At 62.1% G+C, this 56391-nt stretch carries 56 protein-coding genes (1 of these 56 only partly in view); 19 read left to right on the top strand and 37 right to left on the bottom strand.

Annotated features, from left to right (window positions below; all coding sequences use genetic code 11):
- The 13 genes from AC0L3D_RS19920 to coaD all read right to left on the bottom strand — a co-directional run.
- Window positions 1-717, bottom strand: the 5' portion of a protein-coding gene (locus AC0L3D_RS19920; protein ID WP_473627774.1) for a DeoR/GlpR family DNA-binding transcription regulator. It extends 51 nt beyond the left edge of the window; 717 of the gene's 768 nt are visible here — the first part of the coding sequence; it begins with the start codon at window positions 715-717; the stop codon falls past the left edge of the window.
- A gap of 126 nt (window positions 718-843) precedes the next feature.
- Entirely contained in the window at window positions 844-2253 is a 1410-nt protein-coding gene (locus AC0L3D_RS19915) for a pyridoxal phosphate-dependent decarboxylase family protein (RefSeq protein WP_473627775.1), read from the bottom strand.
- Window positions 2254-2308: 55 nt separating this feature from the next.
- Complete coding sequence (locus tag AC0L3D_RS19910) at window positions 2309-3040, bottom strand: proteasome-type protease (RefSeq protein WP_023801179.1); 732 nt, start codon at window positions 3038-3040, stop codon at window positions 2309-2311.
- Between the two features lie 32 nt (window positions 3041-3072).
- Window positions 3073-3867, bottom strand: a complete 795-nt coding sequence (locus AC0L3D_RS19905; protein WP_473627776.1) for a transglutaminase family protein — start codon at window positions 3865-3867, stop codon at window positions 3073-3075.
- 117 nt (window positions 3868-3984) lie between these two features.
- The gene (locus AC0L3D_RS19900) at window positions 3985-4926 is read right to left on the bottom strand and encodes an alpha-E domain-containing protein (protein WP_473627778.1); all 942 of its coding nucleotides are present in this window, start codon (window positions 4924-4926) and stop codon (window positions 3985-3987) included.
- 207 nt (window positions 4927-5133) lie between these two features.
- The gene (locus AC0L3D_RS19895; RefSeq protein WP_287228633.1) at window positions 5134-6546 is read right to left on the bottom strand and encodes a circularly permuted type 2 ATP-grasp protein; all 1413 of its coding nucleotides are present in this window, start codon (window positions 6544-6546) and stop codon (window positions 5134-5136) included.
- A 171-nt stretch (window positions 6547-6717) separates the two neighbouring features.
- Complete coding sequence (locus AC0L3D_RS19890) at window positions 6718-6954, bottom strand: Lrp/AsnC ligand binding domain-containing protein (RefSeq protein WP_023801175.1); 237 nt, start codon at window positions 6952-6954, stop codon at window positions 6718-6720.
- Between the two features lie 139 nt (window positions 6955-7093).
- Window positions 7094-8224 carry a tRNA guanosine(34) transglycosylase Tgt gene (gene tgt, locus AC0L3D_RS19885; protein ID WP_473645589.1) on the bottom strand — a complete coding sequence of 377 codons (1131 nt, stop codon included), beginning with the start codon at window positions 8222-8224 and terminating at the stop codon, window positions 7094-7096.
- On the bottom strand, window positions 8217-9332 hold the full coding sequence (gene queA / locus AC0L3D_RS19880; RefSeq protein ID WP_473627781.1) for a tRNA preQ1(34) S-adenosylmethionine ribosyltransferase-isomerase QueA: 1116 nt from the start codon (window positions 9330-9332) through the stop codon (window positions 8217-8219). Before queA ends, tgt begins: the two co-directional genes overlap by 8 nt.
- 87 nt (window positions 9333-9419) lie before the next feature.
- Window positions 9420-9743, bottom strand: a complete 324-nt coding sequence (locus tag AC0L3D_RS19875) for a hypothetical protein (RefSeq protein ID WP_473645581.1) — start codon at window positions 9741-9743, stop codon at window positions 9420-9422.
- Window positions 9740-10252: a peptidylprolyl isomerase gene (locus AC0L3D_RS19870; RefSeq protein WP_473627783.1), complete on the bottom strand. Its 513-nt coding sequence runs from the start codon at window positions 10250-10252 to the stop codon at window positions 9740-9742. Before AC0L3D_RS19870 ends, AC0L3D_RS19875 begins: the two co-directional genes overlap by 4 nt.
- 28 nt (window positions 10253-10280) lie before the next feature.
- Window positions 10281-10871 (bottom strand): peptidylprolyl isomerase, encoded by a 591-nt coding sequence (locus tag AC0L3D_RS19865; protein ID WP_473627784.1) that lies wholly within the window; start codon window positions 10869-10871, stop codon window positions 10281-10283.
- A 74-nt stretch (window positions 10872-10945) separates the two neighbouring features.
- On the bottom strand, window positions 10946-11446 hold the full coding sequence (gene coaD, locus AC0L3D_RS19860) for a pantetheine-phosphate adenylyltransferase (RefSeq protein ID WP_023801169.1): 501 nt from the start codon (window positions 11444-11446) through the stop codon (window positions 10946-10948).
- A 335-nt stretch (window positions 11447-11781) separates the two neighbouring features.
- Here coaD and AC0L3D_RS19855 point away from each other — a divergent pair, with 335 nt between their 5' ends.
- Entirely contained in the window at window positions 11782-11934 is a 153-nt protein-coding gene (locus AC0L3D_RS19855; RefSeq protein ID WP_128168117.1) for a hypothetical protein, read from the top strand.
- 75 nt (window positions 11935-12009) lie between these two features.
- On the opposite strand, the gene gyrA is transcribed toward AC0L3D_RS19855, so the two are convergent.
- Complete coding sequence (gene gyrA, locus AC0L3D_RS19850) at window positions 12010-14814, bottom strand: DNA gyrase subunit A (RefSeq protein WP_473627786.1); 2805 nt, start codon at window positions 14812-14814, stop codon at window positions 12010-12012.
- A gap of 192 nt (window positions 14815-15006) precedes the next feature.
- Window positions 15007-15861 (bottom strand): helix-turn-helix transcriptional regulator, encoded by an 855-nt coding sequence (locus AC0L3D_RS19845; RefSeq protein ID WP_473645579.1) that lies wholly within the window; start codon window positions 15859-15861, stop codon window positions 15007-15009.
- A gap of 84 nt (window positions 15862-15945) precedes the next feature.
- Here AC0L3D_RS19845 and AC0L3D_RS19840 point away from each other — a divergent pair, with 84 nt between their 5' ends.
- Together AC0L3D_RS19840 and AC0L3D_RS19835 are read left to right on the top strand one after the other, a co-directional pair.
- Window positions 15946-16482 carry a hypothetical protein gene (locus AC0L3D_RS19840; protein WP_473627790.1) on the top strand — a complete coding sequence of 179 codons (537 nt, stop codon included), beginning with the start codon at window positions 15946-15948 and terminating at the stop codon, window positions 16480-16482.
- Window positions 16483-16560: 78 nt separating this feature from the next.
- Entirely contained in the window at window positions 16561-17190 is a 630-nt protein-coding gene (locus AC0L3D_RS19835) for a MarC family protein (RefSeq protein WP_128168113.1), read from the top strand.
- Window positions 17191-17274: 84 nt separating this feature from the next.
- Here the strand turns inward: AC0L3D_RS19835 and AC0L3D_RS19830 are convergent, their stop codons facing one another.
- Both AC0L3D_RS19830 and AC0L3D_RS19825 read right to left on the bottom strand, forming a co-directional pair.
- Window positions 17275-17700, bottom strand: a complete 426-nt coding sequence (locus AC0L3D_RS19830) for an OsmC family protein (RefSeq protein WP_287214922.1) — start codon at window positions 17698-17700, stop codon at window positions 17275-17277.
- A gap of 133 nt (window positions 17701-17833) precedes the next feature.
- Entirely contained in the window at window positions 17834-18349 is a 516-nt protein-coding gene (locus AC0L3D_RS19825; RefSeq protein WP_473627792.1) for a single-stranded DNA-binding protein, read from the bottom strand.
- A 237-nt stretch (window positions 18350-18586) separates the two neighbouring features.
- On the opposite strand from AC0L3D_RS19825, the gene AC0L3D_RS19820 reads away from it, so the two are divergent.
- The 3 genes from AC0L3D_RS19820 to AC0L3D_RS19810 are packed head-to-tail and all read left to right on the top strand — an operon-like array spanning window position 18587 to window position 20007.
- Window positions 18587-18901, top strand: a complete 315-nt coding sequence (locus AC0L3D_RS19820; RefSeq protein ID WP_023801161.1) for an ArsR/SmtB family transcription factor — start codon at window positions 18587-18589, stop codon at window positions 18899-18901.
- Window positions 18898-19380 carry an SRPBCC family protein gene (locus AC0L3D_RS19815; RefSeq protein ID WP_473627793.1) on the top strand — a complete coding sequence of 161 codons (483 nt, stop codon included), beginning with the start codon at window positions 18898-18900 and terminating at the stop codon, window positions 19378-19380. Before AC0L3D_RS19820 ends, AC0L3D_RS19815 begins: the two co-directional genes overlap by 4 nt.
- A gap of 21 nt (window positions 19381-19401) precedes the next feature.
- Window positions 19402-20007 (top strand): ATP-dependent Clp protease proteolytic subunit, encoded by a 606-nt coding sequence (locus AC0L3D_RS19810; RefSeq protein WP_027151958.1) that lies wholly within the window; start codon window positions 19402-19404, stop codon window positions 20005-20007.
- A 29-nt stretch (window positions 20008-20036) separates the two neighbouring features.
- On the opposite strand, the gene AC0L3D_RS19805 is transcribed toward AC0L3D_RS19810, so the two are convergent.
- Window positions 20037-20237, bottom strand: coding sequence for a hypothetical protein (locus tag AC0L3D_RS19805; RefSeq protein WP_473645577.1), 201 nt, complete (start codon window positions 20235-20237; stop codon window positions 20037-20039).
- A gap of 885 nt (window positions 20238-21122) precedes the next feature.
- Here AC0L3D_RS19805 and uvrA point away from each other — a divergent pair.
- Window positions 21123-24044 carry an excinuclease ABC subunit UvrA gene (uvrA, locus tag AC0L3D_RS19800; protein WP_287290660.1) on the top strand — a complete coding sequence of 974 codons (2922 nt, stop codon included), beginning with the start codon at window positions 21123-21125 and terminating at the stop codon, window positions 24042-24044.
- A 188-nt stretch (window positions 24045-24232) separates the two neighbouring features.
- The gene (locus AC0L3D_RS19795) at window positions 24233-25039 is read left to right on the top strand and encodes a DUF72 domain-containing protein (RefSeq protein ID WP_287247788.1); all 807 of its coding nucleotides are present in this window, start codon (window positions 24233-24235) and stop codon (window positions 25037-25039) included.
- A 31-nt stretch (window positions 25040-25070) separates the two neighbouring features.
- Here the strand turns inward: AC0L3D_RS19795 and AC0L3D_RS19790 are convergent, their stop codons facing one another.
- The 6 genes from AC0L3D_RS19790 to urtA all read right to left on the bottom strand — a co-directional run bounded on the left by AC0L3D_RS19790 (window position 25071) and on the right by urtA (window position 31493).
- A complete protein-coding gene (locus AC0L3D_RS19790; protein WP_473627796.1) occupies window positions 25071-25247 on the bottom strand; it encodes a hypothetical protein in 177 nt (58 codons plus the stop codon).
- A gap of 449 nt (window positions 25248-25696) precedes the next feature.
- Complete coding sequence (gene urtE, locus AC0L3D_RS19785; RefSeq protein WP_091593695.1) at window positions 25697-26392, bottom strand: urea ABC transporter ATP-binding subunit UrtE; 696 nt, start codon at window positions 26390-26392, stop codon at window positions 25697-25699.
- 70 nt (window positions 26393-26462) lie between these two features.
- Entirely contained in the window at window positions 26463-27209 is a 747-nt protein-coding gene (gene urtD / locus AC0L3D_RS19780; RefSeq protein ID WP_287174296.1) for an urea ABC transporter ATP-binding protein UrtD, read from the bottom strand.
- A gap of 3 nt (window positions 27210-27212) precedes the next feature.
- Complete coding sequence (gene urtC, locus AC0L3D_RS19775) at window positions 27213-28445, bottom strand: urea ABC transporter permease subunit UrtC (RefSeq protein WP_473627798.1); 1233 nt, start codon at window positions 28443-28445, stop codon at window positions 27213-27215.
- Complete coding sequence (gene urtB, locus AC0L3D_RS19770) at window positions 28442-30058, bottom strand: urea ABC transporter permease subunit UrtB (RefSeq protein ID WP_473627799.1); 1617 nt, start codon at window positions 30056-30058, stop codon at window positions 28442-28444. Before urtB ends, urtC begins: the two co-directional genes overlap by 4 nt.
- Window positions 30059-30182: 124 nt before the next feature.
- Window positions 30183-31493, bottom strand: coding sequence for an urea ABC transporter substrate-binding protein (gene urtA, locus AC0L3D_RS19765; protein WP_128169042.1), 1311 nt, complete (start codon window positions 31491-31493; stop codon window positions 30183-30185).
- A gap of 292 nt (window positions 31494-31785) precedes the next feature.
- On the opposite strand from urtA, the gene AC0L3D_RS19760 reads away from it, so the two are divergent.
- The gene (locus AC0L3D_RS19760; protein WP_473627859.1) at window positions 31786-32181 is read left to right on the top strand and encodes a hypothetical protein; all 396 of its coding nucleotides are present in this window, start codon (window positions 31786-31788) and stop codon (window positions 32179-32181) included.
- Between the two features lie 68 nt (window positions 32182-32249).
- Here the strand turns inward: AC0L3D_RS19760 and AC0L3D_RS19755 are convergent, their stop codons facing one another.
- From AC0L3D_RS19755 to AC0L3D_RS19745, 3 genes are all read right to left on the bottom strand, one after another.
- Window positions 32250-33821, bottom strand: a complete 1572-nt coding sequence (locus tag AC0L3D_RS19755; RefSeq protein ID WP_473645575.1) for a GMC family oxidoreductase — start codon at window positions 33819-33821, stop codon at window positions 32250-32252.
- A 46-nt stretch (window positions 33822-33867) separates the two neighbouring features.
- Window positions 33868-34416, bottom strand: a complete 549-nt coding sequence (locus AC0L3D_RS19750; RefSeq protein ID WP_091593680.1) for a Twin-arginine translocation pathway signal — start codon at window positions 34414-34416, stop codon at window positions 33868-33870.
- A 78-nt stretch (window positions 34417-34494) separates the two neighbouring features.
- Window positions 34495-34890, bottom strand: a complete 396-nt coding sequence (locus tag AC0L3D_RS19745; RefSeq protein ID WP_473627802.1) for a VOC family protein — start codon at window positions 34888-34890, stop codon at window positions 34495-34497.
- Window positions 34891-35147: 257 nt separating this feature from the next.
- Between AC0L3D_RS19745 and AC0L3D_RS19740 the strand changes: the two genes are divergently transcribed.
- Entirely contained in the window at window positions 35148-35453 is a 306-nt protein-coding gene (locus tag AC0L3D_RS19740; protein WP_077384009.1) for a ribbon-helix-helix domain-containing protein, read from the top strand.
- Here AC0L3D_RS19740 and AC0L3D_RS19735 read toward each other — a convergent pair.
- Both AC0L3D_RS19735 and cckA read right to left on the bottom strand, forming a co-directional pair.
- Window positions 35450-36160, bottom strand: coding sequence for a purine-nucleoside phosphorylase (locus tag AC0L3D_RS19735; RefSeq protein WP_128183088.1), 711 nt, complete (start codon window positions 36158-36160; stop codon window positions 35450-35452). The genes AC0L3D_RS19740 and AC0L3D_RS19735 overlap by 4 nt on opposite strands.
- A gap of 85 nt (window positions 36161-36245) precedes the next feature.
- Window positions 36246-38816: a cell cycle histidine kinase CckA gene (gene cckA, locus AC0L3D_RS19730; protein WP_287317310.1), complete on the bottom strand. Its 2571-nt coding sequence runs from the start codon at window positions 38814-38816 to the stop codon at window positions 36246-36248.
- Window positions 38817-39185: 369 nt separating this feature from the next.
- Between cckA and AC0L3D_RS19725 the strand changes: the two genes are divergently transcribed.
- Window positions 39186-39932 (top strand): flagellar biosynthetic protein FliO, encoded by a 747-nt coding sequence (locus tag AC0L3D_RS19725; RefSeq protein ID WP_287175215.1) that lies wholly within the window; start codon window positions 39186-39188, stop codon window positions 39930-39932.
- A gap of 98 nt (window positions 39933-40030) precedes the next feature.
- On the opposite strand, the gene dksA is transcribed toward AC0L3D_RS19725, so the two are convergent.
- Window positions 40031-40447 (bottom strand): RNA polymerase-binding protein DksA, encoded by a 417-nt coding sequence (gene dksA / locus AC0L3D_RS19720; RefSeq protein ID WP_006202025.1) that lies wholly within the window; start codon window positions 40445-40447, stop codon window positions 40031-40033.
- A gap of 264 nt (window positions 40448-40711) precedes the next feature.
- Between dksA and AC0L3D_RS19715 the strand changes: the two genes are divergently transcribed.
- From AC0L3D_RS19715 to AC0L3D_RS19700, 4 genes are all read left to right on the top strand, one after another.
- Entirely contained in the window at window positions 40712-41215 is a 504-nt protein-coding gene (locus AC0L3D_RS19715; protein ID WP_128172365.1) for a SixA phosphatase family protein, read from the top strand.
- Window positions 41216-41442: 227 nt separating this feature from the next.
- Window positions 41443-42939, top strand: coding sequence for a YcjX family GTP-binding protein (locus AC0L3D_RS19710; protein ID WP_287343012.1), 1497 nt, complete (start codon window positions 41443-41445; stop codon window positions 42937-42939).
- The gene (locus tag AC0L3D_RS19705) at window positions 42936-44024 is read left to right on the top strand and encodes a YcjF family protein (protein ID WP_473627805.1); all 1089 of its coding nucleotides are present in this window, start codon (window positions 42936-42938) and stop codon (window positions 44022-44024) included. Before AC0L3D_RS19710 ends, AC0L3D_RS19705 begins: the two co-directional genes overlap by 4 nt.
- Window positions 44025-44214: 190 nt before the next feature.
- A complete protein-coding gene (locus tag AC0L3D_RS19700) occupies window positions 44215-44769 on the top strand; it encodes a hypothetical protein (protein ID WP_287343017.1) in 555 nt (184 codons plus the stop codon).
- A gap of 242 nt (window positions 44770-45011) precedes the next feature.
- On the opposite strand, the gene AC0L3D_RS19695 is transcribed toward AC0L3D_RS19700, so the two are convergent.
- Complete coding sequence (locus AC0L3D_RS19695) at window positions 45012-45278, bottom strand: hypothetical protein (protein WP_473645573.1); 267 nt, start codon at window positions 45276-45278, stop codon at window positions 45012-45014.
- 252 nt (window positions 45279-45530) lie between these two features.
- On the opposite strand from AC0L3D_RS19695, the gene AC0L3D_RS19690 reads away from it, so the two are divergent.
- Together AC0L3D_RS19690 and AC0L3D_RS19685 are read left to right on the top strand one after the other, a co-directional pair.
- On the top strand, window positions 45531-47366 hold the full coding sequence (locus AC0L3D_RS19690; protein ID WP_473627809.1) for a monovalent cation:proton antiporter-2 (CPA2) family protein: 1836 nt from the start codon (window positions 45531-45533) through the stop codon (window positions 47364-47366).
- An 18-nt stretch (window positions 47367-47384) separates the two neighbouring features.
- A complete protein-coding gene (locus tag AC0L3D_RS19685) occupies window positions 47385-47933 on the top strand; it encodes a DUF924 family protein (RefSeq protein ID WP_031255672.1) in 549 nt (182 codons plus the stop codon).
- Between the two features lie 53 nt (window positions 47934-47986).
- On the opposite strand, the gene folK is transcribed toward AC0L3D_RS19685, so the two are convergent.
- From folK to folP, 3 genes are all read right to left on the bottom strand, one after another.
- Window positions 47987-48499 carry a 2-amino-4-hydroxy-6-hydroxymethyldihydropteridine diphosphokinase gene (gene folK, locus AC0L3D_RS19680; protein WP_473627811.1) on the bottom strand — a complete coding sequence of 171 codons (513 nt, stop codon included), beginning with the start codon at window positions 48497-48499 and terminating at the stop codon, window positions 47987-47989.
- Window positions 48483-48842: a dihydroneopterin aldolase gene (folB, locus tag AC0L3D_RS19675; protein WP_023801135.1), complete on the bottom strand. Its 360-nt coding sequence runs from the start codon at window positions 48840-48842 to the stop codon at window positions 48483-48485. The genes folK and folB overlap by 17 nt, the downstream gene beginning before the upstream one ends.
- A gap of 94 nt (window positions 48843-48936) precedes the next feature.
- The gene (gene folP / locus AC0L3D_RS19670; RefSeq protein ID WP_023801134.1) at window positions 48937-49779 is read right to left on the bottom strand and encodes a dihydropteroate synthase; all 843 of its coding nucleotides are present in this window, start codon (window positions 49777-49779) and stop codon (window positions 48937-48939) included.
- Between the two features lie 84 nt (window positions 49780-49863).
- Between folP and AC0L3D_RS19665 the strand changes: the two genes are divergently transcribed.
- Window positions 49864-50481 carry a DUF922 domain-containing Zn-dependent protease gene (locus AC0L3D_RS19665; protein ID WP_031255671.1) on the top strand — a complete coding sequence of 206 codons (618 nt, stop codon included), beginning with the start codon at window positions 49864-49866 and terminating at the stop codon, window positions 50479-50481.
- 42 nt (window positions 50482-50523) lie between these two features.
- Here the strand turns inward: AC0L3D_RS19665 and AC0L3D_RS19660 are convergent, their stop codons facing one another.
- The 3 genes from AC0L3D_RS19660 to AC0L3D_RS19650 form a co-directional block, all read right to left on the bottom strand.
- Window positions 50524-51552, bottom strand: coding sequence for an NAD(P)/FAD-dependent oxidoreductase (locus AC0L3D_RS19660; protein WP_473645571.1), 1029 nt, complete (start codon window positions 51550-51552; stop codon window positions 50524-50526).
- A 207-nt stretch (window positions 51553-51759) separates the two neighbouring features.
- On the bottom strand, window positions 51760-52080 hold the full coding sequence (locus AC0L3D_RS19655) for a 2Fe-2S iron-sulfur cluster-binding protein (RefSeq protein ID WP_006334837.1): 321 nt from the start codon (window positions 52078-52080) through the stop codon (window positions 51760-51762).
- A gap of 100 nt (window positions 52081-52180) precedes the next feature.
- A complete protein-coding gene (locus tag AC0L3D_RS19650) occupies window positions 52181-52549 on the bottom strand; it encodes an Hpt domain-containing protein (protein ID WP_027151987.1) in 369 nt (122 codons plus the stop codon).
- A 288-nt stretch (window positions 52550-52837) separates the two neighbouring features.
- Here AC0L3D_RS19650 and AC0L3D_RS19645 point away from each other — a divergent pair.
- The coding region (locus tag AC0L3D_RS19645) for a coiled-coil domain-containing protein (protein WP_473627812.1) at window positions 52838-56391 on the top strand (3554 nt) is incomplete at its 3' end.

The following is a 56391-nucleotide window of genomic DNA, read 5'->3' as shown; positions in this document are numbered from 1 at the left end:
GCGCACCGACGGGATATCGCAGCGATCGGTGATGAAAGTGTTGACCTGCGACAGGTGGCCGATGCGAACCGGCGCCGTCCGCTCGAACTTGGTCTGGTCGGAAACGAGGATGACATGCCGGGCATTGGCGATGATCGCCTGCGCCACCTTCACCTCGCGAAAATCGAAATCGAGCAACGCACCGTCATGGTCGATCGCCGAGGCGCCGATCACCGCGTAGTCGACTTTGAACTGCCTGATGAAATCGACCGCCGCTTCGCCGACCACACCGCCGTCGGAACCCCGCACGACGCCGCCGGCAATAACAACTTCGATGGAAGGATATATGCGCATCCTGTTGGCAACATTGATATTATTGGTGATGACCATCAGGCCGGTATGATCGAGAAGCGCCTTGCTGACCGACTCCGTCGTGGTGCCGATATTGATGAACAGCGAGGCGTTGTCCGGGATCAGCCTGGCTGCGGCGCGGCCGATCGCCTCCTTCTCGTCGGCGGCGATCTTGCGCCTCGCCTCATATTCCATGTTTTCGATGCCGGACGGGAACAGCGCCCCGCCATGGATACGGGAAAGCAGGCGCTGGTCGCACAGATCGTTGAGGTCCTTGCGGATGGTCTGCGGCGTCACGTTGAAATGCGTTGCCAGATCCTCGACCAGCACGCGGCCATTGTCCTTGGCCATCTGGATGATCTCGGAATGACGCGGCGACAGATACATTGGGGATCTCCCGTTTTCGTTTTCCTTGTCTATAGCGAAAAACGAAAGCGGTGAAAAGGCATGGGGGCGGCTAACGAAAAATGCATGCGTCCAAAGACAAACCTCCACGCAACTTCGCCGACCAATTCAGGCCAGCCGGCGGGAGATTTCGGTGATGACCCCGAATGCGGTGTCGACATCCGCCGCCGTCGTCTCGAACTGGCCGACCTGAAAGCGGATCGCGACCTGCCCGTCCACCCGTGTCTGCGTCAGGTAGATGCGGCCATCGTCGTTGATCGCGTTGACCAGCCGCAGGTTGTGTTCGTCCGAATCGGTGCCGGCCGCCCGATGCCGGAACGAGAACAGCGACAGCATCGGCTCCGAGGCGATCTCGAAATCCGGTTCCCTGGCCAGCCGCTCGGCCAGCCCTTCGCTCCAGGCGACATGGTTGCGGATCATGGTCCGCAGACTTTCCAGCCCGTGGGCGCGCAGCAGGAACCAGAGTTTCAGTGCGCGAAAGCGACGCCCGAGCGGCACCGACCATTCGGAATAGTTGATGATGCCGTCGCGCCCATGCGTCTCCAAGTAGTCCGGTTTGATGGCCAGCGTCCGCACCAGGTCTTCCGGCCGGCGGATGAACTGCACCGAGCAGTCGAACTGCGCGCCCAGCCATTTGTGCGGGTTGAAGACGATGGAATCCGCCTGCTCCACGCCCGCCCAGAAATGCCGGTATTCCGGACATATCATCGCCGATCCGGCCCAGGCGGCATCGACATGCAGATAGAGGCCGTGCCGTTTCGCCACCGCGGCGACGCCGGCGATATCATCGGTGCCGCCGGTGCTGGTGCCGCCGACGCAGGCGATAATGCCGGCCGGCAGCATGCCCGCCTGCCGGTCGGCAACGACAGCCGCTTCGAGAGCTGCGACATCCATGGCGCGAAAGCGGCCGGCAACCGGAATACGCACGAGATTGTCCTCGCCGACGCCCGACACCCAGATCGCCCGGTCGATGGAGGTGTGGACCTGATCGGAAGAATAGACGCGCAATATCGGCTGGCCTTGCAGGCCCTTCTTGTTGCCCTGCCAGTCGAGCGCGCGCTCGCGCATGGTCAGCACGGCGGCGAGCGTCGCCGACGATGCCGAATCCTGCATGACGCCGGAAAACCCTTCCGGCAGGCCAAGCGCCTGACGCATCCAGTCGACGACGCGCGTCTCGAGTTCGGTCGCTGCCGGCGAAGTTTGCCAGAGCATGCATTGCGCGGCCATAACCGAGACCAGATATTCGGCCACCACCGAGACCGGTGCGGCATTGGCCGGGAAATAGGCGAAGAAGCGCGGATGCTGCCAATGCGTCATGCCGGGCAGGATTTTGCGCTCGAAGTCGGCGAAGATTGCCTGCATCGTTTCGCCATGTTCCGGCGGCGAGACTTCGATGCTTCTGGAGATTTCGCCCGGCTCGACGAGCGGCCGCACCGGCCTTTCGCGAAGTGTGCTCCTGTAGTCGGCACCCCATTCGGCCGCGCGCAGCGACCATTCCCGGAATTCGTTGCTATTCATCTTGCTCTCCGTCGCATCGGGCCCAGCGATCAAAGAGCACGAAACACGGAGGCTTTCACTCGGGAAAGTCAGGCAGGCTCGCAAAAGCAGCCTTCAGTGCATTCGACCAGCCGTCCGAGATCGTCCGATAATATTGGTCGTCCTGGGCGATCCGCTTCTTCAGGCTGACCTTGAAGGCGTCCTTTTCGTAGAACAGCAGGTCGAGCGGCAGACCGACCGACAGGTTCGATTTCAGCGTCGAGTCGAACGACACCAGCAGCAGTTTCACCGTCTCGGCGAAACTCATCGCCTTCTCATAGGCGCGGATGATGATCGGCTTGCCGTATTTGGTCTCGCCGATCTGGAAGAACGGCGTGTCTTCGGTCGATTCGATGAAATTGCCTTCCGGATAGATCATGAACAGCCGCGGCGCGCTGCCCTTGATCTGGCCGCCGAGGATGAAGGAGGCATTGAAGTAGGAATCGGCCTTTTCGCCCGCCGGCGACGAACTGGCGATGACTTCCTTGACGGTGTCGCCGACCAGCCGCACCGTCTGGTACATCGACGGCGTTTCAAGCAGCGTGGCGTGGCGATCGGCCACCGCCTTCGTGCGTTCGTCGAGCAGGCTGACGACAGCTTGCGTCGTCGCCAGATTGCCGGCCGACATCAGCACGATGACGCGCTCGCCCGGCTGCTCCCAGACATGCATCTTCTTGAAGGTAGAGATCGAATCCATGCCGGCATTGGTGCGCGTGTCCGACATGAACACGAGCCCGCGATCGATCTTCAAGCCGACGCAATAGGTCATCGAATCCCTTTGGCAGCAAATCTTGCCGGGGATTACTGCTCCACGGTGACGGTCACCGCAAGCTGTTCTTCCGCTTGTCCCAGTCGAATTCCTGATACGGGCGTGGCATCGCGGTAATCACGGCCGGTTGCCACCTTCACATAGCGTTCGTCGGGCGAAATGCCGTTGGCGACGTCGAACGCGACCCAGCCAAGGCCCGCAACATGCGCTTCGGCCCAGGCATGGCTCGCCGCCTGCTCGACCGCCGCATCCATCATCAAATAGCCGCTGACGTAGCGGGCCGGAAACCCCATGGCCCGCGCGGCGGCGGCAAAGATGTGGCTGTGGTCCTGGCAGACGCCGGTCTTGAGCGCCAGCGCGTCCTCGGCCGGGGTCGCCGGGTTGGTGGTGCCCATCGTATAGGCCACGCGCTCGCCGATCACCGCCATCAGCCGGTGCAACCTTTCGATATCGGCCCCCTCGCCGACCGACGCCGCGAGTTCGCGAATACCGCCGCCGATCGTGGTCAACGGCGTTTCCTGGCCAAACAACCACAGCGGCGCGAAACCCTGACGCGGCCCGCTGACGCCTGATGTGTCGCGTGTCACCACCTCGCCCGATGCCTCGACGGTGATGAAATCGCGCTCGCCTTCGACGCTCAAAAGCCGCGTGTCGTTGCCGAAATGGTCGGTGAAGCGCACCTCTTCGCGCGCCCCTTCGATCTTCAGCGCCCAGGACAAGACGGTCTGTGTCGGACCGCTGACTGGAAGCAGCCGCAGCCGCTGCAACAGATAGTGCACCGGCGCATCGTAGCGGTACTCGGTCCGGTGAGTGATCTTCAGCCGCATTGCTCTCGTCCCCTGAGCATGATCTTTTCCGGAAACCGGCTTCCACTTTCCGGGATCATGCTCGTCCCCTGAGCATGATTTTTTCCGGAAACCGGCTTCCACTTTCCGGGATCATGCTCAATAAAACCTGTAGTCCTGCGCGATCTCGTCGCCGAGCCTGATGTTGTCGAGGATGAAATTGGCCAGGAATTCATGCAGGCCGGCATCGAATATGTCCTTGATCGAGCCGGCGGCCAGCATCGCCTGGGTCTTGCCGGCTGTCACATGACAGGCATGGCGCTCACCATAATCGTCGCCCAGGAATCTGAGATGCTCCGTCAGGAAACGGTAGCAGAAGGTCAGCGAACGCGGCATGCGAACGTTGAGGATCAGATAGTCGGCAATGTTGGTCGGCTTGTAGTCGGCCTCGTAGACCCAGCGATAAGAGCGATGCGCCGAGACCGAGCGCAGGATCGATTCCCACTGGTAATTATCGAGCGTGGAGCCGACCCACGAGATCGACGGCAACAGCACGTAGTATTTCACGTCCAGGATGCGCGCCGTGTTGTCGGCGCGTTCGACATAAGTGCCGAGCTGCGAGAAATCGAAGATCTCGTTGCGCAGCATGGTGCCGTAGAACGAGCCGCGGATCAGTGCCGTTTCGCGCTTGATCGCGTCGAGCACGCTGGGCAGGTCGCGTTCGTCGATCGGCTTGGCTAGCATGCGCTTCAGCGACATCCAGGCTTCGTTGATGCTTTCCCAGGTCTCGCGCGTCAATGCGGTGCGCACCATGCGGGCATTGTTACGGGCCGTTTCGATCGACGTCATCGTGCTCGACGGGTTGGATGTGTCGCGCAGCAGGAAATCGGCAACGTTGGCGGCGGTATAGTCGGAATATTTCTGCGTGAAGGCGGCGTCCGAACCGGCACTGAGCAGCACCGAATTCCACTCTTCGGAGGCGTTCTGGGTGCGGGTCAGCGCCATGCGCAGCCCGGCATCGACCAGCCGCGCCATGTTTTCCGCCCGCTCGATGTAGCGGTTCATCCAGTAGAGCCCGTTGGCGGTGCGGCCGAGAAGCATTCTACGCGGTCCTTCGGACGGTGAATGGTGAATGGTGAATGGTGAATGGCCAAATTTTTCCAGGGCACGACGCCGCGTGCTTTATTTCAGGGCATTTCACCAACATCAACGACATGTCATCCTTACCTATTCACTATTCACTATTCACTATTCACTATTCACTATTCACTATTCACTATTCACTATTCACTATTCACTATTCACTCTCTAATCATCCAGCACCCACGTATCCTTCGTCCCGCCGCCCTGGGACGAATTGACCACCAGCGAGCCTTCTTTCAGCGCCACACGCGTCAGCCCGCCCGGCACGATCTGGATGCGATCAGATACCAGCACGTAGGGCCTGAGATCGACATGGCGCGGCGCCAGTCCCTTGTCGGTCAGGATCGGACAGGTCGACAGCGCCAGCGTCGGCTGGGCGATGTAGTTCGACGGTCTTGCCGCGAGTTTCCTGGAAAAATCCTCGCATTCCTTCTTGGTCGCGGCCGGCCCGACCAGCATGCCGTAGCCGCCTGAGCCATGCACCTCCTTCACCACCAGCTCGTCTATATGTTCGAGCACGTATTTCAGGCTGTCCGGCTCCGAGCAGCGCCAGGTCGGGATGTTGCCGAGGATTGCTTTGCGGCCGGTGTAGAATTCAACGATCTCGGGCATGTAGGAATAGATCGCCTTGTCGTCGGCGATGCCGGTTCCCGGCGCATTGGCGATGGTGATGTTGCCGGCACGGTAGACATCCATGATGCCCGGCACACCCAGTGCCGAGTCGGGGCGGAAGGTCAGCGGATCGAGGAAAGAATCGTCCACCCTTCGATAAAGAACGTCGATCTGCTTGTAGCCTTCGGTCGTGCGCATCGCGACGTGGCCATCGATGACGCGCAGATCCTGCCCCTCGACAAGCTGCACACCCATCTGGTCGGCAAGGAAGGCATGTTCGAAATAGGCGGAGTTGAAGCTGCCCGGAGTCAGCACGGCAATGGTCGGCGCGCCCTTGGTACCTTGCGGCCGCACTGCCGCCAGCGACTGGCGCAAGAGCTGCGGATAGTTTTCCACCGGCCGCACCTTGATCTGCTGGAACAGTTCGGGAAAGAGCTGCATCATCGTCTCGCGGTTCTCCAGCATGTAGGAGACGCCGGACGGCGTGCGCGCATTGTCCTCCAGCACGTAGAACTCGTTCTCGCTGATGCGAACGATATCGACGCCGATGATATGGGTGTAGACGCCGGCTGGCGGCCGCACTCCGATCATCTCCGGCAGGAATGCCTCGTTCTTGGCGATCAATTCCTTGGGGACGCGCCCGGCGCGCAAAATCTCCTGGCGGTGGTAGATATCGTCGAGAAAGGCGTTCAGCGCCTGGACGCGCTGCTCGATGCCTTGCGTCAGCCGTCGCCATTCATTGCCGGAAATGATGCGCGGAACGATGTCGAAGGGAATAAGGCGCTCGGAGGCTTCCTGCTCGCCATAGACGGCAAAGGTGATGCCGGTCTTGCGAAAGACGCGTTCGGCGTCCTGCATCTTTTCGGTAAGCCTGGCCGGATCCTGCTCCTTCAGCCAGCGATCGTAAGCCGAATACGGTTTTCTCAATCCGGAGATTTCCGGAAGCATTTCGTCGAACGCTGCCAATCGCTTACTCCCTGTGAGGCCATTTCACTGGCGTCACCGGAGAAAATCAAGCGCAATCGGTGATTTGGAGGATGTTGGCGATCAGTATGTCGCGACCTGCCTAAAATTAGGGCAGCGCCGATATGGCTGGGTCAGGCTTTGCCTTGTGCCCGGGCAGGTGGCAGGCGTCGCTCAGAACGCGCGGAAGGTGACCACCGTAAACGTGTCCTTGATGCCGGGAAGACTCTGCACCTTCTCGTTGACGAAGTGGCCGATGTCTTCGTCGTCGTCGACATAGAATTTGGCGAGCAGATCGTAGTCGCCGGCTGTCGAGTAGATTTCCGAGGCGATCTCGGCATCGGCCAACGCGCCGGCAACGTCATAGGACTTGCCCAGATCGCACTTTATCTGCACGAAAAATGCCTTCATTGCCCGGTCCTGCTCAGCTTGCACGGCATAAGCGGCCCTTGTGGCAGACTGCCGCCCGGCTTTCAAGCATCAGGACGGCGCTCAGGCAAAACACTGGCTGCAACCTGCGCGCGGTACTTCGCTGAGCACCAGAGCACCATCACATCGCTGGGATATCGCCCCGCGCCCAGCCCTCGCAAATTTCCGCCGCCCGCGCCTCGAAGGCGCCGGCGTCGATGGCGGCACGAATGTCCTGCATCAGCCTCTGGTAGTAGGAAAGATTGTTCCAGGTCAGAAGCATCGCCCCCAGCGCCTCTTGCGAGCGGACCAGATGATGCAGATAGGCGCGTGAATAATCTCTGGCGGCCGGGCAGTCGCTTTGCTCGTCCAGCGGACGCGGATCGTCGGCATGGCGGGAGTTGCGCAGATTGACCTTGCCGCGCCGAGTGTAGGCGAGGCCATGGCGGCCGGCGCGCGTCGGCATCACGCAATCGAACATGTCGATGCCGCGCGCCACCGATTTCAATATGTCGTCGGGCGTGCCGACACCCATCAGATAACGCGGCCTGTCAGCGGGCAGTTCCGGGCAGGTGATGTCGAGCATTTCGAGCATCACCGCTTGCGGCTCGCCGACCGCCAGCCCGCCGATCGCATAGCCCTTGAGGTCCATCGCTTTCAGCGCCTGCGCCGAGCGCAGCCGCAGGGCCGGTATGTCGCCGCCCTGGACGATGCCAAACATTGCCTTCCCGGACTGGTCGCCGAACGCCGTCCTGCAACGCTCGGCCCAGCGCAGCGACAGCTCCATGGCCCGCTCGATCTCCTTCTCCATGGCCGGCAGCGCGGTGCATTCGTCGAGCTGCATCTGGATGTCGGAATCGAGCAGCCTTTGGATCTCGATCGAGCGCTCGGGCGACATCTCATGGGCGGCGCCGTCGATATGCGAGCGGAAGGTAACGCCCTTTTCGTTCAGTTTCCTCAGCTTCGACAGCGACATCACCTGGAAGCCGCCGCTGTCGGTCAGGATTGGGTGCGGCCAGCGGGCGAATTCATGCAGGCCGCCAAGCCGCGCCACACGTTCGGCGCCGGGCCGCAGCATCAGATGATAGGTGTTGCCCAGGATGATATCCGAGCCGACGCCGCGCACCTGATCCATATACATGGTCTTGACCGTGCCGCCGGTGCCGACCGGCATGAAGGCCGGCGTGCGGATTTCTCCGCGCGGCATGGTGATGGAGCCGCGCCGCGCTTTGCCGTCGGTCGCCAGCACCTCGAAGGTGAACGCCTTAGTCATTGAATTCTTGTCGTATACCGGGCGCGCGTCCATCGTTCTCCTCTTTGAACAGAAGGCTTGCATCTCCGTAGGAGTAGAACCTGTAGCGGGTCTCGATGGCATGCGCATAGGCCGCACGCATTGTTTTCAGACCGCAAAACGCCGAAACCAGCATGAACAGCGTTGAGCGCGGTAGATGGAAATTGGTCATCAGCATGTCGGCGGCCTTGAAACGATAGCCGGGCGTGATGAAGATGTCGGTCGGACCCGACCATCCGGCCAATGTGCCGTCCTCCCGCGTGGCGCTCTCCAGCAGGCGCAGCGACGTCGTACCGACGGCGATGATGCGCCCACCGCGCGCCTTCGCCGCGTTGAGCGCCGCGGCGGTTTCCGGGCTGACAGAACCGATCTCGGCATGCATCTTGTGGTCGGCGGTGTCGTCGACTTTCACCGGCAGGAACGTGCCGGCGCCGACATGCATGGTGACGAAGCGCCGCTCGACGCCCTTGGCATCGAGAGCGGCGAAAAGCTCGGGCGTGAAATGCAGGCCGGCAGTGGGTGCCGCCACAGCCCCCTCCTCCCTAGCATAGATGGTCTGGTAGTCCTTGCGGTCGCGTTCGTCGTCGTCGCGCTTCGAAGCGATGTAAGGCGGCAGCGGAATGTGGCCGACGGCGTGCAGCGCCTCATCGAGAAACGGACCAGAGAGGTCAAAACCGAGCAAAGCCTCGCCGGCCTCGCCCTTCGCGATCACCGTGGTATCAAGCTGGCCGAGAAAGCAGGAATTGGCGTCATGGCCAAAATGGATGCGGTCGCCGACGGCGATGCGCTTGCCCGGCCGCATGAAAGCCAGCCAGCGGTCGGGAGCCACCCGCATGTGCAGCGTGGCTTCGACCTGCGCCGCTGCTTCGCCGCGCCGCCTGATGCCTTTCAGCTGCGCCGGGATGACCTTGGTATCGTTGAAGACCAGCACGTCACCGGTCTCGAGCAGGGACGGCAGCTCGCGCACCGTCCGGTCCTCAAGTCCCTCACCCGGTCTGACAACCAGCATTTTGGCGCTGTCGCGCGGTTCCGCCGGTCGAAGCGCGATGCGCTCCTCCGGCAGATCAAAGTCGAATAGATCGACGCGCAAGAAAACCCCGCCTCAAAATTCCGGGCAGGTCACCGCCCAGGCGCCAACACCGTCGATGCTCAGCGTGCCGCCCATTGCGAAATTGGACTATTCGCTGGCCTTGACCAGTCGCAATTTGGCTACGATCGAGCTGATGCCCTCATCGGTGAGATCGATCGCCATCTGCTGGTCGTCCTCGAATGCCTGTCCGACGATGACTTTCGTCGAACCCGGCTGACCGTCGGTGGTCCAGTTCCTGCCGCCGGCATCAAGCCATACGCGCGCAACCGCGATGACGGCAGTGTGCCCCATCAGGACGTCGATCGATGCCGCGTTGCCCTCAGCGCTGCAAACAATCGATTCTGTCGCCAGCGCCGGAGTAGCCGCCGCGACAAGCATCAGAGTGATCGCCGCGACAGCTCGGTAGGTCATTTTACGTCGGCCGCCACCTTCAGCGACACGATCTTGTCAGGATCCGGCACCGGCTCGCCGCGCTTGATCTTGTCGACATTGTCCATGCCTTCGATGACCTGGCCCCAGACCGTGTATTGGCGGTTGAGGAAGGCGGCATCTTCGAAGCAGATGAAGAACTGCGAGTTGGCCGAGTTCGGGTTCTGCGAGCGCGCCATCGAGCAGGTGCCGCGGCCGTGATTGGCGTTGGAGAACTCCGCCTTCAGGTCGGGCTTGTCGGAGCCGCCCGTGCCGGCGCGCGACGGTGCGAAAGAGGGCTTGCTGGAATTGCCGAATTTCACGTCGCCGGTCTGCGCCATGAAGCCGTCGATGACGCGGTGGAACACCACGCCGTCATAAGCGCCTTCGCGCGCCAGTTCCTTGATACGGCCGACATGGCCGGGTGCCAGATCGGGAAACAGTTCGATGACGACCTTGCCCTTGGTCGTTTCCATGATGAGCGCGTTCTCGCGGTCCTTGATCTCGGCCATGTCAGAATATCCTTTGAAACAAATGGGTTTACTTGCGGTCGGCGGCGATGCGCACCTTGATCATGCGATCGGGATCGGTGACGACCCCGTTCTGCGCCGCGTCGCCTTTCTTGATCTTGTCCACCAACTCCATGCCGTTCTCGACATTGCCGACGATGGTGTACTGGCCATCGAGCGGCGGCGCCGGCGCGAACATGATGAAGAACTGCGAATTGGCGGAATCCGGGTCCTGCGAGCGGGCCATCCCGACCACGCCGCGCTGATAGCGCTCGGTCTGAGAGAATTCGGCCGGCAGGTCGGGAAGATCGGAACCGCCGGTGCCGACAGCATCGGCGCTGAAGCCGTTCTTCATGTTGCCGAACTTCACGTCGCCGGTCTGCGCCATGAAGCCGTCGATGACACGGTGGAAAGCGACGTTGTCATAAGCGCCTTGGCGCACGAGCTTCTTGATCTGCTCGACATGCTTCGGCGCGAGATCGGGCCTGAGCGCGACGGTCACGTCGCCGTCCTTCAGCGTGATGACCATGGTGTTTTCCGGATCGGCGGCGAACGCCGAAACGGATGCGGTCACAAGACCGAAAAGAACGACAAAGCAGATGGCGAGCCTTTTGAGCTGCATGGATCTTTCTCCGAAAACCTTTGTTTCACGCATGTCGTTGCCCCAAAACCGGGTTCCACGTTGGGCGACATGCATTATTTCGCAAACTTGGCGGTGAGTGCGCCAGCCACAGCCGCCGGCACGAAGGCGCGGACGTCGCCGCCCATCGAGGCTATCTGACGGACAAGTGTGGCGGTAATGGTTCGCACCGAAGGGCTGGCGGGCAGAAAAACCGTCTGCAGTTCAGGCGCCATGGTCTCGTTCATACCGGCCATCTGCATCTCGTAGTCGAGATCGGTGCCGTCGCGCAGACCGCGGATCATGATCGAGGCGCCCTGCTTCCTGGCAGCGTCGATGACCAGCCCGTCGAAAGCCACGATTTTGATGCGCGCGCCGTCGCGGCCGAATTCGGCCTTCGTCGCAGCTTCGATGAGGCCGACCCGCTCCTCGAAAGAAAACAGCGGCTTCTTGCCGGGATGAATGCCGATCGCCGCATAGACGGTGTCCGCCACGGCCAGCGACGCCTTCAGCACGTCGAGATGGCCGTTGGTCGGCGGGTCGAAGGAGCCGGCATAAAGGGCGATGCGTTCGGTCATGGCAGGTGCTTCTAGCGAGCCTCTCTCGCAAAGGCAAATCCGATCGGCGAGCCGCCAATCCATGTCGCCGCAAAAGCCTGCCCTGGGCCTGAGTCAGGGCCCGACCCGAGGTGCACAGCCGTTTGGAACAACGGCATGCACCCAAAACAGGACTTCAAAGCGCATCGCCTGAGCCACGGTAATCGCGATGCGCTTTGAGTGAACCTTTTGGCCGAGATGAACGACCAATGAATGGGCCGATCACGAAGGCTTCACGCAGCGTTCATTAGATTGCAGCTTCAGAAGATGAAACCAAAACCCCATTTGATCGTTGCTAGGTGCAGGAGAACACGCACATGCTGATCTACATGCTCGCCACCGCAATGACCGTCGCCATGCTCATCGCCACCGTATTCGGGCTGCATCAGGAAGCAGAGCGCGTCCGCGCCAAGTCCAATGCCAAGCGGTTCGGAGGCTTCGGTATCCGCAAGCCTTCACGCCACTTCTAGACCGGTCGCCGCCTGTTAACGGCGCCGGTCCATCGGGCCGGCATCGCCCATCAAGACCTACTCGGCGTTCAAGACCTACTCGGCGTTATTGTCCGGGCCAGCAGTACCGGTATCCAGAGTTGCGTCGCCCTCGACACTCTCTTCGGCTTCCTCGTCCGACTGCGGTTCCGTTATCCGCTCCACCGAAACGACCTTCTCGCCGTCAGCGGTGTTGAAGATGGTCACGCCCTTGGTGGCGCGGCTGGCGAAGCGAATTCCGTTGACCGGCACGCGGATGACGGTGCCTCCATCCGAGACGAGCATGATCTGGTCGTCATTGCCGACCGGGAAAGTCGCGACCAGACGGCCGATCTCAGCCACTTTCGACACATCGGTGGCGCGGATGCCCTTGCCGCCGCGCCCTATCTGGCGGAAATCATAGGAAGACGAGCGCTTGCCGTAGCCATATTCCGTCACCGTCAGCACGAACTGCTCGTGTGCCTTGAGGAATTCGTAGCGCTCGTCGGAAAGCTCCGTCTCCTCGCCGACCTCCTCATTGGTGAGCTGGAAGTCTTCGTCCTCGCCCGCCGCAATGCCGGCGGCGAGCCGCCGTTCGGCCGCCACCCGCTTGAGATAAGCCGCGCGTTCGGCCGGCGACGCATCGACATGTTCGATCACCGCCATCGAGATCACCCGGTCGCTGGCAGCCATGGCGATGCCGCGCACGCCGACCGAGTTGCGGCTCTGGAAAACGCGCACGTCGCTGACCGAGAAGCGTATGCACTGGCCGGAGCTTGCGGTCAGCAGCACGTCATCATTGTCGGTGCAGGTCTCGACGCCGAGTATCTCGTCGCCCTCCTCTTCCAGCTTCATGGCGATCTTGCCGTTGCGGTTAACCTGGACGAAATCCGACAGCTTGTTGCGGCGCACCGTGCCGCGCGTCGTGGCGAACATCACGTCGAGTTCGCCCCAGCTGGTCTCGTCCTCGGGCAGCGGCATGATCGTGGTGATGCGTTCGCCCTGCTCCAGCGGCAGCATGTTAATCAGCGCCTTGCCGCGCGACTGCGGGTTGCCGATCGGCAGGCGCCACACCTTTTCCTTGTAGACAATGCCGCGCGAGGAGAAAAACAGCACCGGCGTGTGCGTGTTGGCGACAAACAGCCGGGTGACGAAATCCTCTTCCTTGGTCGACATGCCGGAGCGGCCTTTGCCGCCGCGGCGCTGGGCCCGGTAGAGCGACAACGGCACACGCTTGATGTAGCCGGAATGGCTGACCGTCACGACCATGTCCTCGCGCTGGATCAGGTCCTCGTCTTCCATATCCGCCCCGCCATCGGACAGCTCGGTGCGGCGCGGCGTGCCGAACTCGTCGCGCACGGCGGCAAGCTCGTCCTTGACGATCTGCTGAATGCGGGCGCGCGACGACAGGATGTCCAGGTAATCCTTGATCTCGTCGCCGATCGTGTTCAACTCGTCGGCGATCTCGTCGCGGCCGAGCGCTGTCAGCCGCTGCAGGCGCAGTTCGAGGATGGCGCGCGCCTGTTCCTCGGACAGATTGTAGGTGCCGTCCTCGTTGATGCGGTGGCGCGGATCGTCGATCAGCAGGATCAGCGATTCGACGTCGCCCGAGGGCCAGCGCCGCTCCATCAACTGCTCGCGCGCCGTCTGCGGATCCGGCGCGCTGCGGATCAGCTTTATCACCTCGTCGATGTTGGCGACGGCAATGGCAAGGCCGACCAGCACATGGGCACGGTCGCGCGCCTTGCGCAGCAGGAATTTCGTGCGCCGGCTGATCACGTCCTCGCGGAAGGCGACGAACGCCTTCAGCATGTCGGTCAGCGTCAGCAATTCCGGCTTGCCGCCGTTCAGCGCCACCATGTTGGCGCCGAACGACGTCTGCAGCGGCGTGAAACGGTAGAGTTGGTTGAGGATGACGTCGGCGACCGCGTCGCGCTTCAGTTCGATGACGACACGGTAGCCCTGGCGATCACTCTCGTCGCGGATGTCGGAAATGCCTTCGATACGCTTGTCGCGCACCAGCTCGGCCATCTTCTCGATCATCGACGACTTGTTCACCTGGTAGGGAACCTCGGTGATGACGATCGATTCACGGTCGTTGCCGCGCGCCTCGACGTTGACGCGGCCGCGCATGACGATAGAGCCGCGGCCGGTCGAATAGGCGCTGTAGATGCCGGAACGGCCGAGCACGATGCCGCCGGTCGGGAAATCCGGCCCTGGAATGATCTCCATCAGCGCCGGCAGATCGATCGCCGGATTGTCGATGAGGGCAATGGCGCCGTTGCAGACCTCGCCCAGGTTGTGCGGCGGGATGTTGGTGGCCATGCCGACGGCGATACCGCCGGAGCCGTTGACCAACAGGTTCGGAAAGCGCGCCGGCAGGACTTTCGGCTCGCTGCCGGACGCATCATAAGTGTCCTGGAAATCGACGGTGTCCTTGTCGATGTCTTCCAGCAACTCATGCGCGACCTTGGTCAGCCTCGATTCGGTGTAACGCATCGCCGCCGGCGGATCGCCGTCGATCGAGCCGAAATTGCCCTGCCCGTCGATCAGCGGCACGCGCAGCGACCAGTCCTGCGCCATCCGCACCAAGGCGTCGTAGATCGAGGCGTCGCCATGCGGATGGTATTTACCCATCACGTCGGCCACCGGGCGCGCCGACTTCACATATTTGCGGTTCCAGTGGTAGCCGCTCTCATGGGCAGCGTAGAGGATGCGGCGATGCACCGGCTTCAACCCGTCGCGCACGTCGGGCAGCGCACGGCTGACAATCACGCTCATCGCGTAATCGAGATAGGAGCGCTGCATCTCCTCGATGATGGATATCGGCTCGATGCCGGTGGGCCCGCCGTCGGCGCCGCGCGGTGTCTTCTGGTCGGTCAAATCAGGTCACAATCAAATCGGGAATCACTCGGTGCTTATATAGGAAGCCGGGGCGAAACTCCAACGTCCGCGGCAGTTTTCCAGTGTCGGTTTTTGTGGTGATTTCAAAAGGATATCACTGATTGCGACGATATGGCCGAGGCGCTTTCGTGGCCGCCGGGGCAAAGCTCATTGGCAGGCCGATTTTTTGCTTCACAAAGCCGGAACCACGGATGCGTTCGGCAATTTATCGCCTCGCCGCCGGAGCCGGTAGGCACCGGGCGCCTCCCCCATCACGCGGCGAAAACGGCGGTTGAAGGTCGACAAATCGTTGAACCCGGCTTCGAAGGCGATCGTCGAGATCGCCTCGTCCGACATGCGCAGCCGCACCGCCGCCCTGTGCAGCCGGGTTTTCAGCACGAACTGGTAGGGCGTCATGCCCGCGACATGCCGGAAGCTGCGCAGGAAATGGTAAGGACTGGTCGCCGTTTCGCTTGCAAGCTCGGCGAGCGAGACCGGGCTTTCGGCATCCTTTTCGATGCGCCGCACCGCCTCCGCGACGCGTTTCTGATCGCGGCGGCTCGGTGACCGGGCAGCGGGCGTGAGACCGGAGGCGACGGCTGCGCCGGCAATCCGCAGTCCGAGTTCCTCGAACGCCTCGATCTCGGCCATTTCGCGCGCGGCTTCCGCCTCGGCCAGCAGCCGTGCCAGCATCGGCAAGGGCGGCAGAAGCGGCGTCTCGAAGGCCAGCTTCTTCGCGCCCGGCGTGTCGGCGACGATCTGTTCCATATAGGCCGGGCTGAAATGATAGGACATGCAGCGGTCGCCGGCGCCATGCTCGTGCCCACACTCGTAGCAAGTGCGGGGGTTGCCGAGCAGAATTGCGCCCGGCGTCAGCATCGCCGTGCCCTGGCGTGCGCGATAGCGGAAGGTGCCGTTGGTCACCACTGCGACGCAGAAGTTGCGATGCTCTTCCTCGAACGGGCGATCAGCGACGCCGGCAGTGCAGACCACGTCCGACACCCGCCAGCCTTTTCCGGACGCCAGTGTATGCACGCTCGTCGTCATGGTCGAAAGATAGCAATTTTTCCCAAGCGCAAGAAGCCTGGCGCGCCTATTCTTCCCGGTCTCCTGACAAAGTGGGCAGAAACCATGTTCAATTCGTCTTACTTTGCCGAAGCCCTGCACGGTGACGGGCCAGCCGCAGGCCTTGCCGAAAAACTGAACCTTTACGGCCGCTTCGTCGGCGCCTGGACGTTCGATGCCACGCGCCATCTCGAAGACGGCCAGGTGCTGACCGGACGCGGCGAGGTGCATTTCGGCTGGGTGCTCGAGGGCCGCGCGATCCAGGACGTATGGATCTTGCCCGCGCGCAACACTGGCGCACAGAGGTCGCTCGGCAAATGGAGCTTTTATGGCACGACACTGCGCGTCTATGACCCGGGCATCGACGCCTGGCATATCTTCTGGAGCGATCCGCGCACCCAGTATTACAGCCGCCAGCTCGGCCGCGCCGAGGGCGACACCATCGTCCAGCAAGGCGCCGACGGCACCGGCGCCTCGGTGCGCTGGAGCTTTTCCCGCATCACCGAAAATTCGTTCCGCTGGCTAGGCGAACGCTCTCAGGACGATGGCGCGACCTGGCGGCTCGAAGTCGAGTTCCTGGCGCGGCGCGTCGCCAGCAGCTGACCTGCACGGTTTCCCCTGACGCCGCTTTGCTCTACCAATGCTGGGGTCTCGGGCACCGCCCGGCGGGGAGGGTCAGAGATGCCGAGCTTCGACAGCCTGTTCAACGCCTTCGTCACCATTCTGGTGACCATCGACCCGCCTGGCCTGGCGCCGCTCTTCCTTGCCGTGACGCGCGGGATGAACCGCGAGGAGCGCAACCAGGTTTCCGTGCGCGCCTCGATCATCGCTTTCCTGGTGATGGCGCTGTTTGCAATCGCCGGCGCATCGATCCTGTCGGTGTTCGGCATCACGCTGCCGGCGTTCCGCGTCGCCGGCGGGTTCCTGCTGTTCTTCATCGCCTTCGAAATGGTGTTCGAGCGCCGGCAGGACCGCAAGGAGAAGATTGGCGACGTCGCCATCACCAAGGACATGATCCACAACATCGCCGCCTTTCCGCTGGCGATCCCGCTGATCGCCGGTCCGGGCGCAATTTCAGCGACAGTCCTGCTGTCCGGCTCGTTTCCAGGTTTTGGCGCGCAGGCAGCCCTTGTCGGCATCATCGCGATCTGCCTTGTGATCACCTATCTGGTGTTCGTTCTGGCCGAGCGCATCGACCGGGTCCTCGGCCAAACCGGCCGCTCGATCCTGACCCGGCTGCTCGGTGTCATCCTGGCGGCGCTCGCCGTGCAGTTCGTCGCCGACGGCGTCAAGGCGCTGATGGCGGCATGAAAATGAAAGCGGCCTCGCGCTTGATTGCCGAGGCCGTCATTTTCGTTGTCCGTCTCGCGCAACGAACCGCCACTGGACGCTATCCTACTTCGCCGTCGTATCAATAACTTCGAAGTCGTGGGTGATCTCGGCGGTCTTGGCCATCATTGCCGAGGCCGAGCAGTATTTTTCGATCGACAGGTCGATCGCCCGCCGGACCTTGTCATGCGAAAGCGCGCGGCCCTTGACGATAAAATGCATATGGATGCGGGTGAACACCCGCGGCTCCTTCTCCGCCCGGTCGGCGTCGAGTTCAACCACGCAGTCTTCGACCGCCTCGCGGCCCTTTTCGAGAATGTGGACGACATCATAGGCCGAGCAGCCGCCAGTGCCGAGCAGCACCAGTTCCATCGGGCTCGGCCCCGGCGTCTTGCCGTCCGGTCCGAACGCGGTTCCCAGCACCATCTTGTGACCGCTGCCGGACTCGCCGACGAAAGTGCGCTCCTCGACCCATTTGACCCGTGCTTTCACCTGATACGTCCTTTCACCGCACACCGCTCAAAACGCACAACGTCCCGAAAATCCAAGATAGATTTTCGGGACGCCCATGCGTGGCCTCAAATAGCTGGCTGTCAACTCGCGCAGAGCCGCTCGCTCCAAGCGATCAGAACGGAATTTCGTCGTCGAGTTCGCGCGACGAACCGCCGCCACCCTTGTTGCCGCCGCCGCCGCGATTGAGACTCTCGCCCGGGCCGGACTGGCCGAAATCGGAACCGCGGCTGCTGTCGCCACCGGCATAGCTGCCGACCTGACCGCCCTCGCCCTGCCCGCGTGCGTCGAGCATCTGCAGTTCCCCACGGAATTTCTGCAGCACGATTTCGGTCGTGTAGCGGTCATTGCCGGTCTGGTCCTGCCATTTGCGCGTCTGCAACTGGCCCTCGACATAAACCTTCGCACCCTTCTTCAGATACTGCTCGGCGACCTTGGCGAGCTGCTCGTTGAAGATCACGACATTGTGCCACTCGGTCTTTTCCTTGCGCTCGCCGGAAGTCTTGTCGCGCCAGCTTTCCGACGTGGCGACGCGGATATTGACGACCGGCTCACCCGAATTCAAACGGCGGATTTCCGGGTCCGCCCCGAGATTGCCCACCAGAATGACCTTGTTGACGCTACCCGCCATGATACTTCTCCGCGCTCATCCGAAACAATTTTTTCTCGCTCTCACCTTATAGACTGCGGACATTCCCCGCCTGCCGTGGCTGGCTTTTCCCACAAGGTTTTTGTTCTCTTTTCGTTCTATAACCATCAATCCGTTTTGTCAAGGAATGTCAGCAATCGATGGGTTCCGCCGTACCGTTCCATATGGGCGCGAAAAGACTGCTTGCCAAATCAATAAGCGTAGACTTATGCTTCCGGCATGATCGAAGCCGAGATTTTTCGAGCGCTTGCCGACCCGACGCGCCGCGCCGTCTATGAACGGCTCGCCGCCGGCGAGATGACGGTATCGGAACTGCGCAGCGGCCTGAGCGTGTCGCAACCGGCCGTGTCGCAGCATCTCGCAGTGCTGCGCGGCGCCGGCCTGGTAGCCGAGCGGCGAGCCGGCCGCAACGCCTATTATCGCGCCGATCCGCAAGGGCTTGACCCACTGCTCGGCTGGATCGAGCGCTACCGTGCGTTCTGGCCCGAGCGTATCGAACGGCTCAAGGCGGTTTTGAAGGATATGGACCAATGACGGCAAAACAGCATTCAGACATGACGGCAGATTCTATCGAGTTCGAGTGCGAGCTTCCAGAGCCGCCGGAAAAAGTGTGGCGGGCGCTCACTGTGCCGGACCTGCTCGCGGCCTGGATGATGCCGAACGACATCAAGCCGGAGATCGGCGGCCGCTTTGCCTTTGCCAGGCCGGATGCACCGATCGAGTGCGAAATCCTCGACGCCGAGCCCGAACGCCTGCTGCGTTACTCCTGGCGGGAGCGGCCGGCGCCTGGCAATACAGCGCATCCGCTCACCAGCCCGCTGGACAGTATCGTCACCTTCACGCTCGACCGCACTGTGTCGGGCGGCACCCATCTGCGCATCGTCCACGACGGATTTGCACGAGTAGCCACGCCTGCCGTTGCCGGCGCCGGTTGCAGGCTTTCGTTCGACGCACACAACCCGAGACAGACCATAGCCGCAAACACGCCTCGCCTCTCCCTGCGCGCGGCCTGAGCGGCACAACGGAGAAAAGCGATGAGCGGTTTTGCCAATCTGGTGCCGATGGTGATCGAGCAGTCGAGCCGCGGCGAACGCGCCTTCGACATTTTTTCGCGGCTGCTGCGCGAGCGCATCGTCTTCATCAACGGTCCGATCGACGACAATGTGTCGGCGCTGGTCTGTGCCCAGCTCCTGTCGCTGGAATCCGACAATCCCGATAAGGAGATTTCCCTCTACATCAATTCGCCGGGCGGCGTGGTGACCAGCGGTTTCGCCATCTACGACACGATGCAGTATATAAGCAGTCCGGTATCCACCGTCTGCATGGGCTTTGCCGCCTCGATGGCCTCGTTCCTGCTGATGGCCGGCACACCGGGGCGACGCATCGCGCTGCCCAACGCCAGCATCCTGCTGCACCAGCCGTCAGGCGGTTTCCAGGGCCAGGCCTCCGACATCCAGCGCCACGCCGAAGGCATCCTCAGGACCAAGCGGCGCATGACCGAGCTTTACGCGCACCACTGTGGTCGCACGTTCGAAGAAGTCGAACGCACGCTCGACCGCGATCATTTCATGACCGCCGCGGAGGCAAAGACATGGGGCCTTGTCGACCATGTTTTTGACACGCGTAAGAGAGCGGCGTGAAAGGGTAGCCGGCTCATAAGCAACGTCGGTCAGCCGTTCGGCCAGTTGATCGCCACCGGTCTGGCTTCGGCCAGAGTGCGGCGATACAGTCCGCCGATGTCTGAGATCTCACGCATTTGCTTGAATCGGCTGATTATCGGTATCGCCGTCGCGGCGATGACCTCCGGCGCGGCGTTCGCCGAAGACAGTTCACCGCCTTCGCAGAACGGCACGCTGCCCGGTGTGACCAACGACTATCGCATCGCCAAGCCGGCTGCCGAACCGCCAGTTCAAGATCGGCGATACCGATGTCAGGATTTCCGGCAGCATAACCTTCGATGTCGGCGCGGGCTCGATGAAGGCCCCCGGTGATAGGACACCTCCATCGGCCTTCATCGCTGCCACAATCTCAAGGCGCTCGTGCGCCTGCGGCTCTGAAACGAACAGCCCCGCCGCTGCTTCCGCAAACGGTCGGGGCTTTTTTTGGATCTGAAATCCAAACTCGCCGGGAGTACACTGCCGGCTTTTGATTTCGGATGCTTCGCGGCATTCAGCCGACGATCCGACTAGTAGTCTCTGATTTTAATGGGATCGGCAGGTCACGGTTTGTCGGGCGGCGCAAAACGCCTAGCCCTGGCACTTATGCCTGCCGCGGCTCCAGCGACACGTGGAGCCTCAAGGAACTGTCCGGTGGAGTCATTCCTCTGCTCTCCTTTTCTGTCCATTGCGACTGGTGTCGTCCGAAGCGCATATCGCAAAGCCTGCGGCGTCTCGCAGGCCGCCTTGGGGCGGCGAGGCCATCGAAAGACGGTCGGCTTCGGTGACGTTCGGAGTCTGCCCCCCTGAGCCCGAGACGTCAACAGTTGGATAGCCGATTTACCAAAAACGTGATCGCTTGTGTGGCGAATCCGAAATTTGCATCCGTTTTGAGCAGCGCGACGTCGGCTGTGGATTACATGAACGCATTTGTCAGGAGCGTGTTCGGCCTTTGTTCTTTCCGCTTGCTCGCCCGCGCGAAAGACGGTTAAAGGCTTGGTCGAGAGTTCTCTCGAAACGGTGGCGAAATTACCTACATAGGGGATGGCCGGGACAACCCGCCATCCCACGAGATTCCAGATCTGAGGCGGCGACCGGCGATGGCCGACCATAAATATCTTTCCATTCGCGGGGCGCGCGAACACAATCTGAAGAATGTCGATCTCGACCTGCCGCGTGACAGCCTGATCGTCATGACCGGGCTGTCGGGGTCAGGCAAGTCGTCGCTCGCCTTCGACACCATCTATGCCGAGGGCCAGCGCCGCTACGTCGAGAGCCTGTCGGCCTATGCGCGGCAGTTCCTCGAAATGATGCAGAAGCCTGATGTCGACCAGATCGACGGCTTGTCGCCGGCCATCTCCATCGAGCAGAAGACCACGTCGAAGAACCCGCGCTCGACGGTTGGCACCGTCACCGAGATCTACGACTATATGCGGCTGCTGTTCGCGCGCGTCGGCATCCCCTATTCGCCGGCCACCGGCCTGCCGATCGAGAGCCAGACGGTGTCGCAGATGGTCGACCGCGTGCTGGCGGTCGAGGAAGGCACGCGTCTGTTCATCCTGGCGCCGATGGTGCGAGGCCGCAAAGGCGAATACCGCAAGGAACTGCTGGAGCTGCAGAAAAAGGGTTTTCAGCGCGTCAAGGTCGACGGTGTCTTTTACGAAATCGCCGACGTGCCGGCGCTGGACAAGAAGTACAAGCATGACCTCGACGTCGTCGTCGACCGCATCGTCGTGCGCGGCGATCTGGCGACGCGGCTTGCCGATTCCATCGAGACCGCGCTGAAGCTCGCCGACGGGCTGGCAGTGGCCGAATTCGCCGACCGGCCGCTCGACGCCAGCCAGACCGGCGAGGATTCGGTCAACAAATCGAAGAATGAGACGCATGAGCGCATCCTGTTCTCCGAAAAATTCGCCTGCCCGGTGTCAGGCTTCACCATTCCCGAGATCGAGCCCAGGCTGTTTTCCTTCAACAACCCGTTCGGCGCCTGCCCGACCTGCGACGGCCTCGGCAGCCAGCGCGCCATCGACGCCAGCCTGATCGTGCCCGACGACAATCTGTCGCTGCGCGCCGGCGCCGTCAGCCCATGGGCGAAATCGACCTCACCCTATTACGTGCAGACGCTCGAGGCGCTGGGCAAGGCTTATGGCTTCAAACTAGGGGACAAGTTCCGGGACCTGACCGAAGAGGCAAAGCGAGCCATCCTGCACGGCACCGGCGAGCGCGAGGTCACTTTCCAGTATGATGACGGGCTGCGCTCCTACCAGACGACAAAGACCTTCGAAGGCGTGATCCCCAATCTCGAACGGCGGTGGAAGGAAACCGAATCTGCCTGGATGCGCGAGGAGATCGAGCGCTTCATGTCGGCCACACCTTGCCCGGCCTGCCGCGGCTACCGGCTGAAGCCGGAAGCGCTGGCGGTGAAGATTGCCGGCAAGCACATCGGCGAGGTCACCGAGCTGTCGATCCGCAAGGCCGACCAATGGTTCACCGAGCTGCCCGCCGCACTCAGCGACAAGCAGAACGAGATCGCGGTGCGCGTGCTCAAGGAAATCCGCGAGCGGCTGCGCTTCCTCAACGATGTCGGGCTCGACTACCTGACGCTGTCGCGCAATTCCGGCACGCTGTCGGGCGGCGAGAGCCAGCGCATTCGGCTGGCCTCGCAGATCGGCTCCGGCCTCACCGGCGTGCTCTATGTGCTGGACGAGCCGTCGATCGGCCTGCACCAGCGCGACAATGCGCGCCTGCTCGACACGCTGAAGCATTTGCGCGACATCGGCAACACGGTGATCGTCGTCGAGCATGACGAAGACGCCATCCTGCATGCCGATTATGTCGTCGATATCGGCCCGGCCGCCGGCATCCACGGCGGCCACATCATCGCGCAGGGAACGCCGCAGCAGATCATGGCCAGCCCCGCCTCGATCACCGGCAAATATTTGTCCGGCGAGCTCGAAGTGGCAACGCCGGCGGTGCGGCGCGAGGCCAAGAAGAACCGGCGCCTGAAGATCGTCGGCGCGCGCGGCAACAATCTGAAGAACGTTACCGCCGAAATCCCGCTCGGCACCTTCACCGCCGTCACCGGCGTCTCCGGCGGCGGCAAGTCGACCTTCCTGATCGAGACCTTGTTCAAGGCGGCGTCGCGCCGCATCATGGGCTCGCGCGAGCACCCGGCCGAGCACGACCGCATCGAGGGCCTCGAATTCCTCGACAAGGTCATTGATATCGACCAGTCGCCGATCGGACGGACGCCGCGCTCCAATCCCGCCACCTATACCGGCGCCTTCACGCCGATCCGCGACTGGTTCGCCGGCCTGCCGGAGTCCAAGGCGCGCGGCTATCAGCCAGGCCGCTTCTCGTTCAACGTCAAGGGCGGTCGCTGCGAAGCCTGCCAGGGCGACGGCGTCATCAAGATCGAGATGCACTTTTTGCCCGACGTCTATGTCACCTGCGACGTATGTCACGGCAAGCGCTACAACAGAGAGACGCTCGACGTTCTGTTCAAGGGCAAGTCGATTGCCGACGTGCTCGACATGACGGTCGAGGAAGGCGTCGATTTCTTCGCCGCCGTGCCCGGCGTGCGCGACAAGCTGGAGACGCTGAAGCAGGTCGGCCTCGGCTACATCCATGTCGGCCAGCAGGCGACGACTTTGTCGGGCGGCGAGGCGCAGCGCATCAAGCTGGCCAAGGAACTGTCGCGCAAGGCGACCGGCAAGACGCTCTACATCCTCGACGAGCCGACCACCGGCCTGCATTTCCACGATGTCGCCAAGCTCTTAGAAGTGCTGCACGAGCTGGTCGATCAGGGCAACACGGTGGTCGTCATCGAGCACAATCTCGAGGTGATAAAAACCGCGGACTGGGTGCTCGACCTCGGTCCCGAGGGCGGCGACGGCGGCGGCGAGTTGGTGGCCTCAGGCACGCCGGAGGATATCGTCCGCGAAAAACGCAGCTACACCGGCCAGTTCCTTAGGGAACTTTTGGAGCGGCGCCCCGGAGGCAAGCGCGAAGCGGCGGAGTGAGCGAAGACTGGCTGGCGTTTGGAAAATCCTCAAATAAGGATCAGAAGAGCGCTTGCCGGTGATCTTGATGCTGTCGTCCGGCTGACGCAAGCCGCCTATGCACCCTACGCCCAATCCGCATTTCGACATGGCTAAAGCTGTCGAAACGCTCGCTACGGCCTGATCCATTTCAACCCGGGAGGACGACTGTGACTCAATCTGGAACAATCCGCGCCGGCATGGGCGGCTGGACCTTCGAGCCCTGGGACAAGTCTTTCTACCCCGACAAGTTGTCCAAGGCGAAGCAACTGCACTACGCGACCCGGCAGGTGCCGAGTATCGAGGTCAACGGCACCTTTTATTCGAGCTTCAAGGAGCCGACCTTCGTCAAATGGGCAAACGAGGCGCCGGACGGTTTTGTCTATTCGCTGAAAGGCAACCGTTTCGTCACCAACCGCCGCGTGCTCGGTGAGGCCGGCGAGTCGATGACGCGTTTCCTGGGATCGGGCGTCGCCGCGCTCGGCGACAAGCTCGGGCCGATCCTGTGGCAGTTCGCGCCAACCAAAAAATTCGACCCGGACGATTTCGAGGCTTTCCTCAAGCTGTTGCCTGAAAAGCAGGACGGCGTTGCGCTGCGCCATGCGGTCGAGGTGCGCAACGACAGCTTCGTCGTGCCGGAATTCGCCGCCCTGGCGCGCCAATACAAGGTCGCGATCGTCTACGCCGACCACACCAAATATCCAGCGATCGCCGACGTCACCGGCGATTTCATTTATGCCCGGCTGCAGACCGGCAGCGACGACAATCCCGACTGCTACACGCCAACTGCGCTCGACGAATGGGCGGCCCGGGCGAAGAGCTGGGCGCAGGGCAAGGCGCCGGCCGACCTGCCGCGCGCCGATCCCTCAACCGAAGCACCGGTCAAACCGCGTGATGTGTTCGTCTACTTCATTACCGAAGGCAAGGCCCGCGCGCCGTTCGGCGCCATGGCGCTGATGAAGCGCGTCACAGGCTGACGTTGACGGCACAGCGCATCCACCCCTTCGGTCATGCCGCCACCACGACTTCGTTGTAGGCATCGAGATCGACGAAGAACACCTTGGTGAGCTCCGCGATCAGTTGGTCGTGGTCGTATCCTTGCGATTTCAAAATATCGATGGCGGTCATGATGTCGAAGCGCTCGGTAAGCCGTCGTTTCTGGTAGTCCTCGACGTAACGTTCCATCGGCTGCCCTGGCCCAAGTGCCCCAAATGCGTTTGAACAACGATCAGATCGCAGGAGGAGGCTGCTTGCACGAAACGTGCCGGCTGAGCCTGCGCCTGATCTGTCGACGTGACTGATACGGAAAGCGGCCGACTCAACAAGGCCAAGTATAGCCTAGCACGCAATCTTCAGCGCGCCAGAGTTGCACACGGTGTCGTTGAAGAAAAACTGAGCAGATCTCGCGACTTCGTCATCCTTGGGCGCAGCGACGCGAAGCGGAGCGAAGACCCAAGGATCCATGCCGTAACTTCAGAGCGTCGCCACGGGGCAGAATCCAGGATACTGTACGCTGGAAACGGCTTCTGTTCTTGACCGCTGCACTCTTTGGCTGACTGCACGGCATGGATCCTGGGGTGTGCGCCGCGTCGCTTTGCTCCTTGCTTCGCCCCAGGATGACGATGGGATGAACCCTACACCGTAAGAAATTTCCTCACATCCGCCCGGTCGAGATCCTCGGCCGGGCCGGTGTGGACGATCAGGCCGCGGTCCATGATGTTGACCTCGTCGGCCAATTCCCGGCAGAAATCGAGATACTGTTCGACCAGCAGCACGGCGATATCGGCCTGGTCGCGCAGATAGCGGATGGCGCGGCCGATATCCTTGATGATCGACGGCTGGATGCCCTCGGTCGGCTCGTCGAGCACCAGCAGTTTCGGCCGCATCACCAGTGCCCTGCCAATGGCAAGCTGCTGCTGCTGGCCGCCGGAAAGGTCGCCGCCCCTGCGGCCGAGCATCTGCTTCAGCACCGGGAACAATTCGAAGACGTGGCCGGGGATGTTGCGGTCGGCGCGCTTCAATGGCGCAAAGCCCGATTCGAGGTTTTCCCGCACGGTGAGCAGCGGGAAGATCTCCCTGCCCTGCGGCACGAATGCGATGCCCGACCGGGCGCGATCATACGCCGCGCTCCGGTCGAGCGCCTTCCCCTCGAAGGCAACGCTTCCGCTCGTCAGCCGGTGGTGGCCGACGATCGATCTCATCAAACTGGTTTTGCCGACGCCGTTGCGGCCGAGCACGCAGGTGATCTTGCCGGCTCCGGCCTTCAGCGAGACGCCACGCAGCGCCTGGGCGGCGCCGTAGTGCAGCGTGGCGTTGGAGACTTCGAGCATGGTCAGCGCCTTCTCCAGCGCCTGAAGAACGAAAGATCGAAATGATGGAACGGAACGCGCCAGACCATGATCATCTCCCCAGATAGACTTCGACGACACGTTCGTCGGCCGAAACGAAATCGAGCGAGCCTTCGGAAAGCACCGAGCCTTCGTGCAGGCAGGTGACCTTGGCGCCGAGCTCGCGCACGAAATGCATGTCGTGCTCGACGACGATGACCGAGTGGTCGCGGGCAATATCCCTGAGCAGCCGCGCAGTCTCCTCGGTCTCGGCGTCGGTCATGCCGGCGACCGGTTCGTCGACCAAAAGCAGTTTCGGATCCTGCGCCAAAAGCATGCCGATCTCGAGCCATTGCTTCTGGCCGTGGCTGAGATTGGCGGCGAGCTCGTCGCGCTTGTCACCGAGCCGGATGATGCCGAGGATGTCGTCGATCCGCCGCGCCTCCGCAGCCGAGCGGCGATGGAACAGTGCCGGGAAGATCGAGCGTGGGCCCTTCAGCGCCAGCATCAGGTTGTCCTCGATCGTGTGGCTTTCGAAGACCGTCGGCTTCTGGAATTTCCTGCCGATGCCCATCATGGCGATCTCGGCCTCGTCATGTTTCGTCAGGTCGACCTGCCCATCGAAGTAAACCTCGCCCGCGTCGGGGCGCGTCTTGCCAGTGACGATGTCCATCATCGTGGTCTTGCCGGCGCCGTTGGGACCGATGATCGCCCGCATCTCGCCCTTGTCGAGCACCAGCGACAAATTGTTGATGGCGCGAAAGCCGTCGAAGGAAACCGAGACGCCGTCGAGATAGAGGATGGTGTTGCTCTTCGACATTGCTCACTCCGCCGGCTGCGGTTCGGGGCCGGATGCGGACCAGTCGCCAGGCGTTCTCGCAGCCGAGCGAACGATCTTCGGCAGTGGCGGGACGTCAGGGTCGGTGCCGGCCTCCTCGGCAATCGAGGCTGCGCGCAGCGCCCTGGCATTGCCGCGCCAGGAATCCCACATGCCGACAATGCCCTTTGGCAGGAACAGCGTGACGGCGACGAACAGTCCGCCCAGCGCAAACAGCCAGAACGCCGGCAGCACGCCGGTGAACCAGGATTTGCCGGCATTGACCACGAGCGCGCCGATGATCGGCCCGACGATGGTGCCGCGCCCGCCGACGGCCGTCCATACCACGACCTCGATCGAATTGGACGGCTCGAACTCGCCCGGATTGATGATGCCGACCTGCGGCACGTAGAGCGCGCCGGCAATGCCGGCCATGACAGCCGACACGGTGAAGGCGAACAGTTTGACGTTTTCCGCGCGCCAGCCGAGAAAGCGCGTGCGGCTCTCGGCGTCGCGCACCGCCATCAGCAGCTTGCCGTATTTGGAACCGACGATCGCCCAGGTGACGAAGACGGCGAGGGCCAGCGTGACGGCGCTGGCCGCGAACAATGCCGAGCGTGTCGCATCGGCCTGCACGTTGTAGCCGAGAATATCCTTGAAATCGGTCAGGCCGTTGTTGCCGCCGAAACCCATGTCGTTGCGGAAAAACGCAAGCAGCAGCGCATAGGTCATCGCCTGGGTGATGATCGACAGATAGACGCCGGTGACGCGGCTGCGGAAGGCGAACCAGCCGAAGACGAAGGCGAGCAGGCCAGGCATCGCAAGAACCATGATCGCGGCAAACCAGAATTGGTCGAAACCGTACCAGAACCACGGCAATTCCCCATAATTCAGGAACACCATGAAGTCCGGCAGCAGCGGATTGCCGTAGACGCCGCGCGAGCCGATCTGGCGCATCAGATACATGCCCATCGCATAGCCGCCGAGCGCGAAGAAGGCGCCGTGGCCGAGCGAAAGGATGCCGCAATAGCCCCAGACGAGATCGAGCGCCAAGGCGAGCAGCGCGTAACAGAGATATTTCCCGGTGAGCGCGACGATATAGGACGGCACGTAGAACGCACTTGTCGGCGAGACCGCAAGATTGAGCAGCGGTACGACGATCGCAACCGCCAAAAGGACGAAGACCGTGATGGCGATGCGGCGGTCGGCGCCGGCAGCGAAGAAGCGTCCAGTGATCATGCTTCCACCGACCTGCCCTTCAGCGCGAACAGGCCGCGCGGGCGTTTCTGGATGAAGAGGATGATGAGGACCAGGGCGACGATCTTGCCGAGGACTGCCCCGGCGTAGGGTTCGAGGAACTTGTTGACGATGCCAAGCGAGAAGGCGCCGACCAGCGTGCCCCAGAGATTGCCGACGCCGCCGAAGACGACGACCATGAAGCTGTCGATGATGTAGCCGCGGCCGAGATTGGGCGAGACATTGTCGATCTGGCTGAGCGCGACGCCGGCGATGCCGGCTATACCGGATCCCAATGCAAAGGTCAGCGCATCGACCCATGGCGTCCTGATGCCCATCGATGCGGCCATGCGGCGGTTGGCGGTGACGGCGCGCATCTGCAGGCCCCAAGGCGTGCGCTTCATCACATAAAGCAGCACCGCGAACACGCCAAGCGCGAATACCAGTATCCAGAGCCGGTTCCAGGTCACGGCAAGCTGGCCGATATCGAACGAACCGGACATCCATGACGGGTTGCCGACTTCCTGGTTCGTCGGCCCGAAGATGGTGCGCACGGCCTGCTGCAGGATCAGCGAAACACCCCATGTCGCCAGCAGCGTCTCCAGCGGCCGGCCGTAGAGGAAACGGATAACGCCGCGTTCGATGGCAAGGCCGACAAGCGCCGCGACCAGGAAAGCGAGCGGCAGTGCGATGACTAGCGACCAGTCGAACAGGCCGGGAAAGGAATTGCGGATCACCTCCTGCACGACAAAGGTGGTGTAAGCGCCGAGCATGACCATTTCGCCATGCGCCATGTTGATGACGCCCATGACGCCGAAGGTGATGGCAAGGCCGATCGCCGCCAGCAGCAGCACCGATCCGAGCGAAATGCCGTACCAGATGTTCTGGCCCGCATCCCACAGCGCCAGCGTCGAATTGATGTTGGCGATCGCCGCCGTCGCCGCGTCCTTGACCGCGCCTTCGGAATTGGCCTCGACGGCGGTGAGCAGGGACAGGGCGTTGCGATCGCCGCGCCCGCCAATCAGGGCGACCGCCGCCAGTTTGTCGGTCTCCGGCCTGTCGGACACCAGAACCGATGCGGCGCGGGCCTGTTCGAGCAGCGCTTTGACGCTTGCCACGCTCTCGCTGGCGATTGCGGCATCGAGCGGCTCGATGTTTGTCGCGTCGGGCGTCCTGAACATGGTGTCGGCGGCGGCAATGCGCGCGGCCGGATCATTTGCGCCGAGCGTCAGCGTGCCCAGCGCATCGCGGATGGCGCGGCGCAGCGTGTTGTTGACCTTGATCTTGGTGATCTCGCTTTTGGCCGCGTCACCGGATTTTTCACCGCTCAGCGGGTCGAGCAGCTCAACGCTGCCGCCAGCTGCCTTGCCGATGAAAACCAGCGAATCGGCCTTGCGGACGTAAAGATCGCCCTCGGCAAGCGCGCCAAGCGGACGTTCGACGGCAGTATCACCGGTAGCCGCCAGCTCGCGCACGACAGCTTCGGTGGCCGAGAAATTCGAGGCAGTGGCAAATTTGGCAATGATGGCGCGCAGATCCGCTTCGGCAGCGTTCGACGGCGACAGCATCCCCAGGAGGAGCAGCAGCGTCAGGCCGATCGCGCGGGTAAGGATCATCGATTTCTGCGATTCTTGAGGGTTGAAACTTCGCGTCCGGGCGAACTGGAGGAGAGGACGAGTTCGCCCGGACGCGTCGCGGTCCAGGTCGTGGAGAAATCCACGACCGTCAGACCCGGGAGGATCAGTTGGTTCCCTTGCCGCCGCATTTGCCGGTGGCGACATTAAAATTGCCGCAGGACAGAGGCGCGCGCCAATCGGAAATCAGGTCCTTCGAATCGGCCAGATAGTCGGACCACTCGTCGCCCATCACCAAGTCAGGCGTCTGCGAGACGGTCTCGAACTGGCCATCGGCCTGGATTTCGCCGATCAGCACCGGCTTGGTGATGTGATGGTTCGGCATCATCGTCGAATAGCCACCGGTCAGGTTCGGCACCGAGACGCCGATCACGGCGTCGATGACCTTGTCAGGATCGGTGGTGCCGGCCTTCTCGACCGCCTTCACCCACATGTTGAAGCCAACATAATGGGCTTCCATCGGGTCGTTGGTGGTGCGCTTGTCGCTCTTGATGAACTTGTGCCAGTCGGCGATGAACTTGGCGTTCTCGGGCGTATCGATGCTCTGAAAATAGTTCCAGGCGGCGAGATGACCGACGAGCGGCGCGGTATCGAGACCGGCAAGCTCTTCCTCGCCGACCGAGAAGGCCATGACCGGGATATCCTCGGCCTTGATGCCCTGGTTGCCAAGCTCCTTGTAGAACGGCACGTTGGCGTCGCCGTTGACCGTCGAGACGACGGCGGTCTTCTTGCCGGCGGAGCCGAACTTCTTGATCGCCGCGACTTCGGTCTGCCAATCCGAGAAGCCGAACGGCGTGTAGTTGACCATGATGTCTTCGGCAGCGACGCCCTTGGCTTTCAGATAGGCTTCGAGGATCTTGTTGGTGGTGCGCGGATAGACGTAGTCGGTGCCTTCAAGCACCCAGCGCTTCACCGAACCGCCGTCCTCGCTCATCAGATAGTCGACAGCCGGAATTGCCTGCTGGTTCGGCGCCGCGCCGGTGTAGAACACGTTGCGCTCGCTCTCCTCGCCCTCATACTGGACGGGGTAGAACAGGATGTTGTCGAGTTCGCTGAACACCGGCAGCACCGACTTGCGCGACACCGAGGTCCAGCACCCGAACACCGCCGCGACCTTGTCCTTGGAGATCAGCTCGCGCGCCTTTTCGGCGAACAGCGGCCAGTTCGAAGCCGGATCGACGACGACCGCTTCGAGTTTCTTGCCGAGCAGGCCGCCCTTTGCATTCTGCTCTTCGATGAGCATCAGCATGGCGTCCTTCAGCGTCGTCTCCGAAATCGCCATGGTCCCCGACAGCGAGTGGAGGATACCCACCTTGATCGTGTCGTCAGCCGCCCTGGCCGGGACGCTCATCAGCAGGCCGGCCGTGACCGCGCCTGCCGAAAACATTTTTGTTATTGTCGAGAAACTGCCCCGCATATTTCAAAACTCCCTGACTGGTTGATCGCATCGCGAACAGACCATGCAACGGCTGTGCCAACCGCAGGAGCAAAATCAAGTGGGTCTGGATTTCCTAGCCCTATCAGCCGGTTAATATATTAGCCGCCAAAGATAAGCGCCGCTGCCAGTGCTCTGCTTGAGAAAAGGTCCCCCGCTATCGCCCAATTTTTGATCACTCGCGAATTAATGCATGAATTTTGAGCAAAAGACGGCGAACCGTTGCGGCGCTGCAGGAAAATGGGGCAAGATCGATCTTCAAAAGAGCGATCGCATGACCTCCAGGATTTCTCGCATTTTCAGCACCATGCTTCTGGTTGCGGCAACCGGCAGCACCCGCGCCGACTTCACCGATGGCAAATTGCCGGACGGCACCTATCACTGCGAAGTCTATCTGCTTGGCATGTTCCTCAGCCTTGGCGACATCACCGTCAAGGGCAATGTCTATAGCGGCCCGGTGAGCTTCGGAACCGCCCGGCAGGGCTACAACTATCAGATGAATGCAAATGGCGAGATCACCTGGTTGGGCCCGTTGGGCGGCTACACGACCGGCGGCAACTCGATCTCGCTCACGCAAGCCACCCTGGACGGCCAAACCAGCCCGTCCTTCGACATCATCATGAAGCAGCCTGACGGCGCCTTCACCGCCTCGACCTGCACGAAGCGGTGAACGGCCGACAAGAAAGAGGCGCGAAACCTTGTGAGGTTCCGCGCCAGCAGGCAGTCGGGAGGCTATGGCTAAATGCTTTTGGCCGACATTTGTCCGGCAATGTACTCGGCCTGACGGATCGCCAGCGACACGATCGTCAATGTCGGATTTTCAGCCCCGCCCGTGGTGAACTGGCTGCCATCCGACACGAACAGGTTCTTGATATCGTGCGCCTGGCCATGCTTGTTGACGACGCCGTCGGCCGCCTTCTCGCTCATCCGATTGGTGCCGAGATTGTGGGTCGACGGATAGGGTGGCGTCGGGAAGGTCCGCGTCGCCCCGACCGCCTCGTAGAGCGCCGAGCCCTGTTTGTAGGCGTGGTTGCGCATCGCCGTGTCGTTGGCATGGTCGTCGAAATGGACGTCCGCCACCGGCATGCCGTGCGCGTCCTTCATATCGGCATGCAGCGTGATGCGGTTTTCCTCGCGCGGCATGTCCTCGCCGACGATCCACATGCCGGCCATGTGGTCGTAGTGGTCGAGCGCCGTGGTGAAGGAACGCCCCCAGCCGCCGGGATTGAGGAAGGCGGCCATGAACGGCAGGCCGAGCGACAGCGTCTCGAGTTCGTAGCCGCCGACGAAGCCGCGCGAGGGATCGTTGCGGGCCTCATCGCGGATGATACCGGCCATGGTGGTGCCGCGATACATATGCACCGGCTTGTCGAAGATGCCGTAGACCGAGCCGGTGGTGTGGCGCATGTAGTTCTTGCCGACCTGCCCCGACGAATTGGCAAGGCCGTCGGGAAACTGGCTCGATGCCGAATTGAGCAGCAGTCGCGGGCTCTCGATCGAATTTCCGGCGACCGCGACGATGCGGGCCTTCTGTTCCCTCAGTCTGCCGTCCTTGTCGGCATAGAGGACCCCGGTTACCTTGCCCGACGCATCGTGGTTGATCTTGATGGCCATGGCATTCGGCCTGACCTCGAGATGGCCGGTCGCCTCGCCCTTGGGAATTTCGCTGTAGAGCGTCGACCATTTGGCGCCCCATTTGCAACCCTGGAAGCAGAAGCCGGTCTGCTGGCAGGCATTGCGGTCGTCGCGCGGCTCGGAATTGATTGCCATCCGGCCGGTGTGGCACTCCTTGTAGCCGAGCTTGTCGGCGCCGGCCTTCATCACCTTGAAGTTGTTGTTGCCGGGAAGGCCCGGGATGTTGCTGGTGAGCGTCACGCCTAGCTTGTCTTCGGCCTTTGCGTAGTAGGGCTCGAGCTCGGCAAGCGTGATCGGCCAGTCGAGCAGGTTCGCGCCTTCCAGTTTTCCGTAGGTCGAAAGCGTTTTGAATTCGTGCTCCTGAAAGCGCAGCGAGGCGCCTGCCCAGTGCGTGGTCGAGCCGCCGACCGCCTTGACGATCCACGCCGGCAGGTTGGGGAAATCCTTCGCCACCCGCCAGTCGCCCGAGGTCGTGCGCTTGTCCGTCCAGGCGAGTTGGGCGAATGAATCCCACTCGTCATTGATGAAATCCTCGTATTCGTGACGGGCGCCCGCCTCCAGCATGACGACATCGACGCCCTTCTGCGCAAGTTCATTGCCGAGCGTGCCGCCGCCGGCGCCCGAGCCGATGATGACGACCACGCCGTCGTTGTTGAGATCAAATGGTGCTGCCATGGTTTCCTCCCATGATGTCTGTTGTGTGCGGTTGCGACGACGGGGCTCAGAGCCACTCGATGTCGTCGAACCCGCGCGCCATGTAGCCGCCCTTGGAGTAGGATTCGCCCTCGTAGCCGAAGATCGGCCAGACCTCCTTCTGGTTGTAGAGGCCGACGACAAGCCCGCCGCGGACGGCCTGGAAGAACGGCGTGTCCTCGATATCCCTGAGCACCGCAACGCGCTGCTCCTCCCAGCCGAGACCGGTGTAGCCGTCCTTGCCCGATTTCAAGTCGAGATCGGCGATACCCTTTTCGATAAGGTCCTTGTGGGCAGGGTCCTTGCCGGCCTGCTCATCGTGCGCCTTGACGGCGATTGCGTAATATTTGTCAGGCACTTGGTCGTGCGGGTAGATGTCGCGCGCCATCTGGATCAGGGTCGCCATGGTTTCGGGCTTGAGCGCGGATGTTTCGAGACCCCAGGCATGTTCCGGGCTGATGACGGCACTGCCTGAAATGACCAGCAGCGCGCCGACACCGCCGCGCTTCAGTAGCTCGCGGCGCGATAGAACTGGCTTCGTTTCATGGACCGGCTTGCTCTCATAAATTGTGACCAATTGTTCCTCCCTTGCTTGCTGTCTGCACCCGAAGGTGCCCTGGCTGGCGCCGCGCTGGCCGGCGCGGCCGAGTATCTCCTATTTGAACCGGCCCTGACGCTGCAGCACCTCGATCTTGTAGCCATCGGGATCCTCGATGAAGAAGAAGCGTGCGAGCAGCGCTCCGTCGCGGTTGAACTCGACGATGTTCTTCGGGTTCAGGCCAAGCGCGCCGAGCCGGTCATGCTCGCTGTCCAGATCGGCGACCGAAACCGCGAGGTGGCCGTAGCCGTCGCCGAGCGCATAAGGCTCCTGGCGGCCCTTGTTGACGGTGAGCTCGACCTCGAGCTCCGCCTCGGCATTGCTCAGATATACGAGCGTAAAGGTTTCGAAATCGAGCCGTTCGGCGACGTCCAGTCCAAACGCTTTTCGGTAGAAGTCGACGGACCGGGCCTCGTCGAGAACCCGGATCATGGTGTGGATCGCCTTCGCCAAATGACACTCCGTGCGGTAAGCGCGATGTGCGCGTCGGCGTGATTATGCGCGGGTTGCGGCAAACGTGGTGGCAGCCGATTACCACGCGCTAATCTAACGACCGGGAAAACCGCTTAAGGACGAAAGTCCGATTGCTGTTTTCCGCTTTCCAGCTGAAGATAATTGGCCACGACAAGGCACTGCCAAAGGCGCGAATCACTGCTGATTGCGCCCAAAATCAATAAGAACGGCCAGATCAATAAGAACGGGAGGTAACGATGTGCAGGGTTTTTGCCGGGCAGGATCCGGAGGGCTACCGGCAGATCAACCGGTCGATTCGTATCGACGGGCATTCGACCAGCATCCAGCTCGAGGCGACGTTCTGGGCATTGCTCGACGAGATCGCCGACAGCCAGGGCCTGACGACGCCGAAATTCATCTCGAAGCTTTATGACGAGGCCATCGAGATCAATGGCCAGATCCCGAACTTCGCCTCGATGCTGCGCACGACCTGTGCTCTCTATCTGCGCGGCCATCGGCCCGGCATCGAAGAACACACGGCGCCGAAGCGGCAGGCAGCTTAACTTTCGATCGCGACATCGAGCGCCAGGCGGGTCATATCGGTGAAGAGCGCCTGGCGTTCGGAATAATCGGTTTGCTCGCCGGTCACCACATTGTCGACGACAGTCAGCATCGACAAGGCCCTGGCGCCGAAATGCGCGGCGATGCGATAGAGCGCGCTGGTCTCCATATCCACGGCCAACGCGCCCTGTGCCTGCGCTTCGGCGAAGCGGTCGCGCCCCTTGGGGTGATAGAATATGTCGCTGCAGATGGTCAGTCCGGCCTGATGCTCGATGCCGATTTCGGCAGCCCGGGCCAGGGCTTGGGAAACCAGATCCGGATCGGGTCCGGCATCAGCACCATAAAGCCCAAAAACCTGGCCGCTCTCGGCACTTTCACCCCGCACCGCTTGCGAGATCACTAAACTGCGCAGTTTGACTGCGGCAGTCAGGGCACCACAGGTACCGGTGCGGATCAGTGTCCTCACGCCATGGAAGTCCAGCAATTCATGGGCGTAGATCAGGAATGACGAGACGCCGATGCCGGTGGACTGGATGCTGACGGGCTTGCCGCGAAACAAGCCGGTAAAGCCGAGGGCCTGCCTTCGACGGTTGACGCAGCGCGGCGCCTCGAGAAACGTTTCCGCCATCCATTCGGCACGCTGCGGATCGCCCGGCAACAGCACTGTTGCCGCATAATCACCCTTGCCTGCCTCGTTGTGCGGCGTCACGGCACGCTCCCCCAAAACCCGCCGTCTGTTTGGCCCCATAATCATGGCAGTCTCACGCCATTTCGCAAGTGCGAATTAGTGAACCCTAAGATTCCAGCACGTCCTTGACGATTGTGGCCAGTTGCTTGAGCGAAAACGGCTTCGGCAGGAAACCGAAATGCGCGTCTGCCGGCAGATTCTTGGCGAACGCGTCCTCCGCGTAGCCGGAAACGAAGACGAATTTGATGTCCGGCTGCCGCTTGCGCAATTCGCCAAGCAGCGTCGGCCCATCCATTTCCGGCATCACCACATCGGAAACGACAATGTCGACCTTGCCGCCGAGCGCCTCGAAGATTTCCAGCGCCTCGACGCCCGAGGACGCTTCGTGGACGGTGTAACCGCGCGACGTCAGCGCCCGCATGCCGCCCATGCGCACGGCATCCTCGTCCTCGACGAGCAGCACCGTGGCCGAACCTGACAGGTCCTTGGCTGCGTCGGCGACCTTTGCCGGTGCAGCCGGCGCCTCGCCGGGCTCGCCTGCCGTTCGCGCCTCTGCAATGTAGCGCGGCAGGAAGATGCGGAACACCGATCCCTTGCCGACCTCGGAATCGCAGAAGATGAAGCCGCCTGTCTGCTTGATGATGCCATAGACCATCGACAGGCCGAGGCCGGTGCCCTTGCCGACCTCCTTGGTGGTGAAGAAGGGTTCGAAAATCTTCTTGAGCACTTCGGGGGCGATGCCGCTGCCTGTGTCTTCAACTTCGACCACCACATAATCGGCAGGCGCAAGTTCGCGGTAGGGAAGGCTCTTGCTCTCCTGTGTGGTCACGTTGCGGGTGCGCACGGTGAGCTCGCCGCCGTTCGGCATCGCGTCGCGCGCATTGACCGCCAGATTGACCACCACCTGCTCGAACTGCCCGATGTCGACCTTCACCGGCCACAGATCGCGGCCATGATCGACCTTCAGCTTGATGTCGTTGCCGACCAGACGGGCCAGCAGCATCCGCAGATCGGCAAGCACGTCGGTCAGGTTGAGCACCTCCGGCCGCAGCGTCTGCTTGCGCGAGAAGGCCAGAAGCTGCCGCACCAGCGAGGCCGCCCGGTTGGCGTTCTGCTTGATGTTCATGATGTCGGGGAAGGACGGGTCCGACGGGCGGTGATTGGTCAACAACAGGTCCGACGCCATGATGATGGCGGTCAGCACATTGTTGAAGTCGTGTGCGATGCCACCGGCAAGCTGGCCGACCGCCTGCATCTTCTGGCTTTGCGCCATCTGGCCCTCGAGCGCCTTCTGCTCGGTGGTCTCGACGGCGTAGACGATGGCCGATTCTTCGGCGCCCTCGCCGGTGCCGTCGGCAACCGCGTTGACGTAGAAGCGCATGTGCCGTTCTTCATTGCCGGGCAGCAGCGTATCGATCGGTTCGATATCGGCCTGCCGTTGTCGCGCTTTTTCGAACGCCGCGGCAAAGGCGGGGCGGTCACGCTCATGGATCACAGTGTCCAGCCGCACGCGCCGATCGACCGCGTCCCCGTCGACGACGGAGGAAAACAGCGACAGGAAAGGCGCGTTGGTGCGCAGGATGCGCCCGCGGTTGTCGACGGCCGCTATTGCCATCGGCGTCGAATTGAAGAAGCGGGTGAAGCGGATCTCCGAGGCGCGCAGATCGGCGGAAGCGTCCTCGCCTTGCGTCCGGTTGAGCACGATGGTGCGCGTCGGACCGTTGGCGCCCTCGCGGCTGGCCGAAACCCGATGCATGAAACGCACGGGCAGCGCCTCGCCCTTCACTGTCGTCAGATCGAGATCGATGACCGCATTGCGGGTGGTGCCGGGATCGGCCTTGACCGAGCGGACCAGCGCCATGCCGTCGCCGGCGACGATCTCCGCAAGCGTGACGGCACCAGGCGTGAAGCTCGTCAGGTCGATGCCCAGCCACTCCGCAAGCGTGGCGTTGATGTAGGTGACGCGGCCTTCCTGGTCGGCCGAAAAGAAGCCGGCAGGCGCATGGTCGAGATGGTCGATGGCCTCCTGCAGATCGAGGAAGAAGCGCTCCTGCTCGGCCCGTTCTTTCGAGATGTCGGCGAGTTGCCAGGCGAGCAAGGGCAGCCGCTGGCCCGGAACGCTGAAGGCGCGGGCGCGGACACGGTACCAGCGCGCGCCCGGCTCAGCGCCGGGTCGAATGGATTGGGCAAGCCTAAACTCACCGTCGCCGGGCTGGCCGTCGCGCAGGCCGGAGGCGAGCCGGTATATGGTCACCGAGGCCTCGGGAACATCGGACAGCAACCCTTCGACGGTCTTTAGATCCGCCGCAGAAGCCGCGCCCGTCATCTCGGCATAGGCCCGATTGGCGTAGACGACACGACCCTTGGTGTCGGTGACCAGGAGGCCTTGCGACATTGAATCGACGAAGGCTTTCGACAGCTCGTCACTCGTCGAGCGCGGTGTGATCTGCACGAAGCCGATGGCGGTGGCGAACAGGAAGCCGACACCGATCATCGCCAGCACGCCAAGCATTCCAAGCAGGAATGGATCGCCAAGACGTTCTCGGAAAAGGCCGAAAACGATCGCCGCTCCTGTCAGCACAACGATGAAGACGATGAGCCGGGTGACCGCGCCCGGTCGCGTGTTCTGGTCGACGATCGGTACCGGATAGAAATCGCCGCGCGCTTCCTTGGCCATGTGCCCCCTGCTCGTGAATTCCGGTACTTGCCCCTGCCCGGTTGAATCACATTCTCAGGGTCCGGAAAAGGCCTTGGCGGCCACTGTCCGCTAAAAATGACACCCGTTCGGCGCCTGGTGCGGCGAATCCGAAATTCGCATCATTCCTGGTCCGACGCGAGCGAATTTTGGATTCATCACGCCAGCAACTTGCTGAAAATCCAGCGTCGTGGATTGAAGTGGGAACGCAGACGCCCTCAATTCGCAGGAGCTTGAAATCCACAAAATGGGTGTTTCAAGCTGTTCACGAAGCGCGAAACGTAACTTGCAGTCGCGTGCCGCAACAGTCTAGTGTCGCGTCTTCTTCGAAAGCTGATTTTGGGTGCACCAATGCTGCAGTGGCTGGATAGCGTGGCGGGTCCCGGTTATGCCGCGGCGATCCTGTGGACCGTCGTCGCGCTTGTCCTTGTGGTCATCGTTCTCCTCATCATCAAGCTGGTCCGCAATCTGACTTTTGGAACATTCGTTGCCGGCGGCAGGAACCGCAAGACGCGGCTGGCGGTGATGGACGCCACCGCAGTCGACAGTCACCGCCGGTTGGTGCTGGTGCGCCGCGACGATATCGAGCACCTGCTGCTGATCGGCGGCCCAACCGACGTCGTCGTCGAACGCGACATCAGGCTGTCGGCGCTGCGCCGTCCTGCACTGACCGGAGATGGCGGCGGCCATCAGCCGGCACCGCCGCCGCGCGCGCCGCAACCGGCTCCCGCGCCAGTGAGGCAAACACCGTCTCCGCAGCCGGCAAGCAACGCCCCAACGCCGGGCCGGCCGCATCAGCCCGCCCCGGCGCCGAGGCCAGCAGCGCAAAGCCCTCAATCGACGACCATCACGCCGCTGCCCGCCTACACCAATGCCGTTCGGTACGCGCCATCGCCGGCAAGACAGGATTCCCCGGCAAAGCCGAATTCCCCGGCAAAAGAGGATTCCATCGACGATACGCTGATGAGGGAGCTCGAGGTCCCGTTTGATGACCCGCACCCCGCCAAGCCGGAGAGCAAGCCGGCGGCGAAAGAGCCGTCGTCTCTCGATGACGAGATGACGAAGCTTCTCGGCGAGTTGTCCAGCCAGAAGAGATAACCGGCCAACAGCCAATAAAAAAATGGCCGGAGACCGGCCATGACAAATTCGCTGGCTGCTTTTAGACGCTTCGCCCGCTTGGACGCTTCGCCCGTGCTTCAGTCGTCGCGGTAGACCTTCTCGCGGCGTTCGTGGCGCTCCTGCGCCTCGATCGACAGGGTCGCGATCGGACGCGCATCGAGCCGCTTCAGCGCGATCGGCTCGCCAGTTTCCTCACAATAGCCGTAAGTGCCTTCATCGATGCGCTGAAGCGCAGAATCGATCTTTGAAATGAGTTTCCGCTGGCGATCTCGGGCGCGAAGTTCGATGGCGCGGTCGGTTTCCGAAGAGGCGCGATCGGCGAGATCGGGGTGGTTGGCGTTTTCCTGCTGCAGGATTTCGAGAGTTTCGCGCGCTTCGCGCAGTATGTCGTTCTTCCAGGTGACGAGCTTCAGGCGAAAGTAGGATTTCTGCCGCTCGTTCATGAACGGCTCGTCTTCGGAGGGTACGTAATCGGCGGTAACGATGTCGTTCATTCGACTCACCCAGACAGCCCCAAATTTGGCGCCTATATATTCACGGACCGAATGCTGCACAAGCGCAATCGACGACAGATTCACGCAATTGTTAATCTCTGCCAAAATGCCATGGGCCGCATCATTCGCATGAAGGGCGCGACCGAATTCGCGTATGATTCGTTAGGTTTGTAGGGCGCCGGCCATTGTGCGCAAGGCGTTTCTCATGACTAATCCCGCAGCGCCTTTTGACGAGTTTCGGTGTTTGGCACAAGCGAGGGACCGGTGAGCAAGCTTTATCTGCTGAGGCATGCGAAGGCCGGATGGGCCCTGCCGGGCATGCGCGATTTCGATCGTCCGCTCGACGCATCCGGCGTCGCCGACGCTGAAACGATGGGTGCGGTCATGCGGGCCTGCAACTACATTCCGGACCTGACCCTTTGCTCGAATGCAAAGCGAGCGCGCCAAACGCTTGAGGGCCTGGCCGGTCACACCGATACGGGCCGGGTCCTGTTCCTGGAGACGCTCTACAGCGAGGATGCCGCCGGCTATCTCAAGCTCATCCGCGGCAATGGCGAGCCAGGCTCGCTGCTCGTCGTCGGCCACAATCCAATGACGGAAGATCTCACCATCGCGCTTTCGGGCGATGGCGAGGAGGCTGCCAGGGGAATGCTGAACCACGGCTTCCCGACCTCCGGCCTCGCGGTCGTCCGTTTTCCAGGCAGTCTTGCCAACGCCGCGCAAGGCACCGGCTATCTCGAAGCCTTCCTGTCACCGGCCGATATCTGACGCCTTTTCAAACGTAGCGTGGTGGATTTGACGTTCCTGCCACTTCAATGGCGTCAGCGTTCAGGAACTTCAAATCCAAAACCACGCTAGAAACGATGGTTTGCCAGTGTGACTTAGAATCCGAAATTCGCTCACTGCGATGCTCCAAGGTACTGCGAATTTCGGATTCGCCACACTAGCCGCCAGCGCCTATATCGGGGCGGACCGAAGCCCCGAGAGACCGCATTTTGGCATCATCGCTGACCACTTTCACCGACGAGGCGAAGATTGCCCTGGATACGCTGTCGGGGCGCGCTACCGGGCTTTTTTCGCCATCGCTGCGGCTGGGTGTTACCGGCCTCTCCCGCGCCGGCAAGACGGTGTTCATCTCAGCCTTTGTCCACAATCTGATCCACGGCGGGCGGTTGCCGCTGTTCGAGGCGCAGAAATCGGGGCGTATTGCCCGTGCCTTCCTCGAAGAGCAACCCGATGACGCCGTGCCGCGATTCCAGTACGAGGACCACATCGCGGCCTTGGTCAACGACCGCCTGTGGCCGGATTCGACACGTGCCATTTCCGAGCTGAGGCTTACCATCGAATATGAATCGGCCTCCGGCTGGAGCCGCATGTTCTCATCAGGCAGATTGTCGATCGATATCGTCGACTATCCTGGGGAATGGCTGCTTGACCTGCCGCTGCTCGGCAAATCCTACGCCGATTTCTCACGCGAAGCCTTTGACATGGCCGTGCTGCCGGTGCGCGCCGACCTTTCGCAGGAATGGCGCGCGCTCTCCGCCGCAATCGACCCGAATGCCGACGCCGATGAGATGACGGCGCGACGCCTCGCCGAGAGCTTCGCCGCATACATCAAGGCATGCAAGCTCGACGAGCGGGCACTTTCGACCCTGCCACCCGGCCGTTTCCTGATGCCCGGCGACCTTGAGGGCTCACCGGCGCTGACCTTCGCGCCGTTGCCGGGGCTGAGCGAGCGGCGGGCGCGGCCCGGGTCGCTTCAGGCGATGATGGAGCGGCGCTACGAGGCCTACAGGACGCATGTCGTAAAGCCGTTCTTCCGGGAGCACATCACGCGCCTCGACCGTCAGATCGTTGTGATAGACGCGTTGCAGGCCTTGAATGCCGGGCCCGGCGCGATGGCCGATCTCGAACGTGCGGTGACCGAAATCCTCGCCTGCTTCCGCCCCGGTCGCGGCAATTTCCTGACGGACTTTTTTTCAAGGCGCATCGACCGCATATTGGTGGCGGCGACAAAGGCGGACCATCTGCATCACGAAAGCCATGACCGGCTGCAGGCGATCGTGCGGCGGCTCGCCGACCGCGCCGTGGCGCGGGCGAATTTCACCGGCGCCGATGTCGACGTGGTCGCCCTGGCGGCGGTGCGAGCGACTCGGGAAGGCACGGTCAAGCAAGGCCGCGAAACGCTGCCGGTCATCATCGGCACACCGTTGAAAGGTGAAAAGATCAACGGCGACACATTTGATGGCAGAACAGAAACAGCCATATTTCCCGGTGACTTGCCGGAGAAAATTGATGCAGTGTTCGATGTCTCCGGACCAGACCGTCAGCAGAACCCGGGTCATCGGCAGGCCAATGAGGACCCGGCGATCCGCTTCGTGCGCTTTCGCCCGCCAAAACTCGAACGCACTGCCGAAGGCGTCACGCTGTCGCTGCCGCATATCAGGCTCGACCGTGCCCTGCAGTTCCTGATCGGAGATCATCTGGCATGACCGCGCCCCGCAAGCCGGCGGCATTTCGCATCGAGCCGGAAGCCCCGCCAAAGCAACAGGCGGCCTCGCGCCAGCCCGACGCCGCTGCGGCCAGAAAACCACGCACCGTGAACGCTGACCTTGCCGTCGTCACGTCGGCGGAAATCGACGTATTCGACGAGCCGGACATCATCGCCGCCGAACCGCCGCCGGCGACCGCGCCGCGGCAGCGCTCGATATCAGTCAGCCTGTTCTTCGGCGCATTGGGCGTTCTGGTTTCGCTGGCCCTCGGCCTTTGGACCGACCGGCTGATTCGCGATCTGTTCGCCCGTGCCGAATGGCTGGGCTGGCTGGCCGCCGGGATGGCCGTGGTCGCGCTGCTCGCGCTTCTGGTCATCCTCGTCCGCGAGTTCCTGGCGATCACCCGCCTCGCCGAGGTCGAAAAGCTGCAGATGCGGGCGCTCGACGCCATCGCCCGCGACGATCCGAAAGCCGCTCGCGCCGTGGTCGAGGAACTGTCGGCCTTTGTCGCGGCCAAACCCGAAACCGCGGCCGGCAGACGCGCCCTGGCAGACTTGCGCGACGAGATCATCGACGGCGGCAATCTGGTGCGCCTGGCCGAGACCGAAATCCTCGGCCCCCTTGATGCACGCGCCAAGGTGATGATCCTCGAAGCGGCAAAGCGTGTGTCGCTGGTGACGGCGGTCAGCCCTCGCGCTCTGGTCGACGTCGCCTATGTCGTGTTCGAAGCCGGCCGGCTGATTCGCCGCCTGTCGGAGCTTTATGGCGGCCGGCCGGGCACGCTGGGGTTCTTCCGGCTGGCACGCAGCGTTCTCGCCCATCTGGCGGTGACCGGCTCGATTGCCGTCGGCGACAGTTTCGTGCAGCAGATCGTCGGCCATGGCCTTGCCGCCCGGCTCTCGGCAAAACTTGGCGAAGGCGTCGTCAACGGCATGATGACGGCGCGCATCGGCATTGCTGCGATGGAGACCGCAAGGCCCCTGCCCTTCAGCGCCGCGAGGCGGCCCGGCATGGGCGATTTCCTGTCCGCGCTGACATCATTTGCAACCAAAAAGCAGAAGGAAACATCCGCTTCCGACACCTGACGACCGTCTCCGACGCGGCACGTCCTGGTGGCGCGCCAAGGGATGCTGCAACACGTTTGTTTTGCCCATGATCCCAGCGCAAATCGCGTCCGATTTTCGGGGTCATCCGCAACCGGTGACGAAGCATTAACCAATCTTGTTCATGGTCGGACGGGTTCCAAACCAGTCTCTTTGTTGCCGGGTGTCGTCGATGAAAAGCGTGATCTTGTCTAGCGTCCTGCCCATGGCAGTCGTGGTTTCAACAACCGCCGGCATGGCCGAAAAGACCTTTGCGGCAGAACAGGACAAGAAGTTCTTTCAATCGGTGAAAGGCGAATGGGTCGGCCCGGGGGAAATCGTCGCCGGCAAATACAAGGGCACGAAATTCACCTGCAATTTCACCGGTTCGACGCCGGACGGCAAGATCGGCATGTCGCTCGACGGCGGTTGCCGGGTCGGCATGTTCACCCAGCAGATGTCGGCGACGATCCAGCACAAGGGCCGCGAGGGCTACAAGGGCAGCTTCATGGGCGGTGCCGCCGGTTCCGGTCTCGACATCATCGGCGGCAATGTGGTCAGCGCCAACAAGGTCGTCTTCACCATCAACCGTAACCAGTTGCGCGGCGTCATGCAGGCTCTTGTCCCCAACGACAATTCGATGACAGTGACGGTTGCGGTGCGCGTCGACCAGCAATTGGTGCCGGTCATCGGCATGAAGCTGAAGCGCGTCGATACGCTCGAAGTCGGCTCCATCGCGCCGAACTGAACGATCCTCTGCGCATCCAGTGAAAATGCAACGCGCTGTGCAATTTAGTGAATGGTGAATGGTGAATGGTGAATGGAATTAGATACTCACTACTGACTACTGACTACTGACTACTGACTACTCACTATTCACTATTCACTATTCACTATTCACTATTCACTATTCACTATTCACTATTCACTATTCACTAAAAAAGCGGCAGCCACGGCCACCGCTTCTTTTAGCAAAACTCAAATCGATTCTCAGGCCTTGATGGCGGCAGTCAGCTCGTCATAGGCCTTGCAGGCCTCCTCCGCCGTCGTCGCGCCCTGATACTTGGTTGTGACCGCCTGGACCTTGGCGGTGAGATCGGCTGCCTTGGCCGGATCCTTGGTAATTGCCTCCTGAGGGGCTGCGGTCATGTCCTGGGCCTTCTTGGTCAGCATTTCGGTGGTGCAGTCCGGCGCCTTCGAGCAGGCCGATCCGGCAAGCGCCGCGATGCCAACGGCAACAAGCAAAAATGTCTTCATGTCAGTCGTCTCCCTCAAAAAAAGGCGGCCGACTTGATCGTCATCCGCCCCTCACGGCCAAGGCCGCGGCGTCCTTAGCGCCCGATTTCTGCAACACACAACGCAGCCGGTGGATAAAGTTGTGGAGCGCGCCTGCAACACTGCTGCACCAGTTTCCGGATTCGGACTGTTCGATCTCAACCGAAGCCCCTATCTTTGCCGCTCGATGCCGCAGCACGTGCAGCGGTCCCTAGAGAGAACGGAACGGCAGGCATGGCGGCAGAAGCAGCGGGCAGCGATTTGATCCACGTCGTGGCGCTGCTCGCCGCAGGTGTTGTCGCCGTGCCGATCTTCAAGCGCATCGGGCTTGGCTCCATCCTCGGCTATCTGGCGGCCGGCGTGGTCATCGGCCCGTTCGGCATCGGCATCTTTTCCGAATCGGAAGCCATTCTTCACGTCGCCGAGCTCGGCGTCGTCATGTTCCTGTTCATCATCGGGCTGGAGATGCAGCCGTCACGGCTGTGGGGCCTCAGGCGAGAGATCTTTGGCCTTGGCGCATTGCAGGTCGGCGTGTGCGCGCTGTTGCTGACCGGGGTCGGACTGGCGGGAGGTTTTCCGGTCTCGCAATCCTTCGTCGCCGGCGCCGGTTTCGTGCTGACCTCGACGGCGATCGTCATGCAGCTTCTGGAGGAACGCGGTGAGATGGCCGCGCCCAAAGGCCAGCGCATCGTCTCCATCCTGCTGCTCGAAGACCTGGCGATCGTGCCGCTGCTGGCGCTGATCGCTTTCCTGGCACCGGGCGGCGCCGATATGAGCTTGACGCAGCGGCTGACGGAGGTGGGCATCGGTCTTGCCGCCATCGTCGGGCTGGTGCTGGCCGGGCGTTACCTGCTCAATCCGTTCTTCCGCATCCTGGCGGATGCCCGCGCCCGCGAAGTGATGACCGCCGCCGCTCTTCTGGTCGTTCTGGGGTCGGCGCTTGCCATGCAGCTCAGCGGCCTGTCGATGGCGATGGGCGCTTTCCTGGCCGGCGTGCTGTTGTCGGAATCCACCTTCCGCCATCAGCTCGAGGCCGACATCGAACCCTTCCGCGGTGTGCTGCTCGGGCTGTTCTTCCTCGCTGTCGGCATGTCGCTCGACCTGCACGTGGTTGCCCAGAGCTGGCGGCTTGTCGCCATCTACGTCGTCGCCTACATGGTGATAAAGGCGATCGGCATCTATCTCGTCGCCCGCATCCTCAAGACCGGCCACCGGGAGGCGCTCGAGCGCGCCGTCTTCATGGCGCAAGGCGGCGAATTCGCCTTCGTTCTCTATTCCGCCGCGGCGGCGGTCGGCATCATCGACAGCCAGGCTAACGCGACGCTGACGGCGATCGTCATCATCTCCATGGTGCTGACGCCGCTGGCCATTCTGGCATTGCGGTATCTGACGCCACGCGACGAGCAGTCGCTCGAAGGCGTCGACATCGCCGATGGCCTGACCGGCAGCGTGCTGATCATCGGCTTCGGCCGCTTCGGCCAAATCGCCAGCCAGCCGCTTCTGCTGCGCGGGATCGACGTCTCGATCATCGACAATGAGGTCGAGATGATCCAGGCGGCGGCCGATTTCGGTTTCAAGGTCTATTATGGCGACGGCACGCGGGTGGACATTCTGCGTGCCGCCGGCGCCGGCCGCGCGCGCGCCGTGTTGATCTGCGTCGACAAGCCCGATGTCGCCGTCCGCATCGCAAAGCTGATCAAGGCGGAGTTTCCCCTGCTCACCGTGCTGGCACGCGCTTTCGACCGCGGAACCGCGCTGCAGTTGATACGTGCCGACGTCGATTTCCAGATTCGCGAAACCTTCGAATCAGCGCTTGTCTTCGGCGGCTCCACGCTGGAAGCACTGGGCGTCGACCCCGAGGAAGTCGCCGAGGTGATCGAGGACGTCCGCCACCGCGATTCCGCCCGTTTCGAGTTGCAGCTCGCCGAAGGGGTTCGCGCCGGAGCGCGCTTCCTCAAGGGCAATATCGGCACACCCATTCCGACACCGCTCAGCCAGCCGCGCCGCTCCGGTCAGGCGCTCAATGAAGAAACCGCCGGCGTTCTGCACAAATCCGAGCCTGCCGACTAAACATTGGAGAGCAAACAGATGATCGAACTGGACGAGCGCGCGCTCTCCGTCACCAAATTCTGGCGTGACGCCGGGAAAGATGCATGGTTCGAGAAGAATGACGCCTTCGACGCGGAGTTCCGCAACTGGTTTCTCGAGCTGCATTACGCTGCCGCGCGGCGTGAATGCGACGGATGGTCGGAGCATGCCGAAGGCTCACTGGCGCTGATGATCCTGCTCGACCAGTTCCCGCGAAACTGCTTTCGCGGCACCGGCCATATGTATGCCACCGACCCGCTGGCAAGGCATTTTGCCGAAAAGGCGATCGCCGCCGGCCAGGATCTGGCGCTCGACGAAGAGCTTCGCGTCTTCCTCTATTTGCCTTATGAGCATTCGGAGCATCTCGCCGACCAGCTCAAATCGGTGGACCTCACCACCGCCAAAGCCCAATCCTATCTGAAGTATGCCGTCGAGCACCTGGAGATCATTCAGCGCTTCGGCCGTTTTCCGCATCGAAACAGGATGCTTGGCCGCGAGACGACGCCGGAGGAACAGGTGTTCCTCGACGGCGGCGGGTTTTCCGGCTGAGCTGAGCTCAGTGCATCGGAGCCAAAAATGGTTAGAGGTTTTGGTTCGATGCTTTAGGTCAGCCACCAATCCCGGCCGGACGACAATTGCTCGATGCCGGCGCTGTCGAGAGCGGCAAGCCGCTCTGCCATGCTTCTGCCGTCGACGGTGAGGTCAGGCGCGATCTCGGCCAGCGGCGCAAGAACGAAGGCGCGCTCCAGCATGCGCGGATGCGGCACTTCCAGCCCGGTTTCGTGGATGATCCGATCGCCGAACACCAGAATGTCGATGTCGATCAGCCGTGGACCCCAGCGCTCCTCGCGCACCCGCTTCAGCCTGCGCTCGACGTCGAGACAGAGATCGAGCAATGCATGTGGCGCGAGCACGGTCGAAATTTCGGCGGCCGCATTGAGAAAGTCCGGCTGGTCGAGCTTGCCCCAGGGCGGCGTGCGGTAAAGCGAGGAGACGACAACGACGCGCGTGTTCCCGTCGGCGTCCAGCATGCGCAGCGCCGCGCCCATCGACCTTGCCGGGTCGCCGAGATTGCCGCCAAGGCTGAGGTAGACCGTGTTATTGGGGCCAGGCAACGGTCACCTCGACATGATCGAGCACGCCGGGCACCGGCGCGTTCGGCTTGCGCACAGTGATCTCGGCCTTTTTTATCTGGGGAAAGCGGGCTGTCAGCGCCCGGGCCACCTCCAGCGCCAGCGCTTCTATCAGAAAACGCCTCTCCCCGGTGATGATCTTTTCGATCACCCCGAAGGCAATGCCATAGTGGACGGTATCCTCAATGGAATCATCGACCAGCGCGCGGCCGGGTTCGACGGTGAGCGCAGCGTCGACATAGAAACGCTGGCCGAGCGTCTCCTCCTCATCCAGCACGCCGTGCCGAGCGAAGAAAGCGCAATTTTTCATGCGGATGATATACATCGCTCAGCGTCCTGCTCGATTGGAGCGATACGCGTCCGCTTGGGCGCACAGACTACGCTCTAAGGCCTTTGATCTACGCATTTCGATTTGCGGGCTATTCGGCGGTTTCACGCGCCAGCATAGCATCCGCAACCGCCAGCGCATCCACATTGATTGCGACATCGTGGACGCGAAAAAGCCGCGCGCCCTTGAGCCTCAGTATGACGCTCGTCGCCGCTGTTCCGGCGTCTCTGGCCGAGGCGTCGCGGCCGGTGACGGCGCCGATGAAGCGCTTTCGCGATGTACCGGCCATCAGCGGAAAGCCCAAGACATCGAGCTCGGAAAACCGTGCCATCAGGTCGAGATTTTCCTCCGCGGTTTCCTTGGCGAAGCCAAAGCCCGGATCGAGCACGATCTGGTCGTCGGCAACGCCGCTTCGCCGGGCGATTTCCAGGGACTTCCCGAGGAAGAAAAACTGATCCTCGATCACGTCGGGCAGTTTTTGCCTGTCACGCCCGGTGTGCATGATGACAAGCCCGGCGCCGGTTTCGGCCGCGACCCGCGCGATGCCCGGTTCGCGTTGCAGACCCCAGACGTCGTTGAGGATATGCGCGCCGGCGGCGACGGCAAGCCGGGCGGTGTCCTCGCGATAGGTGTCGACCGAAATCAGCGCCTCGCCGAGCCCGGCGAGCGCCTCGATGACAGGCAGCACGCGGGCCTGCTCTTCCTCGATGGCTACCGGAGATGCGCCGGGGCGTGTCGATTCGCCACCGACGTCAATGACGGAGGCCCCCTCTTCCGCCATCCGGCGCGCCTGGGCAATCGCCTGTTCGGGCGCGACGAACAGTCCGCCGTCAGAAAAACTGTCCGGCGTGACATTGAGTATACCGACGATCACCGCCTTGCCGCCAAGGTCGAGATGGCGCCCATGCGCCAGCTGCCATCGCCCTGTCGTCATTGTCGATAAACCATGTGTGATCCACCAAAGATCAATTCCGTTGCGTCGGCAACGGCGGTAGCGCAAGGTAGGCAAAGAGGCAACATGATGAAACGATCCCTGCTTTGCGCCCTGATGCTTGCTTGTTCCGCCTTGCCGGCGGGCACGGCGAATTTGGTGAAGACATATAGCTATTTCAGCATCGGCGGCAGAACGCTCGATGATATCGGATCCCAGCTTACGAAACTTGGACCTCGGGTGAAAAGCACCGGGATGCGGCATCCAGGCGCCACGCAGATGGCGTTCACCACCCGCGTCAGCTATGCGGAAAGATCTAACTCCTGCGCGATTGCCGACGCCGATGTCACCGTCAAGGTCAAGGTGATCCTTCCCGAGTGGCGCCGCCCGCGCAAGGCTGATGCCGGCGTAAGGCTGTTTTGGGATACATTGTCGGCCGACATCAAGCGTCATGAGGACCGCCATGTCGAGATCGCCAAGAACCATGCCGGCGAACTCGAGGATGCGCTGAAGGCGACCCACCCGCGCAAGACGTGCCAGGAGGCCAAGGCCAAGGCAGCGGAGATCTCCGCCGCTATTCTTGCCAAGCACGACCGCGCTCAGATGCAGTTCGATCGCGTCGAAACCATCAATTTCGAAAGCCGCATCCTGCGGCTGCTGCGCTATCGCATGAAGCGCATCGAAAACGGCCGGCTGCCGGGTTAGCTTCGGCCAGACGGTAAGGGCGATTCTCGTCGAGTAAGAGACTCAGCCGGCGACGCCGAGCTTCTTCTGCAGGCTGGTCGATGACGTCGTATACTGGAATACGATGCGCTCGCCGGGGCTGACGATGCGCTTGGCCGCCTGCGCCATCAGCGCGACCTCATGGAAGCCCGACAGGATCAGCTTCAGCTTGCCGGGATACCAGTTGATGTCGCCGACGGCGAAGATGCCCGGTACCGACGTCTGGAATTTCTCGGTGTCGACCGGGATCAGGTTCTCATGAAGATTGAGCCCCCACTCGGCGATCGGTCCGAGCTTCATGGTCAGCCCGAAGAACGGCAGCAACCGAGTGCACGGCACCTCGGTGTCACCGTCGGGTCCCTTGATGGTCGCCGCCGAGAGATGGCCGTCCGTGCCGGTCAACCCGGTCACCTGCCCGACATGGAAATCCAGTTCCTTCATCTCCTGCATGGCGTACATCTTGTTGACGCTGTCTGGCGCCGCGCGGAACTCCGGCCGCCGGTGCACCAGCGTCACGCTCTTGGCCACCAGCTGCAGGTTCAGCGTCCAGTCGAGCGCCGAATCGCCGCCGCCGACGATAACCAGGTCGTGGCCGCGGAATTCCTCCATCCGGCGCACCGAGTAGAAGACGCTCTTGCCCTCATAAAGCTCGATGCCCGGAATTGGCGGCCGCTTCGGCTGGAAAGAGCCGCCGCCGGCGGCGATAACCACAATCTTGGCTTCAAACACCTCGTTCTCGTCGGTGATGACGCGAAAGCTGCCGTCCTCGAGCTTTTCGAGGCTCGAGACCATGCGGTTGAAGGTGAAGTCGGGCTTGAACGGCGCGATCTGCTCAAGCAGTCTGTCGACCAGGCCCTGGGCCGAGATCGATGGCCAGCCGGGAATGTCGTAGATCGGCTTTTCCGGATAGAGTTCGGCGCATTGCCCGCCGGGCCGATCGAGTATGTCGATCAGATGGCATGTCATGTCGAAGAGGCCGAGCTCGAACACGGCGAACAGGCCGACGGGCCCCGCCCCGACAATCAATACGTCCGTCCTGATGATATCGGTCATGAATGCGCCTTCGATGCGCATGACCCCGAAAATCGGAATCGATTCTCGCCGGGGATCCTGCGCCAAATCACCGTGCTACAGCGTGCTTTGCGTGGTCCAGGGAACGTGCGGCGCTGTAGAGAACGGCGCGACACTGCATGACCATTGGCCCGCTGCCAAGCCGGCGCCGGAAAAATCGGCTATATCCCCCGCTTAAGCCTCCACGCTTCAGCCCTGGCGGGCGGGCACGCGCACAACCAGGCCGTCGAGAGCGTCGCGCACCTTGATCTGACAGGAGAGCCGTGAGTTCGGCTGGACGTCGTAGGCGAAGTCCAGCATGTCCTCTTCCATCGCTTCCGGCTCGCCGACCTCCGCCGTCCATGCCTCATCGACATAGACATGGCAGGTCGCGCAGGCGCAAGCGCCGCCGCATTCGGCCTCGATCCCCGGCACGGCGTTGCGGATCGCATTCTCCATGACGGTCGAGCCGTTTTCGGCATCCACGTCAAAATGTGTGCCGTCATGGGCGATGAAGGTCAGCTTGGTCATTTGTCACCTGAAGGGAGTCCCAGCCGAGATAATCACTCCCGCAGACAAGTCAACTGCGGCGCGAAAGCGGCGCTCCATGCCGTTTTTTTCGGAAATGGGTTTAACGGCTGATGGCGGCGACGAAATCGCGGACTTCTTCGATCAGGGAGCCAAGCCGCTTGAGGGTATTGGTATCTTCAGGTTGAAGTTCGATCGCGCCGGCGCAATCGGCAACAGCGAAGGCGCCGACGCCGCGCGCCGAGCCTTTCAGCCCGTGCGCCAGGAGCAGTCTTTGTTTCACATCGGCGTCGACGATCCTGTCGCGCACCGACAATGCCTGCTGCACGAACAGCGCCAGCACCTCCTGTTCGAGGCTGCGGTCGCCCATCGTCTGACGCGCCAGATGCGCCAAGTCCACGGGCCGCGACCCGGCCGTTCCCGACACATCGCCGCCGGGCATCGAGAAGGCAATGCCGTTTTCGCCACGCATGACTCTGCAACTCCGTTCTTCCAGCCGCCAAAAATAGGCAGCCGCCAAAAAATAGGCCCATCCTGTGGACGACGGGTTAACGATTGGCCCGGAAAAATGTTGCGATAGGGGCGCCGGAATCACAGTTCTGTTAACCTTATATTTAAAGTTTTACGTATCGCACCGAATGCGTGTTTTCTTTACCCCGGTGTGTCATTACGATACGAAAGGTCCATTTTCAGCCTCTTGCGTGGGACACGAAAAGCAAAATCACAAGTCCCGCGGCAGCTTGTACAGGGTAGCGAAGGCATGGCGAAGAAAACAACGACGACAAGAACGCTCGACAACGACGTAGCCAGGGAACTCGAAAAAGCACTTGAAATCGATCTGAACAGCGATGCCGACGGCGACCTCGACATCGCCGCGTCGATGGAGGATCTGGAAGCGCAGATATCGCAGGCGGCCGACGAGTTGGCACGCGAGGGCCGTGACCAGGATGCCGAGGCTGTCGCCAACCAGAACCAGGATGCCGAGCCTGTCGCCAACCAGAATCAGGATGCCGAGCCTGTCGTCAACCAGAGCCAGAATGCCGAGCTTGCCGCCAATCAGGACCAGAAAGCCCAGGACCAGAGAGAGGCGGCAAACGCCAAGCAGGCTGAACCGCGCCCTGCTGAGCTGCGCCCTGTTGAAACGCGCCCCGTTGAAATGCGCCCTGTCGAAACGCGCAATGGCACGCAGTCGGCCGGCTTCACGCCGGCCAACGATCCTCGTCAAAAAGATTACAAGACGCTGCTGCACACCCTCAATCGGCGTGCCTCGAACACGATCTACTGGGTCGTGGCGCTCGTTTCGCTCGCCTGGGTCGCGGGCGCCGGTGCATTGGCAAACCTGCTGTTTGGCCCAGGCATTTGGCAAATCCGCACGCCCGGCCAGTTTTTCGCCCGTCCCGAACTGATTGGCCTGGCAATCGCTGCGATCCTGCCGGTCCTCCTGTTCTGGGCGTTTGCAGCCATGATTCGCCGCGCGCAGGAGATGCGCATCGCCGCTCAGTCGATGACGGAAGTGGCTTTCCGCCTGACCGAGCCGGAGCAAATCGCCCAGGATCGCGTCATGATGATCGGGCAAGCCGTGCGCCGCGAGGTTGCGGCCATGGGTGAAGGCATCGAGCGCACGCTTGCACGTGCCGTCGAGCTCGAAACCCTGGTCCACAGCGAGGTCAACCAGATCGAGCGCTCCTATTCGGAGAATGAATCCCGCATCCGCTCGCTTGTCGACGGGCTGGGCAGCGAGCGCGAAGCGGTGGTCACCCACGCCGAACGCGTGCGCGCCTCGATCACCGGCGCGCATGAGACGCTGAAGGACGAAATCGGGGCTGCCAGCGACATCATTCGCGACAGCATCCTCAACGCCTCGACCAACCTGTCGATGACCATCACCAATTCCGGCGACACGCTGATCGACAGGATCAACCAAAGCTCGCTGTCGATCTTCGATTCGGTGGAAGGCCGGCTCGAATCCATCACTGACCGGCTGTCGACCTCCGGCGAGGCCTTCGCCAGCCTTCTCGACACACGCATTGCCAAGCTGACGGAGACGACCGACGGCCTCACCCGGTCGCTGACCGATCTGCTCGACGATCGGACCTCCGGCATGGTGTCGCTGCTCGGCGGCGCCGCACGCACGCTCAACTCCGAATTTGAAGCCAGCCTTGACGGCATCGAGCGGACGCTGGCCGAACGCGGCCAGGTGCTGATCAGTGAGTTCCAGACCCGCGCCGAAGCGCTGGACACCGGCACCCAAAAGCTCAACGCCGCGCTCGAGGCCCGCGCACGCCAGATCAACGAGACCCTCGTCGAGCGCGCGCGCGAAATCGCCCATACCTTCCAGGAGAGCAAGGAGACGCTTTCGGCGATGATCGATCAGGGCAAGACCCAGATCGGCGCCGACATGGCCGACATCGTTTCGTCGACCTCGTCGATGCTCGAAGCACGCGCCGGCGATTTCGCCGGCCGCATGGAAGCGGCCCGTCATGTGGTGTCGCGCGCCTTCGACGCCGACATCCAGCGGCTTGCCGATGCCCGCGTCGGCATCGAGGAGGCTGTCGAGAACCACAGCCGCAAGCTTTCCGAAAGCCGCGAACACATGACGGCGGCCATGCAGGCCGATCTGGAGAAATTCGCCGAAAGCCGCGCCGGCATCGACGCGGCTGTCACCGACCAGGTGCAAAAGCTTTCCGAAGGCCGCAACCTGATCTCGCGCGCCCTGGAGGAGGATCTGCGCAAGGTCAACGAGTCGCGCGCCGCCATCGATGCGTCGCTCGGCAGCCATCTCGAACGGCTCGAAGAGGGCCGCAGCAGGCTTTCGCAGGCCTTGAATGAAGACTCCGGAAAACTTGTGCAAGCCCGCACGATCATTGACGAAATGGTTGCCGGCCATGTTGGAAAGCTCGCCGAAGGCCGCAGCATTCTTTCACGCGCTCTCGATGCCGATCTCGGCAAGCTGGCCGACAGTCGCGCCAGCATCGACGGCCTGGTCGCTGGCCAGGTCGAGAAGATCGCCGAAGGTCGCGCCTTACTCGCCAAGGCGTTGGAAACCGACATTGTCGGCATCAAGGGTCTCATCGAGACCCATTCCGCCAAACTGGCGGAAGACCGCAGCGAGCTTTCGCGTTCGCTCCAAGACGACCTGTCGGGCATCCGAGGCCTGATCGAGGACCATTCGGGCAGGCTCGCCGACGATCGCAGCCTGCTTTCGCAAACGCTCGAGGCAGACCTTGCCAAATTGGCGGAAAGCCGGTCGAGCATCGACGGGCTGGTCGCCGGTCAGGTCGAGAAGCTGGCCGAAGGCCGCAACATCCTCAAGCGCGCGCTCGAATCCGATCTCAACACGATCAAGGAGGTCATATCAGGCCAGTCCGAAAAGCTGGCGGAAGACCGTGGTCAGCTCTCGAAGGCGTTGGAAACCGACCTGCAGAGCGTCAATGGCCTTATCTCTGATCACATGAACAGGCTCTCCGAGGACCGTTCAATCCTGTCGAAGGCGCTCGAAGACGATCTCGCCAAGCTGGCGGAAAGCCGGTCGAGCATCGATGGGCTGGTCACCGGGCAGGTCGAGAAACTGGCCGAAGGTCGCGACATCCTCAAGCGCGCGCTCGAATCCGATCTCAACACGATCAAAAGCGTTCTATCAGACCAGTCCGAAAAGCTGGCGGAAGATCGTGGTCAACTGGCGCGAGCGTTGGAAACCGACCTGCAGGGCGTGAATGGCCTTATCTCCGATCACATGAACAGGCTCGCCGAGGACCGTTCAATCCTGTCGAAGGCGCTCGAAGACGATCTCGCCAAGCTGGCCGAAAGCCGGTCGAGCATCGACGGGCTGGTTGCCGGCCAGGTCGAGAAACTGGCCGAGGGCCGCGACATCCTCAAGCGCGCGCTGGAATCCGATCTCAACACGATCAAGGAGGTCCTATCAGGCCAGTCGGAAAAGCTGGCGGAAGACCGTGATCAGCTCTCGAAGGCGTTGGAAACCGACCTGCAGAGCGTGAACGGCCTTATCTCCGATCACATGAACAGGCTCGCCGCAGATCGCTCGACCCTGTCCCAGGCGCTCGAAGAGGATCTCGCCAAATTGGCGGAAAGCCGGTCGAGCATCGATGGGCTGGTTACCGGGCAGGTCGAGAAACTGGCCGAGGGTCGCGACATTCTCAAGCGCGCGCTCGAGTCCGATCTCAACACGATCAAAAGCGTTATATCGGAGCAGTCCGAAAAGCTTGCGGAAGACCGCTCGATCCTGTCGAAGGCGCTCGAAGACGATCTCGCCAAGCTGGCCGAAAGCCGGTCGAGCATCGACGGGCTGGTTGCCGG

Source organism: Mesorhizobium sp. WSM4837 (assembly GCF_055811435.1).
This window is presented reverse-complemented; position numbering and strand designations above follow the sequence as displayed.

Excerpts from the sequence above, each read along its gene's own strand:
- AC0L3D_RS19915 (WP_473627775.1), bottom strand. The coding sequence starts at position 2,253 with ATGAATAGCAACGAATTCCGGGAATGGTCGCTGCGCGCGGCCGAATGG.
- AC0L3D_RS19910 (WP_023801179.1), bottom strand. The coding sequence starts at position 3,040 with ATGACCTATTGCGTCGGCTTGAAGATCGATCGCGGGCTCGTGTTCATG.
- AC0L3D_RS19905 (WP_473627776.1), bottom strand. The coding sequence starts at position 3,867 with ATGCGGCTGAAGATCACTCACCGGACCGAGTACCGCTACGATGCGCCG.
- AC0L3D_RS19900 (WP_473627778.1), bottom strand. The coding sequence starts at position 4,926 with ATGCTTCTCGGCCGCACCGCCAACGGGCTCTACTGGATGAACCGCTAC.
- AC0L3D_RS19890 (WP_023801175.1), bottom strand. The coding sequence starts at position 6,954 with ATGAAGGCATTTTTCGTGCAGATAAAGTGCGATCTGGGCAAGTCCTAT.
- tgt (WP_473645589.1), bottom strand. The coding sequence starts at position 8,224 with ATGACTAAGGCGTTCACCTTCGAGGTGCTGGCGACCGACGGCAAAGCG.
- AC0L3D_RS19875 (WP_473645581.1), bottom strand. The coding sequence starts at position 9,743 with ATGACCTACCGAGCTGTCGCGGCGATCACTCTGATGCTTGTCGCGGCG.
- AC0L3D_RS19870 (WP_473627783.1), bottom strand. The coding sequence starts at position 10,252 with ATGGCCGAGATCAAGGACCGCGAGAACGCGCTCATCATGGAAACGACC.
- AC0L3D_RS19865 (WP_473627784.1), bottom strand. The coding sequence starts at position 10,871 with ATGCAGCTCAAAAGGCTCGCCATCTGCTTTGTCGTTCTTTTCGGTCTT.
- coaD (WP_023801169.1), bottom strand. The coding sequence starts at position 11,446 with ATGACCGAACGCATCGCCCTTTATGCCGGCTCCTTCGACCCGCCGACC.
- AC0L3D_RS19855 (WP_128168117.1), top strand. The coding sequence starts at position 11,782 with ATGCTGATCTACATGCTCGCCACCGCAATGACCGTCGCCATGCTCATC.
- AC0L3D_RS19845 (WP_473645579.1), bottom strand. The coding sequence starts at position 15,861 with ATGACGACGAGCGTGCATACACTGGCGTCCGGAAAAGGCTGGCGGGTG.
- AC0L3D_RS19840 (WP_473627790.1), top strand. The coding sequence starts at position 15,946 with ATGTTCAATTCGTCTTACTTTGCCGAAGCCCTGCACGGTGACGGGCCA.
- AC0L3D_RS19835 (WP_128168113.1), top strand. The coding sequence starts at position 16,561 with ATGCCGAGCTTCGACAGCCTGTTCAACGCCTTCGTCACCATTCTGGTG.
- AC0L3D_RS19825 (WP_473627792.1), bottom strand. The coding sequence starts at position 18,349 with ATGGCGGGTAGCGTCAACAAGGTCATTCTGGTGGGCAATCTCGGGGCG.
- AC0L3D_RS19820 (WP_023801161.1), top strand. The coding sequence starts at position 18,587 with ATGATCGAAGCCGAGATTTTTCGAGCGCTTGCCGACCCGACGCGCCGC.
- AC0L3D_RS19815 (WP_473627793.1), top strand. The coding sequence starts at position 18,898 with ATGACGGCAAAACAGCATTCAGACATGACGGCAGATTCTATCGAGTTC.
- AC0L3D_RS19810 (WP_027151958.1), top strand. The coding sequence starts at position 19,402 with ATGAGCGGTTTTGCCAATCTGGTGCCGATGGTGATCGAGCAGTCGAGC.
- uvrA (WP_287290660.1), top strand. The coding sequence starts at position 21,123 with ATGGCCGACCATAAATATCTTTCCATTCGCGGGGCGCGCGAACACAAT.
- AC0L3D_RS19790 (WP_473627796.1), bottom strand. The coding sequence starts at position 25,247 with ATGGAACGTTACGTCGAGGACTACCAGAAACGACGGCTTACCGAGCGC.
- urtE (WP_091593695.1), bottom strand. The coding sequence starts at position 26,392 with ATGCTCGAAGTCTCCAACGCCACGCTGCACTACGGCGCCGCCCAGGCG.
- urtD (WP_287174296.1), bottom strand. The coding sequence starts at position 27,209 with ATGTCGAAGAGCAACACCATCCTCTATCTCGACGGCGTCTCGGTTTCC.
- urtC (WP_473627798.1), bottom strand. The coding sequence starts at position 28,445 with ATGATCACTGGACGCTTCTTCGCTGCCGGCGCCGACCGCCGCATCGCC.
- urtB (WP_473627799.1), bottom strand. The coding sequence starts at position 30,058 with ATGATCCTTACCCGCGCGATCGGCCTGACGCTGCTGCTCCTCCTGGGG.
- urtA (WP_128169042.1), bottom strand. The coding sequence starts at position 31,493 with ATGCGGGGCAGTTTCTCGACAATAACAAAAATGTTTTCGGCAGGCGCG.
- AC0L3D_RS19760 (WP_473627859.1), top strand. The coding sequence starts at position 31,786 with ATGACCTCCAGGATTTCTCGCATTTTCAGCACCATGCTTCTGGTTGCG.
- AC0L3D_RS19755 (WP_473645575.1), bottom strand. The coding sequence starts at position 33,821 with ATGGCAGCACCATTTGATCTCAACAACGACGGCGTGGTCGTCATCATC.
- AC0L3D_RS19740 (WP_077384009.1), top strand. The coding sequence starts at position 35,148 with ATGTGCAGGGTTTTTGCCGGGCAGGATCCGGAGGGCTACCGGCAGATC.
- cckA (WP_287317310.1), bottom strand. The coding sequence starts at position 38,816 with ATGGCCAAGGAAGCGCGCGGCGATTTCTATCCGGTACCGATCGTCGAC.
- AC0L3D_RS19725 (WP_287175215.1), top strand. The coding sequence starts at position 39,186 with ATGCTGCAGTGGCTGGATAGCGTGGCGGGTCCCGGTTATGCCGCGGCG.
- dksA (WP_006202025.1), bottom strand. The coding sequence starts at position 40,447 with ATGAACGACATCGTTACCGCCGATTACGTACCCTCCGAAGACGAGCCG.
- AC0L3D_RS19705 (WP_473627805.1), top strand. The coding sequence starts at position 42,936 with ATGACCGCGCCCCGCAAGCCGGCGGCATTTCGCATCGAGCCGGAAGCC.
- AC0L3D_RS19700 (WP_287343017.1), top strand. The coding sequence starts at position 44,215 with ATGAAAAGCGTGATCTTGTCTAGCGTCCTGCCCATGGCAGTCGTGGTT.
- AC0L3D_RS19695 (WP_473645573.1), bottom strand. The coding sequence starts at position 45,278 with ATGAAGACATTTTTGCTTGTTGCCGTTGGCATCGCGGCGCTTGCCGGA.
- AC0L3D_RS19690 (WP_473627809.1), top strand. The coding sequence starts at position 45,531 with ATGGCGGCAGAAGCAGCGGGCAGCGATTTGATCCACGTCGTGGCGCTG.
- AC0L3D_RS19685 (WP_031255672.1), top strand. The coding sequence starts at position 47,385 with ATGATCGAACTGGACGAGCGCGCGCTCTCCGTCACCAAATTCTGGCGT.
- folB (WP_023801135.1), bottom strand. The coding sequence starts at position 48,842 with ATGTATATCATCCGCATGAAAAATTGCGCTTTCTTCGCTCGGCACGGC.
- folP (WP_023801134.1), bottom strand. The coding sequence starts at position 49,779 with ATGACGACAGGGCGATGGCAGCTGGCGCATGGGCGCCATCTCGACCTT.
- AC0L3D_RS19665 (WP_031255671.1), top strand. The coding sequence starts at position 49,864 with ATGATGAAACGATCCCTGCTTTGCGCCCTGATGCTTGCTTGTTCCGCC.
- AC0L3D_RS19660 (WP_473645571.1), bottom strand. The coding sequence starts at position 51,552 with ATGACCGATATCATCAGGACGGACGTATTGATTGTCGGGGCGGGGCCC.
- AC0L3D_RS19655 (WP_006334837.1), bottom strand. The coding sequence starts at position 52,080 with ATGACCAAGCTGACCTTCATCGCCCATGACGGCACACATTTTGACGTG.
- AC0L3D_RS19650 (WP_027151987.1), bottom strand. The coding sequence starts at position 52,549 with ATGCGTGGCGAAAACGGCATTGCCTTCTCGATGCCCGGCGGCGATGTG.